Here is a 55,325-nt window from a genome sequence, read left to right as displayed (position 1 = left end):
GGCGGGCAGCAGGTCGTCGGGGGCGTGGGTCGAGCGCACCAGCCGGGCGGCGTGAGCCTCGTCGGCGTCGAAGACGCGGCCCGACATGGTCCATTCCAGTGCCTGCGAGATGCCGACGATGCGGGGCAGGAACCATGACGAGCAGGCCTCGGGCACGATGCCGCGGCGGGCGAAGACAAAGCCGAAGCGGGCCTTGTCGGAGGCGAGGCGGAAATCCATCGCCAGCTGCATCGTGGCGCCGACGCCGACGGCCGGACCGTTGACTGCGGCGATCACCGGCTTGAGGCAGCGGAAGATGCGGAGCGTCAGCAGCCCGCCGATGTCGCGGTTCGCCGGGTCGGACCAGACCGCTGGGTCGGTCGAGGCGGGATCGACCTTGGCGGAGGTGAAGGCATCCTCATCGTCGAGGTCGACCCCGGCGCAGAAGGCGCGGCCCGCGCCGGTGACGATGACGGCACGCACGGCGTCATCGCTGTCGGCCACGTCGAAGGCGGCGATCAGCTCGCGCGCCATGAGGGCGGAAAAGGTGTTCAGCCGCTCTGGCCGGTTCATCGTGATGGTCAGGATCCCGCCGTCGAGATCGGTGGCGATGGTCTGGTAGCTGTCACCCGGCATGGCGTTTTCCCCCTGCCGTGTGCGGCGGAACGAAGTGGGCAAGGTTGCGGCCCATCTCGGCCTTGGCGCGCTTGAGTTCGTCGCGCGCGATGACCTTCAGATGCACCTCGTCGGGGCCGTCGAGGAAGCGCATGGCGCGGCCCCAGGTCCAGAGGTAGCTGAGCGGTGTGTCGGGCGTGATGCCCGCAGCGCCGAAGACCTGCATGGCGCGGTCGACCACGGTGGTCTGCAAACGGGCGGCCATCACCTTGATCGCCGAGACGTCGATGCGGGCCGCCTTGGCGCCGCCCTTGTCCATCTTCCACGCGGTCTGAAGCATCAGCAGGCGCGCGGCGTCGATTTCGATCCGCGACTGCGCGATCCAGTCCTGGATGTTGGCGTTGTCGGCCAGGGCCTTGCCGAAGGTCCGCCGTTCGAGGGCGCGTTCGCACATCAGTTCAAGCGCCAGTTCGCACTGGCCGATGGTGCGCATGCAATGGTGGATGCGGCCGGGCCCGAGGCGGGCCTGCGCCAGCATGAAGCCGTCGCCTTCCTCGCCGAGCATGGCAGTGGCCGGGACGCGGACATCGCGCAGCACGATCTCGCAGTGACCCTCGGGCGCGTGGTGATGCATGATGGGGACGTCGCGGACGATTTCGAAACCGGGGCTGTCCATCGGCACGAGGATGAAGGAGTGCTTGCGGTGGGGGTCGGCATCGGGCGCGTCATCGGAGACACCGAAGACGATGGCGAGTTGGGCGTTCGGGTGCTTGGCCCCGGTCGAGAACCACTTGCGCCCGTTGATCACGTATTCATCGCCCTCGCGCCGGATGGTGGTGGCGAGGTTGGTCAGGTCGGACGAGGCGGCGTCGGGTTCGGTCAGGCCGACGATCGAGCGGACCTCGCCCCGCAGCATCGGTTCCAGCCAGCGCTTCTTCTGTTCGGGGGTGCCGAAGCGCTTGAGGATTTCCATGTTGCCGGTGTCGGGCGCGTTGCAGTTGAACACCTCGGGGCTCCAGGGCACGCGGCCCATCATCTCGGCCAGCGGCGCGTATTCGAGGTTGGTCAGGCGGGTGCCGGGTTCGTCCTCTTCCAGCTCGGGGGTGAAGAGGTTCCACAGACCGGCCTGGAACGCCTTGGCCTTGAGCGGCTCGATGACCTCCAGCGGGTAGATCCCCTCGGCGGCCAGCTCGTGAAAGCGGCGGTTGGCCGGCATGACCTCGTCGGCCATGAAGCTGCGCAGGCGGTCGAGCATCTGGAGGGTGAGCGGGGAGTAATCGAAATCCATCAGGAGGTCCTTGCGGGAGTGAGGGTCTTGTCGGAGGCCAGCACCTGTGCGGCCAGTCGGGCGAATTCGGGGGCCAGCGCGCCGATGGCCATGGCGTCGTGATGTGCGGCCTGACCGGAGAGGGCGCGGGCGGTGATGCCTTCGAGGATCACCGACATGCGGAAGAGGGCGAAGGCGCGGTGAAAGGGGCGCAGCTCGGCCGCGCATCCACCGGCGGCCCGGTAGTGGTCGAGCAGTTCGGCATCGGAGGGCAGCCCCAGCGCGGCAAGGTCGAGCCCGGCGAGCCCGCCCATCTGGTCGGGGCGGAAGGCGTGGAACATCAGCCAGTGTGCGAGGTCGGAGAGCGGATCGCCCAGCGTCGACAGCTCCCAGTCGAGCACGCCCGCGATGCGTGCGGGGGCGAGCCCGAGCATCAGGTTGCCGATGCGGTAGTCGCCGTGAACGATGGTCGTCGGGCTTTCGGGCGGGAGGTTGTCCGCGAACCATGCGGCCAGTTCATCGACCAGCGGATCGGGGCGGGTGCGGGTCGCCTCCCACTGGCGCGACCAGCGGCGGGCCTGCCGTTCGTAGTAGCCGCCGGGGCGGCCGTAGTCGGACAGGCCGACGGCGGCCCAGTCGACCCGGTGCAGCCGGGCGAGGACGGCGGCTGCGTCGCGGTAGATCGCGCGCCGGTCTTCCGGGGCGACCCCGGGCAGGGCGCTGTCCTCGGTCACGTCGCCGTGGAGGCGTTCCATGAGGTAGAAGGGGGTCCCGATCACGGCGGGGTCTTCCTCCATCATCACCATCGCGGGGATCGGTAGGCCGCTTGACGCGAGAGCGGACAGCACGCGGTATTCGCGGTCGATGGCATGAGCGCTGGCCGCGGTCTCGCCGCCGGGTTTCTTGCGCAGCACCATCTCGCGCCCGCCGCAGGTGACGAACCACGTGGGGTTCGACTGGCCGCTTGCCACCGGCGCAAGCGTCACCGGTCCGCCAAGGGCCTTGGTCAGCCTGTCCGGATCGAAGTCGGGTGCGATCGTCATCAGAAGACCTTGCTGGCGTTGATCATGGGGGTCTGGTCGGCCAGCCCGGCGAGGTTCACTCCGCGCCAGAAATCTTCGATGTGGCGCAGGGCCCAGTCGCGCGCGGTCTCGGCGTCGCGGGCCTTGATCGCCTCGACCACGCGGCCGTGCGCCTCGATCTGGCGGTCGAAGCACTGCGGCACGCGTGGCGCGACCTGATGAAAGCCGTTGTAGAGCAGCAGGGCGATGGGTTCGCGGGCGAGGCTGAGAACGCGGTTCTTGCCCATGTCGGCGATCATCGTGTGGTATTTGGTGTCGAGTTCGATGGTCTCGCCGATGTTCTTGCGGGCCTGGACCAGTTGCTGGTGCAGCGCGTCGAGTTCGGCGATCTCTTCGTCGGTGCCGCATTCGACGGCGAGGGTGGCGGCCAGCGGTTCGGTCTGGCGCGCGACCTGCCAGAGTTCGCGGAAGCTGACGTTCATGAGGGTCATGGCGCGCCCGGCGCGCGAGGCCAGTTTGTCGATCTGGGGCAGTGTCACCTCGAGCGTGCGGGGGGTCGGGCGGAACACCAGCCCGTCGCGTTCAAGCTGCCGCAGGCCCTCGCGCACGGTCGAGCGGGTGACCCCGAAGAGTTCGGCCAGTTCCACCTCGCCGGGCAGGCGCTCTCCTGTCTTGAGGGTGCCGTCGAGGATCTGGCTTTCGATCTCTTCGGCGACCTGTTGATAGGCGTAGCTGATCTTGAGAGGGCGTGCGCGCAGGGTCATCGTGCGGTCTCTTCCGTGGCTTTGCTGGTCATTGCGGGTATGCCGGATTGGCGGCGTGGTCGGTGTTGCTGTCGGTGTTCAGGCGGAACGAGGCGCAGGAATATCGTTCCGACGCAGGGAGTTGGGCCCGCATCGGTCAACGGTCCGCGCACCGCGACTGGGTCGCGGCGGGGGCCGGTCCTTGATCTTGCTGCTGTAGCTATTGCCCGGGGGCGATCAGAGGCGTGTCACCTCTTTCCCGGACGGAGCACTGGTTCGCCCACGCAATCGAATCCCTCCCTTGATCTCAAATGCGATGCGTTAGTGTCGGACATTCCGGCATTAACGCATCTGCGTCAAGGGTCAATTGGTGAGGACATTACCGTCCGGGGCAGGGTCGTTCAGCGAACGAACTGGTCCACGTAATCGGCGCCAAGGCCGACCTTTTCGTAGTGCGCGCGGCACATGTCGATCTTGGTGAAGACGTCTTCGTAACTCATCGTCTTGCCGTAGGGATCGACGTAGAGCATCACGCCGTTGACCTGGAACATGGTGATCATCTCGTCGACGTCGTCGGGCACGACGAGCGTATGTGTCTCGCCCGGGGCTTCGAAGACATAGCCGCCTTCCTCGGCGACCCAGTCGTGTTCGAGGTAGTGCCAGCGGCCCCGGAGCACGAGGCCGTGTACCGCCTGCGGGTGGCGGTGGCGCGAGAGGACGCCGGATTTGCGCACGCGCAGAAGGTTCATCCAGTAGCCCTGGCTGCGGTTGAGGCAGAGCGGGCGGAAGGCCACGTTCTCGGCCTGCGGGACCCAGACCCTCTCGTCATCGGGAATGGCCTTGGGGATCACGATCTCCTGCAGCGCGTCCTGCGGGAAGGGAAGCTGGTAGGGGGTGCGGGCGTCGGTATCGGTGTCTTCGAGTGGCATGTCGGCTCCTTCGGGGGGTTACATTGCAGCGTAGCCGCCATCGACAGGATAGACGCTGCCGGTGACGAACGAGGCCTGGTCGGAGAGTAGCCAGGCGGCCAGGGCTCCGACCTCGGAGGGCTGGCCCCAGCGGTTCAGGGGCGTGCGCCCGAGGATCGGGGCGTTGCGCGCAGGGTCGGAGCGCAGTGCTTCGGTCATCTCGGTGGCGATCCAGCCCGGTGCCATCGCGTTGACACGGATCCCGTCTGCCGCCCATTTGCCCGAGAGCGCCTTGGTCAGCTGCGCGACGCCACCCTTGGAGGCCGAGTAGGCGGGGACCAGCGGGCCGCCGAAGTAGCTGAGCATCGAGGCCGTGTTGACGATGGCGCCGCCCTGTCTGGCGAGGAGCGGGTGGGCGGCGAGGCAGCAGCGCATGGTGCCGGTCAGGTTGATGTCGATCACCTTTTCGAAGGTCTCGATGTCATACTCGCCGCCGCGCACGAGGATGCCGGCGCAATTGACCAGACCGTCGAGCTGTTCGATTCCGGCGAAGAAGGTGCGCACCTGCGCCGTGTCGGTCACGTCGAGGACGGCGGTGCGCGCCTCGGGTGTCTGCGCGGCGAAGGTCCCGACCTCCTCCGCCGAGACGCCGGTGGCGGTGACGGCCCAGCCCGCGTCGAGCAGGGTGGAGGCGACACCGGCGCCGATGCCCCGGGTGCCGCCGATAATGACTGCGTGTTTCATTCAGGTCTCCGAGAGGAATTTCAGCACCGCCTCGCGGCGGGGCATCGGGGCGACGGCGCCATACCCCTGCGTCGACAGGGCGGCGGCGGCATTGGCATAGGCGGCGGCGTCGAAGGGGGTGTCGCCTGCCACGATGCGGGCAAGGAAGGCGCCGTCGAAGGTGTCGCCCGCAGCGGTGGCGTCCACCGCCTTGACCTGACGGCCGACGATGCGGCGGCGTTCGTCGGGGGTGGCGACCAGCGTGCCTTCGGCCCCGAGGGTCAGGGCGACGACCCCGGCGCCGAGGCCGAGGTAGAAATCGGCAATCGCATCCGGATCGTCGAGGCCGGTCAGCTGGCGGGCGTCGTCGAGCCCGGGCAGGGCGATGTCGCAGCGGGTCATGGCCGAATGGATGACGGCGCGGGCGCGGGCGAGGGACCAGAGCTTGAGCCGCAGGTTGGTATCGTAGGAGACCTTGCCGCCAGCGGCTCGGACGATGTCGATGGCCTCGAAGGCCGCGTCGGCGGCACTGTCCGAAATGGCCTGGCTGATGCCCGAGACATGCAGGATCTTCGCCGACTTCAGTGCCGCGACCGGCAGGTCGGCGGGCCCCATGCGCGAACTGGCGGAGCCGGCCCTGAAGTAGCTGAACTGGTGCCCGTCGGGGCCGTGGGTCACAAAGTAGACGCCGGTGTGCGCATCGGGCCGCTGCCGGATGCCGGAGGTGTCGACGCCCTCCTCGGCCCAGAGCTGCATGAAGCTGTCGCCGAAGGTGTCCGCGCCGACATGGGTGATATAGCCGACCCGCGCGCCCTGTCGGGCGGCGGCGATGGCGCAGTTCGAGGTGTCGCCGCCATGTCCGGGCAGGTAGCTGCCGTCGGGCTGCTGGTTGAACTCCAGCATCGGTTCCCCGAGGCAGAGGATATCAGGTGTCATATCGCCTTCTCTTGGTTTGGCCGCGCCCCGGAGAGCGCGGCCGGTGGTCGGTTCATTCCGCGGTGTAGGACTGTCCCACGCCGGGGATTTTCCAGATCCGGAAGTTGGGGATCGCGGGGTCTTCGAAGTTCATGTCGCCATCGACCCAGACGTGGAGATGGTTGGAGACCACATAGAGCGCGCCCTCCGGACCCCAGGCCAGCGTGTCAGGCCAGTTCATCTCGGGGTGGTGGACGAAGCGCGAGAGCTGCCCGGTCTTGCCGTCGAGCTTCATCAGGCCGTCGAGCGAGAGGGCGGTCAGGTAGACGTTGCCCTCGCTGTCGGCGGTCATCCCGTCGGTGTTGGAGGGCAGCGACGTCACCACGTCGACCGCGTTTTCGAGCACCGTCTCGCTGACCTCGAAGTCGCGCAGCAGGTCGGTGTCGAGGCTGTAGAGCGTGTTGCCGGTCAGGTTGGTCCAGTAGAGCGTGTCCTTGTCGGCGCTGAGCGCGATCCCGTCGGCGCCGGTCAGCATCCCGCCTCCCTTGAGCACGGTGCGGTCGTCGATGTTGAAGAAGAAGTTCGGTTCGTTGTTGGTGAACTTGGACTGATCGAGGATGCGGCGCGCGGTGCCGGTGTTGCTGTCGTAGACGATCAGCCCGCCGTGCAGCGGATTGCAGAAGATGCCGCTGTCGGTGATGTAGCCGAAGCCGGTGTCGTTATCGACGGCCACGTCGTTGAGGAAGGAACAGGCCGGGTCGGCCTCTTCGGCGCTGAAGTCGTAGCGCTGGACTTCCTTGTTCGCCTTGATATCCCAGAGCACCAGTTTGGCGTCGCCCGGCTGGTTCGGGGCGCCCGCGACATGGCCCTGATCGAGGATCCACATCACGTCGTTGCGGTCGATCTCGAAGCCGAGAACCGCCTTGAGACCGGCGGCATTGCCGATCGCGTTCATCTCTTCCGAGGGATAGGCCTCGAGCTCCCATGTCTCGCCGTTCTTGACGAGTTTCGACAGGGTCGAGGGGATCTCCGGCCCGCCCCAGCGGGCGGTCGAGACGTAGATGTTGCCCGCGCTGTCGACCTTGGCCCCCTGCATCAGGGCCTTGCCGAAGATGGCGCTTTGCTCCCATGCGGTCCGGGTGGCCTCATCCTTGACGGCATAGGGCAGGCTGTTCCACTCTGCCACCACTTCGGGCTGATGGTCTTGCGCCCAAACCGGGGATGTCAGAGCCACGGTAAGGGCCAATGTTGTGACGTTTCGTTTCAGCATTCGTTCCTCCCTTGCTGAGCTTTGACGGCCTGTGGGCTGTTGCAGCAGCCTGCAGGCCACCAGTCACCGGGCTAGATGCGCCCGTATTTCTCCAGACCTTTCTTGAGCGATCCGGATTCGATGATGAGGCGGGCCTGTTCGGCCTCGCGCGCGTCGATTTCGCGCGCCATCTCGAGGACGGCCTCGGCATGTGCAATCGGCACCACGACGCAGCCGTCGATGTCGCCCACGATCAGGTCGCCGGGGTGGACGATGACGCCGCCCATGTCGACTTCGACATTGGCCGCCAGCGTCTTGGCGCGCCCGAGGGTGGTGCCGGGGCAGACGGTGCGGGAATAGACCGGGAAATCGTAGTCACGGCGGATCTCGACGATGTCGCGCACGCCGCCGTCGAGCACGGCGGCCTCGTGCTTGTTCGCCACGGCACCTGCGGTCATCAGCCCGCCCCAGACGGCTACATCCACGCTGCCATTGGTCGAGATCACGATGACCGAACCCGGCTCCGAGGCGTCGATGATGTCGAGCGCATGCTGGGGCGGCAGGAATTCGTCGGTCGGCCCTTCGAGTACGGTGACGGCGGGGCCGACGATCTTGGTCTCGTTGATCCGGGGGCGAATCTCGTGGTTCAGCAGGCCGGATTTGCCGGCGATCTTGTCGACCGCGTCCGCGACCGAGGCGGTGGCTGTCCCACGGAACCCTTCGATCAGCTCTTGCAGTGTCATGTCGTTCGTCCTTTCGTTTCGTTGTTGATCGGGGTGCGCCGCCTCACCAGCGGTTCACCCAGTTTCTTGGCGGCTCGCCCTGCAGGACCCGCGCGATCTCTTCCGCGGCGTTGCGCTGCAACACGGCGACGGACCGTTCGGAGTACCAGGCGGTGTGATCTGAGAGCACCGTGTTCGGGGCGGAGAGCAGGGGGTTGTCGGGGGCGACGGGTTCGGTCTCGAAGACGTCGATCCCGGCGCCGAAGATGAGGCCCCGGTGCAGGGCGTCGGCCAGCGCCGCCTCGTCGGCGAGACCGCCGCGCGAGACGTTCACGACGATGGCGGTCGGCTTCATCCGGGCCAGCCGTTCGGCGTTCAGGATGTGATGGGTCTGGGGTGTCAGCGGCGCATGGAGGCTGATGACATCGGCCTGCGGGAAGAGGTCGTCGAGCGCGACCTTGGTTACATCGGCGCTGCGGGCGGCCTCCTCGTCGAGGAAGGGGTCGTAGACGATGGTGCGCGCAAAGCCGATGGCGCGGAACTTGGCAGCGGTTGCGAGGCCGATGCGGCCGCAGCCGATCAGCCCGAGAGTCGCGTTCACGCGGCTGGGGACAGGGGCGCGCTGGCCGATGCCCCAGTCGCCCCTACGCACCTCGGCATCGCGCGAGACGATGCGACGCTGGACCGAGAGATAGAGCGCCAGCGCGTGTTCACTGACCTCGTTCTCGGCGCCGTAGTCGGGCACGTTGGCCACGTAGACCCCGCGGCGCGCCGCGAGGTCCCTGTTGATGTTGTCGACGCCCACGCCGTAGCGGACGATGACCTTGAGGTTCGGGCAGGCGTCCAGTTCGGCCTGCCCGACCTCGGTTTCCCTGACCAGCAGCGCCACCGGATCGAGCGCCTTCAGGGCCGGGACCGCGTTGCTTTGCTCGCCTATCGGAACGATCTCGGCGTCAAACCCGGCCAGCACCGAGCGCTCGGTCTGGTAATCGGCGTAACCCGGTTCGAGAATGGCGATGGTCTGCATCTTCACAACGCGATCCCGCATGGTTCAGAACTGGTCGCGATAGGCCTGGACGGCGGCGTCCAGCTTGTTGGGCCAGTCCTCGCCGATCTCACTCACGATGTATTCGCGCACGGCGGGCTGAGACTTCTCGCGGAACATTTCCTTCTGCTCGGGCGAGACCGGGACGACCTCCATGCCCTTTTCGCTGAGGATGGTGGCCGCGTTGGCATCCTGCGCGGCGGTCATGCCGCGGTGGATGGTGATGGCGATCTGGACGCACTGGTTGACGGCGGTCTTCTCGACATCGGTGAGGCCTTGATAGAAGTCCTCGTTCATCAGGTAGGCGTGCCAGCTGAACACGTGCCCGTCGAGCGAGACGTACTTCTGGTTCTGGTAGAGCGAAGCGTTGACGATGTTGGTCACGCCGTTCTCCTGCCCGTCGACGACGCCCTGCTGCAGGGCGCCGGGCAGTTCCGGCCAGGGCACCGGGGTGGCCGAGGCGCCGAGGCTTTCGACCAGCGTGATCCAGACCGGTGCGGTCATCACGCGCATCTTGAGCCCTTCCATGTCGGCGGGCTCGGCAACGGGGCGGATGTTGTTGGTGAAGTTGCGCACGCCGTTGTCGGCAACGCCGAACATGCGGATGCCGGTCTGGGCCAGCATGTCCTCGGCCATCTCCTTGCCGAAGTCGCTGTCCATCACCGACCACGCCATCGCCTGGTCATCGAAGAGGTAGGGAAGCGCGAGGACAGAGAAGGGTTTGTAGACCGAGGAGATGGGGCCATCGTGGATTGCCGCCATCTGCACGGTGCCAAGCTGGAGGCCCTCCATGATCTCGGCGTCGCCGCCAAGTTGCGAGGCGGGGTAAATCTGGACGTCGATCGACCCGGCGGTCTTGCCCTCGACGCAGCTCTCGAACGCCAGCGCCGCCGCGTGCTTGGGAGAGCTGAGGTCGGCGGACTGGAAATGGGCATACTTCAGATCCTTGGCGACCGCCGCCTGCGCGGAGATGGCCAGAGCCGCGGTTGCCGTCGCGGTCAGTAGCTTTGACATGGTTTTCATGAGGTTCCTCCCTTTCATGTCAGTTTGAAAACCCGAGCCAGGTCGGGACGAATGTGCTGATCCCGGGCACCAGGATGACCAGAAGCAGCACGATGAGTTCGGCGAAGAGAAGCGGCAGGACGGCGCGGGACAGTCCTTCGAGCCGGAGCTGGCCCACGGTGGCGATGACGAAGAGCACAGGGCCGACCGGAGGCGTGATCATCCCGATGGTAAGGTTCAGCACCAGCATCATGCCGAATTGCAGCGGGTCGACTCCGGCGCTGTAGGCGATGGGGCCGAGGACGGGGGTCAGGATGATCAGCGCGGGCAGCGTGTCGATGAAGAAGCCGCAGACCAGCGCAAAGCCCGCGAGGATGAAGAGAATGCCAAGGCGGCTGTCGGTGATGGCCGCGATCTGCGCCGCGAGGGACTGCGGGATCTGGAGGTAGGTCAGCAGCCAGGCAAAGATCGAGGCCATTGCGATGATCAGGAAGACCGAGGAGGTGACCACGGCTGCGCGCGAGAAGGCACCGAAGAGCGACTGGAGCGTGAAGGCGCGCCGCACGACGCCAAGCAGCAGGGCATAGGCCGAGGCCACCGCGCCCGCCTCGGTCGGGGTGAAGATGCCGAAGACGATGCCGCCAAGGATGATGGCGGGCATCACGATGGCGGGCAGTGCCGCGAGCGTGGTTTCGGCCAGTTCCGAGCGTGAGGCCCGCTGGTCGCGGCCGCGATAGTCGTTGCGGACCGACACGATGTGGTTCGCCACCGCGAGCGAGAGGCCCAGCAGCAGGCCCGGCACGATGCCGGCAAGGAACAGGCCCGCCACCGTCACGCCGCTGGTGGAGATCGCGAAGATGACCGCGAGGATCGAGGGCGGGATGATCGGGCCAATGGTCGCCGTGGCGGCCGAGAGCGCCCCGGCGTAGTTCTTCTCGTACCCGGCCTCGCGCATCATGCGCATGACGATGGCCGAGGGGCCTGCCGCGTCGGCGAGGGCCGAGCCGCTGATGCCCGCGAAGAGCATGGAGACCAGAACGTTCACGTGACCGAGGCCGCCGCGCAGGTGCCCGACGAGGGCATTGGCGAAACGCAGCAGCGCGCGGGTCAGCCCGCAGGCGTTCATCAACTCGGAGGCGAGGATGAAGAAGGGCACCGCCATCAGCGGAAAGCTGTCGATCCCGGCGAACATGCGCTGGGTCGCCACCAGCGGGTTCAGCCCGCCGTGCAGGAAGATCGCCGAGATGCCGGCAACGCCCATGGTGAAGGCCACCGGCAGGCCGAGCAACATGGTGGCGAAGAAGAGGATGATGAGGGTCTTGGCCATTGTTACGCGTCCGACCCTGCCTCGCCACCGCCGGCGAATTCGAAGTCTTCCGTCACGAAGCGGCGCGCGAAGAACAGGAGATGGACAAGGAACAGGGCACAGCCGATCGGGATGGCCATATAGGGAATGCCGCGCGGGATGCCGGTGGACATGGTCTCCTTGTTCCAGCCGAACTGGACAAATTTGATCCCGAGCCAGAGCATGGTGGCCATGAAGGCGAACATGATCAGCAGGGTCAGGATGCGCAGCCCGAGGGCGAGAGGCGGGGGCAGCATAGTCTGGAGGGCAGTGATCGCCACAAGGCGGCCCTCGCGCAGGGCGAGCCCTGCCCCGGCGAAGGCGCCGAGTATCATCAGGTGGCGTGCCGACTCTTCGACCCAGGCGAAGGAATGGCCAAAGCCGTAGCGGCCCACCACGTTCATGAAGACGATGAAGAAGACTATGGCCAGGACGAGGGCGACGAACCAGCGGTTCGCGGCCACGAAGGCGGATTCCAGTCGTTCCAAGCGTTCCTCCCCGATACGCTTAAGAGCATTTTCACGCAGCCTGACATACTGTATGCCAGTTTGTCAACGGCAGTACATTGTATGCCAGTTCCTCATGGTCTAAGATCTGGCGAAGGAGGCCGCGATGAAGAACTTTGAGCGTCCCAAGTCATTGACGGAACTGGTTTCCGAAACCCTGCGGGACTGGATCATCTCGGGCGACCTGGAACTGGGCAGCCAGCTTTCAGAGGCCCGAATCGCCTCGGAAATGCAGGTGAGCCGCACCCCGGTCCGGGAGGCGATCAACCGTCTCGAGATGGAGGGCCTGCTGATCGTGGAGCCGCAGCGCGGCAGCTTCGTCTTCTCGCTGGAGCCGACCGAACTTGCCAAGCTCTGCGATGCGCGGCTGTGCCTCGAGTCGGCAGCGATGATCGCGGCGATCCGGCACGATCCCGACCGGCTGGCGCAGCAGCTTGGGGAATGCGTGGACAAGATGACGGCTGCCCGCGCGGCGGATGATGTTCCGGCCTATCTCCAGCTCGATTCCCGGTTCCACCAGATCCTTCTGGACGAGTCCGACAACCGGTTTCTGAACGACGCCTACCAGACCATCGCGCAGAAGATGTCGGCGCTGCGCAACCGGCTGGGTCGGCATCCTGACCACATGGCCAAGTCCTACCGGGAACACATCGAGATGCGCGATGCCGTCGCGGCCCGCGATACCGACAAGGCGCTTGCGATCCTGCGCGATCATATCGGGCAGAACGAAGGCTCGTACTGGAAGATGGCGACCAGTCGCTGATTTCCGGGCTCTGCCCTCACCTCCACTGGTTATTCGATGACCCGCGCCTCGCCGGAGCGGGCGAGATGGCGCTTGCATCAATGGCCATTGGATGCATAGTCGAAATAGCGCAAAATTTCCGGCGGGAGGGTAAATTTTGCAGAGTATTGGGGAGGCTTTCCGGCTGGCATTTACCCTGGTGGTGACCGGGGAGGCCGATCTGTACGAGATCGTGGCCCTGTCGCTGCAGGTCAGCCTGAGTGCCACCTTGCTCGCCTGTCTTGTCGGTCTGCCGATCGGTGCGCTGGTCGCGGTCAGCCGGTTCCGGGGACGGGGCCTTGTGCTGGTGGTGATGAACGCGCTCATGGGGTTGCCGCCGGTCGTCGTTGGCCTGCTGGTCTATCTCTACTTGTCCCGTTCCGGGCCGCTCGGATTTCTCGGCCTGCTCTATACCCCGGGCGCCATGATCCTTGCGCAGACCATCCTGATCGTTCCCATCGTTGCGGCCCTGTCGCGGCAGGTGCTGGAAGATCTTCATGCCGAGTATGCCGAGCAGTTCCGCTCGCTGTGCCTGAGCCGCTGGCAGAGCGTCACGACATTGCTCTGGGACGGGCGCTACGCGCTGCTGACCGTCGGGCTCGCGGGGTTCGGCCGGGCGGTCGCCGAGGTGGGCGCGGTCATCATCGTTGGCGGCAACATCGACCACGCGACCCGGGTGATGACCACGGCCATCGCGCTGGAGACCTCGAAGGGCGACCTGCCGCTGGCGCTGGCGCTGGGGATCGTCCTGCTGGTGCTGGCGCTGGGGGTGAATGCGGGGGTTCAGTCCCTTCGCATGAGCGCCGCGCGGCATGCGATGGTGGGGGCAAGCCATGTCTGATCTTCAGATGACCGATGTCGTTCCGCTGGTTCCGCGTGCGCGGACCGGGGTGGGACATGTCGCGCCGCTGCTGCCGCTGGAGGTCAGTGGACTGCGCCTCGACGTGGGGGGTGCGGCCCTGCTGGACGGGGTCGATCTGACGCTGGCGCCGGGCGGCTGCACCGTCATCATGGGGCCAAACGGGGCGGGCAAGAGCATCCTGCTGAAGCTGCTGCACGGGCTGCTGGCCCCGAGTTCGGGCAGCGTGAGCTGGAACGCCCTGCCGGCGACGCAGGCGACAGCGCGGCAGGCGCTGGTGTTCCAGAAGCCGGTGCTGCTGCGCCGGTCGGTTGCCGCGAACATGGATTTCGTCCTCAAGGCGCGCGGGGCCGACCGGGGACGGCGCGATGCGCTGCTGGAGGATGTCGGGCTGGCCCACAAGGCGCGCCAGCCCGCGCGCTTGCTCTCGGGGGGCGAGGCGCAAAGGCTAGCGCTGGCGCGTGCGCTGGCGACCGATCCCGAGGTTCTGTTCCTCGACGAACCCACCGCGAGCCTCGATCCCGCCTCGGTTCTGGTGATCGAGCGGATCGTGGGCGAGGCCTGTGCCCGGGGCACACGGATCGTCTTTGTCACTCATGACATCGGGCAGGCGCGGCGCATCGCCGACGAGGTGGTGTTTCTCCACCGCGGGCGGGTGGCCGAGCACAGCCGCGCCACCGACTTCTTTCCCGAGCCCCGTTCGCAGGCGGCGCGGGACTATCTGGCGGGCAAGATCATCGTCTGATCGCGCTCGCGACCACGCAAGACAGCAAGGCACAAAGGAATTCTCATGACCATTGTCAGACTCATCGCGACCACCGCGCTCTCGCTCTGCCTCGCCGGGGCGGTTGCCGCGGAAGATACGTCGATCATCGTGCAGTCCACGACCTCGACGGCGAACTCGGGGCTCTACGATTACCTGCTGCCGATCTACAGCGGCGAGAGCGGGATCACGGTCAAGGTGGTTGCCGTGGGCACTGGGCAGGCGATCAAGAACGCCGAGAACTGCGACGGCGACCTGCTGCTGGTCCACGCCAAGGCATCGGAAGAGAAGTTCGTGGAAGCGGGGTTCGGCACCAAGCGGACCGACCTGATGTATAATGACTTTGTCATCGTGGGCCCCGAGAACGACCCGGCGGGCGTGGCGGGCAGCAGCGACGCAAAGGCCGCACTGACCAAGATCGCCGAGACCGGTGCGCTCTTCGCCTCGCGCGGGGATGACTCGGGTACGCACAAGAAGGAAGTCGCACTGTGGAAGGCGGCGGGCGTCGATCCCAGCTCCGCCTCGGGGGATTGGTATCGCGAAACCGGGTCGGGCATGGGCGCGACGCTGAACGCGGGGATCGGGATGGGGGCCTACGTGCTGACCGACCGGGCGACCTGGATCAGCTTTCAGAACAAGCAGGACTACAAGATCGAGGTCGAGGGCGACGAGACCCTGTTCAACCAGTATGGCGTGATCCCGGTGAACCCGGAGAAGTGCCCCTCGGTCAAGATCGACGCGGCGCAGAACTTTGCCGACTGGCTGCTCTCGTCCGAGGGACAGGAGGCCATCGCGGCCTACAAGGTGGACGGACAGCAGCTGTTCTTCCCCAACGCGCCGAAGGAGTGATAGGCTCCGGGGGGCGGCGCTGTGCCGCCCCCTGACTCAAGAGCCCATGACCGACCAGCAGATCCCGCCCCACGAGTACCTGACCGTCAAGGAACTGGCCGATCTGCTGCGCCTGAAGGAGCGCAAGGTCTATGATCTTGCCGCCTCGGGCGAGGTGCCCTGTTCGCGGGCGACGGGCAAGTTGCTGTTCCCGGCGGCGGGTATTCGAGCGTGGATCGAGGGCGCGCAGAGCGGCGCGGCACGACCATCGGTCCCGCGGCCGGGCGTGTTCCTTGGCAGTCACGATCCCCTGCTCGACTGGGCGATCCGCCAGTCACGGTGCGGGCTGGCCACCTTCTTTGACGGCTCGCTGGACGGGCTGGTGCGCTTTGTTTCAGGCGACGGCGTGGCGACGGGTCTGCACGTGCGCGACAGCGTCGGCAGCTGGAACCTCGCGGCCGTGCGCGAGGCCGCAGCCGGGCAGGACGCGGTCCTGATCCGCTTTGCCGCGCGGCGGCGGGGGCTGGTGCTGCGGCCGGACGGACCCGCACCGCAGGGGCTGGCCGAGCTTGCCGGATTGCGGCTGGCGCCACGGCAGGAGAGTTCCGGCACCGCCGGGCTGTTGCGCGACCTTGCCGCGGAGGCCGGGCTGGACCTTGGCCGGGTGAGCGAGACGCCGATGGAGCGGACCGAGGACGACGCAGTGCAGAGCGTCAGGCGGGGCGAGGCGGACGTGACCTTCGGGCTCGAATCTGTCGCTTTGGCCTACGGGCTGCCGTTCGTGCCGGTCATCGAGGAGCGGTTCGACCTGCTGATCGACCGCCGGGCCTACTTTGAACCGACGATGCAGGGGCTGATGGCCTTTTGCCGGTCCAATGCGTTCAGCCAGCGGGCGAAGAGCCTTGGCGGGTATGACGTGAGGGGGCTGGGCGAGGTGGTCTGGAACGCCTGACGCCTCAGGGCGGCGAGGTCTGGTCCTGATCCCACTGCGCGATCTTGCGGTCGATGGTCTTGCGCGACACGCCGAGCCGCCGTGCGGCCTCGGCCCGGTTGCCATCGCAAAGGTCGAGCATGTGCAGGATGTGCCGCTGGAGCACGAGGTCGAGGTTCTCGATGGCCTGCGCACCGGTGACCGAACCGGCGCCCGCGAATTCCTTGGGAAAGCTGCCGAGGATCACCGAACGCTCCACGAGGTTGCGCAACTCGCGCACGTTGCCGGGCCAGTCGTAGCGGCGCAGCTTGAGCAGGGTCTGTTCGTCGAGATCGAGGCCGGGCATCCCGAGCGCCTGCGAGAACTGGGTCATGAAGAGGGCGGCCAGTTCGAGGATGTCGTCGGAGCGGTCCGAGAGGCGGGGCATCTCGACGTTCAGGATGTTGATGCGATGGTAGAGATCGGCGCGGAAGCGGCCCTGCGCCACCAGTTCGGCGAGGTCGGCGTTGGTCGCGAAGAGAAACCGCAGGTTCAGCGGCAGTTCACGCTCGGCGCCCGCCGGTCTGATGCGCTGGTCTTCCAGCACGCGCAGCAGGGCCGCCTGCAGCGGTTCGGGCATCTGCGCCACCTCGTCGAGGAACAGGGTGCCGCCATCCGCCAGCAGCAGGAGGCCGGGCTTGAGCCGCTCGCCGTCGGCGATGCTGCCGAAGAGTTCCTGTGCCATGCGCTCGGTCGCGATGGCGGCGCAGTTCACCGGCACGAAGGGTTTTGCGGCCCGGTCGGACAGCTGGTGCAGCTGGCGCGCGGCAAGCTCCTTGCCGGTTCCGCTGGCCCCGGTGAACAGGACAGGGGTGGGCAGCGGCGCCAGCTTGGCCAGAAGGGCGCGGGTGGCCACCATGACCTCGGACTTGCCGAGCAGCTTGCCCTGAAACTGGCCGGTGCGCAGTTCGCGGCGCAGCAGGGCGTTGTCCCGGCGCAGGTACTTGCGGTCGAGCGTGCGCGCGACGGCACCGAGGATCTGGTTGGCGCGGAAGGGTTTGAGGACGAAATCGCTGACTCCGGCGCGCAGGGCGGCGATGGCGGTTTCTAGGTCGGCGTAGGCGGTGATCAGGATGGTGTCGCCGAAGAAGCCACGCCGCTGCTGTTCGGCGAGCCATTCCAGCCCGGTGGTGCGGGGCATCACGTTGTCGAGGATGACGAGGTCGAAGTGGGCGGCGTCGATGCGGGCGGTGGCCTCGGCCGTCGAGCCGGCCTCTTCGACGCGCTGTACCCGGGGGGCCAGCGTCTTGACGAGGAAATTGCGCATTCCGGGTTCGTCATCGACCACAAGGATCGAGGCGCCCGCGAGCGTCGGCCCGTAATCGTCCCGGGGCAGGTCCTTTCTGGTCACGCGCCGGGTATCAGTCGAGACGGACATTGGGGCTTGAGTAGACCTCGGCCGAGGACATGCCGACCTCGTGCAGGCCGAAGTAGGCCACGATACCGATGACGATGATGGCGGCAAAGCCGGTGAGCATGGCTTTCATCTCGATTCACTCTCCTTTGCGGCCCGCCGAACCCCGGCGGGCCGGGCGGGGGCCGTCACCTGGACGGGGCGCTGTGATTGCGGATTGTAACGGTCGGCGCGCCGTTCGCAAAGCGCGCCGATGGATCTGTCGTGTCGCGCGGTGCGCGGGTCACTCGGCCGGGGTCGTCGTGGCGCGGCCTGCCTCGGCCTCTTCCCGCTTGACCTTGTCGTACCAGATCGAGTGGTGCTGGTGAGCCCAGTTCTCGTCGACTTCGCCGGTGCCCATGGCGTCGTAGGCGCCCTCCATACCTAGCGTGCCGATATAGATATGGCCGATGATCATGGCCATCATCACGAAGGCGACGATCGCGTGCCACAGCTGGGCGTACTGCATCTCTTCCTGCGGGGCGAGATGGACCGGGAACTCGCTCCAGCCGAACCACCCGGGCACGCCCCAGCCGTTCAGGACCGAGAAGGTGTGCGAGAACAGCGGCATGTCGAAGGGAAAGAGAAGCGACAGACCGGAGACCGAGACCGAGGTGCCCAGAACGATCACGCCCCAGAAGATGATCTTCTGACCCGCGTTGAACTTCTTCGCGGGCGGGTGCTTGTTGCCGATGATCCCGCCGGCCTGTGCGAACCAGGTGAGGTCGGTGCGGTCGGGCAGGTTGTGCCAGACCCACATTACGAAGACCATGACGAGGCCCAGCATGAAGGCCCAGCTGACGTTGTTGTGGATGAACTTGGAGCCGATTAGCAGCACCGAGTTGAACTCGTGTCCGAAGACCGGGATCAGGAACTTGCGCCCGAACAGGGTGAAGAGCCCGGTGAAGGCCAGCAGGATAAAGGATCCGGCCAGCAACCAGTGGGCAAAGCGTTCGATCCACTGAAAGCGGAGCACCGTGCTGCCTGTGCGGCCACCCTCGATCTTGACCCGGCCACGCAGCAGGAAGAACACCGCGAGCAGGACGATGGTGCCGAGCAGCAGCCAGCCGCCGTAGGTGGCCAGCGGCCCCTGACGGAAGTGCAGCCACCACATGCCGCCGTCCTGGATCAGGACCTTGCCGTTGGGGTTGATTGTGGACGTGCGCACGTCGGCCTCGTTGTAGCGCATGGCGCGCCAGAGGTCGGCGTCGGAGGCGCCGCCGCGGGTGTAGAGGTCGGATACCTGCGGGGGTTCGCCGCCGATGTTCTCGCGTCGGAAGGTGTCGTCGACCTTGAGGTTCTCCTGACGCCGCAGGATGTCTTCGAGGGTCTGCGCGCCGCCGGTGGCGGAACGGTCGATCTGCGTGGGCGCGTCCGTCTCCTGCGCCGCCACGCCCAGGGGGGCGGCGGCCAGCAGGACCAGTGCGAAGAGGGCCGTAAGCCGGGCCAGCATGGTCTTCTCCCAGAATAGAGTCGCATGAACGCCGCGCGGAACAGCGGCAGGCGCCGCCCCGCGCGGGTCAGTCCGGTGCCGGCAGGCCGTGCGGGCCTGCCGGGAGAACCTCAGGGGTTCTTCTTCTCGTAGGCGGTGCCCCAGCCCCAAGCGCCCGAGCCGAAGCCACGGGCCACCACGCGCTCGCGGTAAATGGCCGACACCTGGTCGCCATCCCCCGCAAGCAGGGCCTTGGTCGAGCACATCTCGGCGCAGAGGGGCAGTTTGCCCTCGGCGATCCGGTTGCGCCCGTACTTCTGGAACTCGGCCGCCGAGTTGTTCTCTTCCGGGCCACCGGCGCAGAAGGTGCACTTGTCCATCTTGCCGCGGGACCCGAAGTTGCCCGCCTGCGGATACTGCGGCGCGCCGAAGGGGCACGCGTAGAAGCAGTAGCCGCAGCCGATGCACAGGTCCTTGGAGTGCAGGACGATGCCGTCCTCGGTCTGGTAGAAGCAGTCGACCGGGCAGACGGCCATGCAGGGCGCGTCGGAACAGTGCATGCAGGCCACCGAGATCGAGCGCTCGCCGGGCGCGCCGTCATTGATGGTGACGACCCTCCGGCGGTTGATGCCCCAGGGCACCTCGTGCTCGTTCTTGCACGCGGTGACGCAGGCGTTGCACTCGATGCAGCGTTCGGCATCGCAGAGGAATTTAGCTCGTGCCATGTATCGCTCTCCTTACGCCGGCATGATCTTGCAGAGGGTGGCCTTGGTCTCCTGCATCTGGGTGACGGAGTCGTAGCCGTAGGTCTGCGCGGTGTTGGTGGATTCGCCCAGGACGATCGGGTCGGCCCCCTCGGGATACTTCGACCGCTGATCGACCCCCTCGAAATGGCCGCCGAAGTGGAAGGGCATGAAGGCGACGCCTTCGCCCACCCGCGGGGTGACCATGGCCATGACCTTGACCTTGCCGCCCTCCGGACCCTCGACCCAGCATTGTGCGCCGTCCCGGATGCCGTAGTTGTTGGCGTCGCGGGGGTTGATCTCGACGAACATGTCCTGCTGGAGCTCGGCGAGCCACGGGTTCGACCGTGTCTCGTCGCCGCCACCCTCGTACTCGACCAGTCGGCCGGAGGTGAGGATGATCGGGAAGTCCTTGGAGAAATCGTTCTTCTGGATCGAGGCGTACATGGTCGGCACCCGCCAGAAGGACTTGTCCTCGTAGGTCGGGTAGTCGGCCACCAGATCGCGCCGGTTGGTGTAGAGCGGCTCGCGATGGATCGGGACCGGGTCGGGGAAGGTCCAGACCACGCAGCGGGCCTTGGCGTTGCCGTAGGGGGCGCAGCCGTGCAGGATCGCCACGCGCTGGATCCCGCCCGAAAGGTCGGTCTTCCAGTTCACGCCGCCGATCTGCTCGGTCCAGTCGGACGGGTAGGGTCCGGTGTGGGACTGTTCGCCCACCTCGGTGTCCGTTTCGGGGCGCGCGTCGATGTAGCCCGCGACCCACTCGATCATCCGCCGCTCGTAGGGCGTCAGATCGCTGTCCCAGCCCATGTCGATCAGCATCTGCATGGTGAACTCGGGATAGCCGTCCTCGATTTCGGACCCGACGGTGTAGGAGCCCTCGGCGAGAAGGTTCTCGCCATTGCGCTCGACCCCGTAGCGGGCCCGGAAGGGCAGGCCGCCGTCCTTGACGGCCAGCGACAGGTCATAGAGGTTCGCCGATCCCGGGTGGTTCATCTCGGGCGTTCCCCAGGCGGGCCAGGGCATGCCGTAGAAGTCACCGTCGCAGGGACCGCCGTTCGCCCGCAGCGTGGTGCGGTCGAAGGTGTGCTGGTTCTCCATGTGCTTCTTGAGCCGTTCCGGGGACTGGGCGGTATAGCCCACCGTCCACATGCCGCGGTTGAACTCGCGGGTGAGGTCCTCGATCAGCGGCTCCTCGCCATTCACCTCGATGTTGCGGAACAGGCGGTCCGCAAAGCCGAACTTGGTGGCGAACTTGTGCATGATCGTATGGTCAGGCAGCGACTCGAAGAGCGGCTCCACCACCTTGTCGCGCCACTGCAGCGAACGGTTCGACGCGGTCACCGAGCCGGAGGTCTCGAACTGGGTCGAGGCCGGCAGCAGGTAGGTGTTGTCGGTCCGGTCGTGCAGGATGGCCGAGACGGTCGGATAGGGGTCCACCACGACCAGCAGGTCGAGCTTTTCCATCGCCGTCTTCATTTCCTTCAGGCGGGTCTGTGAGTTCGGAGCATGGCCCCAGAACACCATCGCGCGGGTGTTGTCGGGCTGTTCGAGGTTCTCCTTTGCCTCGAGCACGCCGTCGATCCAGCGCGAGACGGGGATGCCGGTCAGGCCCATCATCTCCTTGTCCTTGCCATCCTTGCCTTTCAGCATGGCAAAGCGGCCCTTGAGCCAGTCGAGATCTTCCTGCCAGACGCGGGCCCAGTGGGCCCATGCCCCCGCGGTCAGGCCGTAATAGCCCGGCAGCGTATCGGCAAGCACCCCGAGGTCGGTCGCGCCCTGCACGTTGTCATGGCCGCGGAAGATGTTGGTGCCGCCACCGGCGGTGCCCATGTTCCCCAGCGCGAGCTGCAGGATGCAGTAGGCACGGGTGTTGTTGTTGCCGTTGGTGTGCTGGGTGCCGCCCATGCACCAGATCACGGTGCCGGGACGGTTGTTGGCCAGCGTCCGCGCCACGCGCTCGAGCTGGGCACCGGGAACCCCGGTCACACGCTCGACTTCCTCGGGCGTCCAGTTCTTCACCTCGGTGCGGATCTCGTCCATGCCCCAGACGCGGCTGCGGATGAACTCCTTGTCCTCCCAGCCGTTCTCGAAGATGTGCCAGAGCAGTCCCCAGACCAGCGCCACGTCCGAACCGGGACGGAACCGCACGTATTCGTCCGCGTGGGCGGCGGTGCGGGTAAAGCGCGGATCGCAGACGATCAGCGGGGCGTTGTTCTGTTCCTTGGCCTTCAGGACGTGCTGCAGCGAGACGGGGTGCGCCTCTGCCGGGTTGCCGCCGATGATGAAGATTGCCCTGGAATTGTGGATGTCGTTGTAGGAGTTGGTCATGGCGCCGTAGCCCCATGTGTTGGCAACGCCCGCAACGGTGGTCGAGTGACAGATCCGGGCCTGGTGATCCACGTTGTTCGTGCCCCAGTAGGCCGCGAACTTGCGGAACAGGTAGGCCTGCTCGTTGCTGTGCTTGGCCGAGCCCAGCCAGTAGACCGAGTCCGGCCCCGAGCTGTCACGGATCGACAGCAGCTGGTCGCCGATCTCGTTTATCGCCTCGTCCCAGGAGATGCGCTGCCATTCGCCGCCCACCTTCTTCATGGGATACTTGAGGCGACGTTCGCCGTGGGCGTGTTCGCGCACCGATGCGCCTTTGGCGCAGTGTGCCCCGAGATTGAAGGGGCTGTCCCAGCCGGGCTCCTGCCCGATCCAGACGCCACCCTGTACCTCGGCCAGGACGGTGCATCCGACGGAGCAGTGGGTGCAGACCGACTTGATCGTCTTCACCTCGCCCGTCGCCGCTGTCGCGGCTGTTGCCCGGGTCACGGTGTCGCCCGTTGCGGCCACGGCCGCGAGCCCCCCGATTGCCAGACCCGACCCGCGCAGGAACGCGCGGCGGTCGACCGAGGCGTTGGCCACCTCGGAAAGGATACTTGTCCGCTGGGGGCGTCGCGCAACCCCGTTGGTCTTTTTCCTCAACATGTTTCTATCTCCCCGTGCGTGCTCGGCCCCCGCATGGTGCCTTGCTTGCTTGGATTATGCTCAGTGCCTTGGACAGTCGGGCGTCACGCAACCAGTCGTCCTTGGCGGGAAGTGCCTCGTCCGGTCAGAACCGGGCGGCGGCGTAGTATGCGCGCGTGTGCGCGGTGTCCTGCATCTTGTTCGATGACAGGTCCGGTTCCGACGCTTCTGCCTCGGTGCCGGTCGTGGTCGCCACGGCGACCGCCGCGAGCGGCGCCGCCGTCGAGGCGAGTTTCAGGAAATCGCGGCGGCTGGTCGCCTCCTCGTCTTTCCGCTTCATCGAGAGACCTCCTCTCTCTGGGTTATGGCGGTTGCCCGCCCTGTTGCGGATCACTCCGCGCTCATCCGGAAGGCTTCGGATTCGATCTCCATGAAAGCCCGGCCGAGACGTCCGACCGGGGCATAGAAGACCGAGTTCCTTGCGCCTTCGAGATCCGAAAAGAAATGCGCCGCCCAGGGGGCGACATGCTTGTTGAAGAAGGTTTTCTGCTGGCCGAGGGTCGCGGGCGAGCCGAAGCGGCCGACGATCATCGCGCCCATCATCTCCATCAGCGACGCGATGTTGTCCTCGGGTTCGAACACGTTCTCGGCCCGGGCGAGGCCGCGCGCGGTCATGTCCTGGCGCAGCGCGGCGAGCGGTTTCTCGTTCAGGAAGCCGGTGAGGTAGTAGGACGCATAGGGCAGAAGCTCGCCCCGGCCGAGACCGATGAACAGGCGGTTGTACTCGCTCTCGACCGCGCGGGGCTTGGAGATGCGTGCCACCTTTGCAAGCGTGGTCACCGCTTCGCCGATGGGGCTGGCATCGCCGGTCAGCCCGGCGGTCTGGTCGATCAGGCCCTGATCGGCAGGCCGCGCGAGGATCAGGCCGAGGAAATTGTAGAGATCGGCGCGGAGGCGATCCTCCTCGGTGATCTTGGCGGCGGTCAGGTCGGGGGCTGCGGTCATGTCGGCGGTCCGTGTCAGCTGGTTTCGAAGGTAAAGCGCATGCGGCGCGCGCTTGGCGGCAGCGGGCTTTCCTCCGGTTCGGGGTCAGGTTCGGCGATGGCGGTCACCGTGGGTTCGGCGGGGTGCAGTGGCGGCAGGTCTGGCTGCACTTCCACGGTCGGGCCCCGGGTTTCGGGCGCGCGGAGCTGCGAAAGGGGGGCAGTGGCGATATCGGCTTCCGCCTCGCCGGTGGCCGGTTCGTCCCGGCCGATGTGTTCGAGGTGCGCGAGGAGACCCTTGCCGACCTGATAGGTGGTCCGGAAGTCGCTGGCCGGGGTGACGATGGTAAAGTCTTCGTCGTAGTCGTTCAGCCCGTCGAGGCAGGCGAGCACCGGGTTCGACCGCCAGAGGGCGCGCAGGGCGCGGTTCTTGAGGCGGCGCGGCAGCTGGGACTCGAGGAACTTGCGCGCCATTTCCCCGTTGGTGATCTCCTCGGGCAGGGGCAGACCGGCCTCGGCCAGCAGGTCTTCGTCGGAGCGTTCGGCCAGCTGTGCCTCGGTCTCGGCGCGTTGTGCCTGCTCCAGCGCGTCGACCTCGGCGCGGGACTCGGCCTCGACGGCGGCCTTGCGGCGGGACCAGAAGTCGCTCACAGCAGCCTCCCCCTCTTGAGGGTGGGCGAGGCGTAGATATCGGCCGGCTTGGCAATGCGCGGATCGCCGATGCCATCCTGATGGCCATCGACCTTCTCGCCCTTGCGGCGGCGCTTGACGAATTCCTCGTCCTCGTGGTGACGCTCGACGAAGTCGCCGACCCAGGCCAGCAGCCCGGGCGGCATCGGAACCTTTTCGACGATGTCCTCGCCGCTGTCGCAGTAGTCCTGCGCCTCGTAGGGCGAGGCGGTGATCAGGACGATCTCGTAGGGAAACTCTCCGAGGACCTTGCGCATCACGACGTAGACGCTGGGGGCGCGGGCGGTGATGCCGTGGAGGTAGGCCTCGGTCTCGGCCTGGTAGAGTTCGAGGGAGACGGTCGCGGCGTGGTACTCGACGGCATCGCCCTCGCGGCGCAACTCGCGCCAGTGGGCAGGCCCGGCGCCGGGCAGCACGGCAATGGCCCGCCACGACCACTTGGCCCAGCGGGTCACGCCGGGCGTGCGTCGCAAGACGACCCCGACCGGCATGTATTGGTCATTGCTCGGATAGTTCGACACGTTCGTTCAGCCTCTCCCCGGAACGATGATAGAAGCAGGCCCCTGCCCCGTGGGAAGGGACAATATGCGCAAAGGGTAAGCTTTTGCGTGGTCAGGTCAAATTGGGTAGTCCGTTTGGGGTAGGGATGGTGGTTGGGACAAACTGTCCAATCCGAGCTTTTTTCTCTGGAATGATGCCGCGATGCGGCATGCGAATCACCTGGTCGTGCGGCTATGCCCGGGCCGCCCCCGATGATTCGGGGCGCCCGGGAAATTGAGTTGTGAGAGGGGGCGAATCGGGGCTAGCTGTGTGTCTAACCGAGCGAAGAGACGGCGGTTCTGACCCCGCTCGCCAGGAAGGATGACATGACTAAGACCTTGATAACATGCGATTGCATGGGCACCCAGACGATCGACGCCAAGGCGCTGTCGGCGGCGACCGGATTCGAGGTGACGCCCCCCTGCCATGCGCTTTGCACCGCGCAGATCGAGCTGGCCGCGAAGGGGTTGACGTCGGGGAATGTTGTTCTCTGCTGCACGCAGGAGGCGCGCACCTTCGAGGCGCTTGCCGAGGAGCTCGTGGTGGAGCCCGCACCGCTGCTGGATCTGCGAGACCGGGCAGGCTGGAGCGCCGACGCGGCCCCGAAACTGGCCAAAATGTCTGCGCTGGCCGCGGAGGCCATGCTGCCTGCCTCGCCCGAGCGGACTCTCGACGTGGTGTCGGAGGGTCTGTGCCTGATCCTCGGCCCGGCGGATGTGGCGCTGGAGGCGGCGGACCAGCTGGCGCCCCACCTTGGCGTGACCGTGTTGCTGGACGAGACCGAAACAGTGCCCGACAGCCGCGCCTTCGACGTGGTTACCGGCAGGCTGCGGCAGGCGCAGGGGGCGCTGGGGCAGTTCCGCGTGACCATCGACGCGCTGCGGCAGGTAGAGCCCGGCGGGCGCGGCGCGCTCACACTGGGAGAGCCGCGGGATGGCGGCGTTTCGGAATGCGACCTGATCGTCGATCTGCGCCGCGCGCCGCCGCTTTTTCCGGCGCATGAAAAGCGCGAGGGGTACCTGCGCGCCGACCCGAACCGTCCGCAGGCGGTGGCGGCGGCGGTGATGGCGGCCTCGCACATGGTCGGGACCTTCGAGAAACCGCTCTACGTGCGGACCGAGGCGCTGCTCTGCGCCCATTCGCGGGCCGGGCAGACGGGCTGCACCAGCTGCCTCGATCTGTGCCCGACCGGGGCGATCCTGCCCGATGGGGACCACGTGAAGGTGGACCCGATGATCTGCGCGGGCTGCGGCGCCTGTTCGTCGGTCTGCCCCTCCGGAGCGATCAGCTACGACGCGCCGCCCGTGGACATGACCTTTCGCCGTGTCCAGGTGCTGGCCAAGACCTTCCTCTCGGCAGGTGGTGTCGCGCCGCGCCTGCTGGTGCACGACGCCCACGGGGCCGAGATGATCCGGCTGTCAGCCCGCCACGGCGATGGGCTGCCTGCCGACGTGATCCCGATGGAAATGGCGGCCATCGGTGCCTTTGGCCATGCCGAGACGGTTGCGGCGCTGGCGGCCGGTTTTGCCTCGGTCACGCTGTTGCCCGGGCCGGGCGCGGACCGGCCCGCACTGGAGACGCAGGTGGCGCTGTCGAGCGCCATCGCGGGTGCGGGCAAGGTCGCCCTGCTCGACACGACGGATCCGGAGGCGATGTCGGCGGCGCTTTATGCCGAGGAGGCCCCGGCCCCCGTTGCGAGCCCGGTGCGCCCGATGGGGACACGCCGGCAGATCACCCGGCAGGCCGCCCGTGCACTGCACCCGGAGGCGGAGACGCTGGCGCTGCCCGAAGGGGCGCCCTATGGCGCTGTGCTGGTAAATACCGACGCCTGCACGCTTTGTCTGTCCTGTGTCTCGCTCTGCCCCTCGGGCGCGCTGGGGGACAACCCGGACCTGCCGCAGCTGCGGTTCCAGGAGGACGCCTGCCTGCAATGCGGGCTCTGCGCCAATGTCTGCCCCGAGGATGCGATCACCTACGAGCCGCGCCTGCTGCTGACCGAGGCCGCGCTGGAACAGCGGGTGCTGCATGAGGAGGAACCGTTTGCCTGTGTCGAATGCGGCAAGCTGTTCGGCGTCAAATCGACCGTGGAGCGGATCACCGAGAAGCTGCAGTCGCATGCGATGTTCAGCGGCGAGCGGCTGCGGATGATCCAGATGTGCGACGACTGCCGGGTGAACGCGCAGTTCCACTCCGAGAACAATCCCTTTGCGCAGGGCGAGCCGCGCCGCCCGCGCACCACCGACGATTACCTGAGCAAGCGGCGCGATCACTGAGCGCCGGAGGAGGACCCGATGAGCGACGATTTCAACATGTCCATGCGCAAGTTCCTGAAGCAGGTGGGCGTCACCTCGCAGCAGGCCATCGAAGAGGCCATGCGCGGGGCGGACAGTGCCGGCAAGAGCTACAAGGTCAAGGCCGTGCTGACCATCGAGGAACTGGGCCTGACCCACGAGGTCGATGGCGAGATCAAGGGACAGGAGTAGGACTTGCCTGCCACGAGGGAGACGGTTCAGGCCGTCCTGAAGACCATTGCCGACCCGGTCGCGGGCGGTGACATCATGGCGAGCGGCGTGGTCCGTGCGCTGAACGTCGATGCGGCGGGCGCGGTGCGCTTCGTCATGGAGATCCCGCCGAGCCAGGGAGCGGCCTATACGGCGGTGAAGGATCGGGCCGAGGCGGCGTTGAAGCAGGCCGAGGGCGTGTCCTCGGTCGCGATCGTGCTGACCGGGCACACCGACAAGGCGCCGCCGCCCGACCTCAAGGCACGCAGGGCAGAGCCGCAGGGGCCGCAGCCGATCCCGGGGGTGAACCGGATCGTCGCCATCGCCAGTGGCAAGGGCGGCGTGGGGAAATCCACCGTCGCCTCGAACCTCGCCTGCGCGCTGGCGCAGCAGGGGCGCCGCGTCGGGCTGCTGGATGCCGATGTCTACGGGCCGAGCCAGCCTCGGATGCTGGGGGTCTCGGGGCGGCCAGCGAGCCCGGATGGCAAGACCATCCTGCCGTTGCGCAACCACGGGGTCACCCTGATGTCGATGGGGCTGATGACCAACGACGACCAGGCGGTGGTCTGGCGCGGGCCGATGCTGATGGGGGCGCTGCAACAGATGATGTTCCAGGTGCAGTGGGGCGCGCTCGACGTGCTGCTGGTGGACCTGCCGCCCGGCACCGGCGACGTGCAGATGACGCTGAGCCAGAAGGCGAAGGTGGACGGTGCGATTGTTGTCTCGACCCCGCAGGACGTGGCGCTGATCGATGCCCGCAAGGGGATCGACATGTTCAAACAGCTGCACGTGCCGCTGCTGGGGATGATCGAGAACATGTCGACCCACATCTGTTCCAATTGCGGGCACGAGGAACATGTCTTTGGTCACGGCGGCGTGGCGGCAGAGGCGGCAAAGCTGGGTGTTCCCCTGCTGGCCGAGGTGCCGCTCGATCTGCAGATCCGGCTGGCCTCGGACGGCGGCGCGCCGGTGGTGGTCAGCCAGCCCGACAGCGCGCAGGCCCGGGCCTTTCACGATATCGCCGGGGGACTGGTGGCGCGGGGGATGGCATGAGCGGGACGCAGGAGCTTGCCTTCCCGCCGCTGCTCTGGGGCGAGGAGGTGACGAGCGACGCCTTCGACCACGCCTGCCAGCGGGCGCTGCTGGGCTGCGACGCGGGGCTGGTGGCCTACCGCATTGGCGCGGACGTGCTGGAGGGGGCGCTGGTGTTTGCGCCGGAGGTCCCGCTGCGGCAGGCCATGGCGATGCTGCCGGTCTGCGGTGTCGGGTTCCAGAACGCCCTTGGTGTGATGGCGCCGCCGGAGGTGTCGGTGCACCTCGACTGGGACGGCGGGATCCGCGTGAACGGTGCCGCCTGCGGGCGCTTCCGTTGCATGGCGGCCAGTCCGGACCCGGAGGCGGTGCCGGACTGGCTGGTTGTCGGGTTCTCGCTGCCGCTGATCCCCGAGAGCGACCGGCCGGGCGACACGCCGGATCAGACCTCGCTCTATGCCGAGGGCTGCGCCGAGGTGTCGCCGCCCGCCCTGCTCGAGGCATGGGCGCGGCACAGCCTGAACTGGATCAACCGCTGGGAGGACGAGGGCGGTCGCGCCCTGCATTCCGAGTGGCGCGGGCTGGCGCAGGGGCTGGGTGAGGATGTGGTTCGTGATGGACGGGAAGGCACCTTCCTTGGCGTGGACGAGGACTTTGGTATGCTGCTGCGAGATGGCGAGACGACCCACGTGATCCCGCTGACCACTCTGCTGGAGCCCGCCCCATGAAACTTGCCCGTGCGATACATTTCGACGAAAGCGACACCCGCGTCTTTGCCTCTCCCGCGCGCACCGGCGAGTGGTGCATCTCTGGCGGGTTCGAGTTCTCGGACTGGACCGAGGGTGACCTCGAGGGCAAGGCGCGGCAGGCCTTTGCCAACGGCTGGCTCGGGCTCGAGACCTTTGGGCGGGTAACTTTCGTGGCGGTGACTGTCGCGGAGGCCTCGGAGGTCGAAGCGCTGACCGGGCGCCTGGCCGAGCATTTCGTGACCTACTACGGTGCCCCATCGGTCGAGGCGGCGCGACCGGTGGCAGAGGAGGAAATGGCGCAGATGGTGGAGCTGTGCGAGGATCACGCGCCCAACACGCTGCTGACCGTCGCGCGCGAACTGTCCGGCGCAGGCGTCCGCGAGGCCTATCGGGTGATCGAAGTCAGCGATGCGGGTCTGGACCAGCTCGCGGTGCATGGCTCGCTGGACGAGCCGCACCAGCACTGATCTGCGTGGTCCGGTGATCCGCATCGTGCAAGGTTCGGGAACAGGGGCGGGGGCGGCCCGATGACCAGTGTCCGCCTGCGCCTGCTGATCCTTGCGCTTGCGCCGATGGTCCTGCTGATGCCGCTTTTGCTGTTGCTGGGCATGACCCGATGGACCGGTGACTATGACAAGTTGCTGGTGGCCAACGTGCAGAGCGACCTGCGCATCGCCGAGCAGTACCTGTTGCAGCTGATGAGCCGGACCGGTGAGGAACTGGGCGGGGTTGCCGGATCGGTGGCCTTCGCCGGTTCCTTTGCGGACGGTCATCCCGACGAGGCGTTCCTGCAGGACAAGCGCGCGGCGCTGGGGTTGGATTTTCTCTACTACCTGCCTGACCCGGAGATCACCGAAGGGGATGCGCGCTGGCCGGTGATCGGCGCCGCGCGGGAGGGACGGCCCGGAACCGCGATCGACATCTTTCCGCCCGAGGTTCTGGCCGCGCTGCCCGGCGGGCTCGATACCCGGGCGCGGATTGACCTGATCGAGACCAAGGCTGCCGTGCCCACGAGCCGCGAGGTGGAGGATCGCGGCATGGTGGTCCATTCCGCCAGCCCGGTGACCCTGCCCGGTCACGAGGGGGTGCTGGTGGGGGGTATCCTGCTGAACGGGAACCTCGGATTCATCGACGCGATCAACTCGCTGGTCTATCTCAACCCGGTCACCGGCGGGGCGCGGCAGGGCACCGCGACGCTGTTTCTCGATGACGTCCGCATCTCGACCAACGTGCGGCTGTTCGAGGATGTTCGCGCGCTTGGCACGCGGGTCTCGGCCTCGGTCCGGCGCGCGGTGCTGGACGAGGGGCGGACTTGGCTCGACCGGGCCTTCGTGGTGAATGACTGGTACATCTCGGGGTATCTGCCGCTGCGCGACAGTTTCGGACAGCGGGTGGGGATGCTCTACGTCGGCTTTCTGGAGGCGCCCTTTGCCGAGGCCAAGCGCGCCGCCTACCTCTGGATGATGGCCGCCTTTGCCGGGGTCATGGCGCTGTCGGTGCCGGTGTTCCTGTGGATGGCCAAGGGGATCTTCGCGCCGCTGGAGCGGATGACGCAGACCATGCGGCGGGTCGGGCGCGGCAACCTTGCCGCGCGCATCGGCCCGGTGGGGGCGCGCGACGAGATCGGGCAGGTGGCGGCGCATCTCGACGGGCTGCTGGACCAGGTGCAGGACCGCGACCTCAAGCTGCGCGCATGGGCCGAGGAACTGGAAGATCGGGTGGACCGGAGGACGGCCGAGCTGCGCGAGGCCAATGCCAAGCTGGAAGAAACCTTCCGCCAGCTGGTGATGAGCGAGAAGCTTGCCTCGATCGGCGAGATCACGGCGGGGGTGGCGCACGAGATCAACAACCCGATGGCGGTGATCCAGGGCAACGTGGACGTGATCCGCATGGAACTGGGCGAGGAGGCCGCGCGGGTGGGGACGGAACTCGGGCTGATCGACCGGCAGGTGATGCGGATGGAGGCCATCGTCGGCAAGCTGCTGAAGTTCGCCCGGCCCTCGGAATTCTCGGACTATGCGGGGGCGATCCAGCTGGGGCCGGTGGTGGAGGACTCGCTCCTGCTGGTGGAGCATGCCCTGAACAAGGGGAAGATCGCTGTGGAGACCACGCTGCCCGAGGTGCCGCCGGTGGCCATGGACGCGGGCGAGATGCAGCAGGTGGTGATCAACCTGATCCTGAACGCGGCGCAGGCGATGGGGCAGGAGGGGCGGCTGTCGCTGGCGCTGAAGCGCGAGGTGCGGGACGGGGTCGATGGCGTGGCGCTGGAGGTGCAGGACAGCGGTCCGGGGATCGCGCCAGAGAACCTGTCGTCGCTGTTCGACCCGTTCTTTACCACCCGGCGGGGCGAGGGAACCGGGCTGGGCCTGTCGATCTCGCAGAGCATCGTGCAGGGCGGCGGCGGGCTGATCAGCGCGGCCAATGCCGAGGGGGGCGGCGCGGTGTTCACCGTGTGGCTCCCGGTCGCGGCAGACTGAGACACGGGCAGGATTTACAGGCGGCGGAGAGGAACCTATCACGATGGCCATGGACTGGGATCAGGAACTCGATGCGCGGGGGCTGCTCTGCCCGCTGCCGGTGCTGAAGGCGCGCAAGCGGCTGCAGGGCATGACCCGTGGCCAGGTGCTGCGGATGCTGGCGACCGATCCGGCGGCGGTGATCGACGTGCCGCATTTTTGCAACGAGGCCGGTCACGCACTGGCAGGCACCGCCGACGAGGGCGAGGCGCAGGTCTACCTGATCCGCAAGGGATAGCGCTCAGGTCAGCCCGAAAGAGGCGTAGGGGATGTAGCGCACCGGGGTGCCGGGGGCGATGTCCGCGGCCTCGTCCGGCAGTTCGACCAGCCCGTCGGCCCAGGAGAGTCCGCTGATACGGCCGGAGCCCTCGGAGGCAAAGACCTCGGCATGTCCCTCGTCGGTGAGACGGGCGCGCAGGTATTCGCGGCGGCCCGGTTTCTTGCGCTTGGCGAAGGCGGCGGGGACAGTGAAGCCCTGCGGCGTGGTCCACCCGGCGCCCGACATCAGCGACAGGGCAGGGCGTGCAAAGACCAGCGCGCAGACCAGCGCCGCGACCGGGTTGCCGGGCAGGCCGAAGACGGGCACGTGGTTCCACATGGCGAGCGCCAGCGGGCGGCCCGGTTTCAGAGCGATGCGCCAGCTTGAGAGCGTCCCGCGGGAGCGGAGCAGGGCCGAAACGTGGTCTTCGTCCCCCGCCGAGGCGCCGCCCGAGGTGAGGATGACATCGGCGCTTTCTGCACCGGTGTTCAGCCGTTCCTCGATCTCCGACGCATCGTCGCCGACATGGCCGAGATCGACCGGTTCGCAGTGCCAGCCCTGCGCCAGCGCCAGCAGCATCGGGCGGTTGGCATCCCAGATCTGATGAGGCGCGGCGGGATCGTCAGGGGTGGCGACGATCTCGTCCCCCGTCGAGAGCACGCCGACACGGAGCGGGCGGTGAACCGGAAGTTCGGCAATCCCGAGGGCGGAGGCGAGCGCGAGTTCCGGTGCGCGCAGGCGCTTTCCGCGTGGGATCGCGGATTCACCGGCAGCAACGTCCTCGCCCGCCTTGCGGGTGTTGGCGCGGGGCTTGATTGGCCCGTCGAAGGCGACGGTGGTGCCGTCGGTCGCCGTGTCTTCCTCAAGAACCACGGTATCGACGCCCTCGGGCAGGATCGCCCCGGTCAGGATGCGGATGGCGTGGCCGGGCGGAACGGCGTGAGGATAGGGCTGCCCGGCAGCCGCGCGACCGGCAAGTAGCGGCAGGCGCTGGACACCCTCGCCGGTGGCGGCATGGGCAAAGCCGTACCCGTCGACAGCGGAGTTCGGCATTGGCGGGTTGGAGCGCTGTGCGGTGACTTCGGCCGCGAGCACCCGCCCTGCCGCCTTTGCGGTAGGTATTCTCTCGGTCCCCGTCACCGGATAAAGCGCGGCGCGCAGCTTGGCGAGCGCCTCGTCCACGGGCACCCAGGCGACACCCTGAGGCATGGCGAAACAGTCGTCGCGGAGGCGCGGCGGAAGGAGGTCGGAGTTGGTCATGTGAGACGTGGTAGCGTCTGTACCCTCGGCGGGAAAGGCCGCATGGGCGGCCAGCGCGATTGCCTCCTCGTGACCGAGGCCGAGGATCCACCCCTCCACCGGATCACCCTCGCGGGTCATGGCGTCGAGCCAGGCGGGATTGAGAGCGGCGAGCGCCCCGGCGAGGACGCGGACCTGGGCGCGGTCCTTGATCTCATTCTCCTCGCTCAGGGCGGCCACGGTCGGCGCGATCAGCGAGGGGAACAGTTCGACAAGGGTGATCGGGGCCTCGTGGCGCTCGAAGGGGCGCACGGCGAGGTCGGTGCCGAACCGGCTGCGCAGGGTGTGCAGGCGGGCGATGCCGAGCAGGGCCTGCGAGCCGACCGAGCCGGTGGTGTAGAGCTTCCAGCAGGGTTGCGTCGTCTTCAGGTGGCTTTCGCAGCCGCGCCGTTCGGGCAGGCCGTGACCGTGCCGCGCGGTGCCCTTCGGCGGCAGGCGGGGATCGTCGAAGGAGACGGGGCAGCCCCAGAAGGGGCCGACACCGGGGAACAGATCATTCAGTGCGGCGGCGACCTCGAAGCGGTTGTTGGCATTGTCCGGCGCATCCTCGATCCGCTTTGCCAGCGCGGCCCAGAGGGTGAGCGGGTCGGACGCGCCGCAGACCGCCTCGGCAAACCCCTTGGGATAGGCGAAGGGAAAGTCGAACCCGGCGATGACCCGGCGCCCGGCTGCGCGCTCGGTCTCGAAGAGGGCGGCAAGGCTCTCGGTCGCGTCCGCGCGGGTGCGATGGTAGCTCGCTTCGACCGTGCCGTTACGCGCGACGCCGATCCAGATCGCGTCCTTCGATGGTTTCGGGGGCGAGGGCGACTGCGCCCCCGACCAGTCGACCACCACGATGGTGTCGAAGCTCACAACCCGACCTCGGCGAGGATGAAATCGGCGATGGCTGAAGTGTCGTCGAGGTGGAAGCGGGGCAAGGCCGTCGCCACGTCGCTGTCGGAGGCCACGGCTCGGATCGAGCCGTTTTCCGGGGAAAGAAGCGGTCGGCCGGTGGCGATGCGGTGCGCCTCGATCTTGGGGTGGGGAGCGCCCTTGTAGCCTTCGACCAGCACCAGATCGACGGGCGAGAGGCGGGGGAGAAGATCATCCAGCGACGGTTCGGGCGCGCCGCGCAACTCGTGCATCAGGGCCCAGCGGTTGGGCGTGGCAAGCAGCACCTCGGACGCCCCCGCCGTGCGGTGGCGGTGGCTGTCACGGCCCGGCTGGTCGATGTCGGTGTCGTGGTGGGCATGCTTGACTGTCGACACGGTGAGGCCGCGCCCGGTGATCTCGGCCACCAGCCGCTCCATCAGGCCGGTCTTGCCGGAATCCTTGGTGCCGGTGACGCCGTAGAGCCTCATGCCGCCAGCTCGCGTGCGCGGGCGAGATCCTCGGGTGTATTCACGTTGAAGAAGGGGTCGAAGGGGTCGGCCGGAAACAGCGCCTCGCCCGCGCCGTGGCGATCGGTCCAGAGGACCACCTTGCGCAGCCCGTCGGTCAGGGCCGCCCGCAGGTCGTCGCGCAGGGCGACGGGCCAGAGGCCGAAGGTGGGGTGGCGGTTGATCTTGCGCCCGCCGCCGGACTTCAGCGCTTCCTCGCCGTCGCGGGGCGTGCAGGCCAGCGCCAGCAGATGGGGCCGGTCTTCGGCGGCCAGCAGCAGGCGGGGGACGAGATCGCAGGGAAAGAAGGGCGTGTCGGCTGCCACGGTCACGATGCTGTCGGCGCCCTGCGCTGCGGCCCAGTCGAGGCCGGCGAGCACGCCCGCCAGCGGACCCGGGAAGCCGGGGATGGTATCGGGCAAAACCGGCAGGCCGTAGGAGGCAAAGCGCGCGGCGTCCCCATTGGCGTTGAGCGCCACGCCCGCGACCTGGGGTTCGATCCGGTCGATGATGCGCTGCAGCAGGGGCTCGCCGCCGATCTCCAGCAGGCCCTTGTCCCCGCCTCCCATCCGCGTGGCCAGCCCGCCCGCGAGGATCACGCCGAGGGGTTGTTTCATCTTGAGTCCTCGAACCAGGACTGTATCGCGGCGCGTACGGCGCCCGGTGTTGCAGCCGTGTCCAGCAGACGCGCCGGCAAGGTGAGCACCGCGTCCCCGTGCACAAGGACGGCCGTTCCCTTTCGATGGCCGAGATAATCGAAGTCCTGCCATGCCAGATGCGCGTGGCTGCGGCCATTTTCGAGGGTGACGCCTTGCGGCGTCAAGATGACGGTCTGGCCCTTGTGCGCGCGGACTTCCAGGCGGGTGCGGACCTGTCGACGGTTGAGCAGGTAGCCGAGGACGGCCATGGCGCCGCCCATGCCGAGGCCGAGCAGGTACATGAGGGATGCGTCGGTTTCGATGTCTCTGCCTATGGCGTTGAGTAAGATGACGGCTATGACGAACGACAGGACAGCCAGACCTGCTCCAGTCAGAAGGCTGTAGAGCTTGCGCCCCCATCGCCACCCGCCGGGAAAGAGATAGTTGCGAACCAGAAGCCGCACTGCGTTCGACGCGTCGCGCTCGGTCAGGTCCATCTGCATCCGGTATTCAGGAGACATCTGCTGATTTCCTGCGCGACTTGCGGTCTTCCTCCGGCACGCTGGCCGGGTCCGCGTCGCGCACAAGACGATCTTCGCCCGAGAGGCAAACAAAGCGCTGGCCGCGCATGCGGCCGATCAGGGTGAGGCCGACCTGTCGCGCGATCTCGACGCCCCAGGCGGTGAAGCCGGAGCGCGAGGCGAGGACGGGAATGCCCATCAGCGCGGTCTTGATCACCATCTCGGAGGTCAGGCGGCCGGTGGTATAGAGGATCTTGTCCTCCGCCGGGATGCCGTGCCGGAACATGTAGCCCGATATCTTGTCGACCGCGTTGTGCCGCCCGACGTCCTCCATGAAGACCAGCGGCCGATCCTCTTGGCAGAGCACGGTGCCGTGGATCGCCCCGGCCTCGAGGTAGAGCGAGGGGGTGGTGTTGATCTCTTTCGCGAGGGCGTAGAGCCACGAGGTGCGGACTTCGGTGCGGGGCAGCACGAGCCCGTCCAGCCCCTCCATCATATCGCCGAAGACGGTGCCGACCGCACAACCCGAGGTGCGGGTCTTCTTCTGGACCTTTTCCTCGTAGGAGGTTTCACGTTCGGTCCTGACCACGACTGTCTCGATCTCGTCGTCGTAATCGACCGCGGTCACCACGTCGTCGGGGTGCAGCATGCCCTGATTGCGCAGGAACCCGAGCGCGAGGTACTCGGGATAGTCCCCGATGGTCATGGCGGTGACGATCTCCTGCCGGTTCAGGTAGATGGTCAGCGGACGTTCCTCCACCACCGAGATCTCGGTGGCGGTGCCGGTCTGGTCGGTGCCGGAAATGCGGCGGGTCAGGCGCGGGTCGTTCGGGGTGGGAAGCAGCGGCAAATCGGGCATGGTCGGGGTCGTGCGCCTCCTCTGGCCTGCGCGACCGGCATCTTGTAACCTGCGCGGACCAGTTGCAAGGGGACGGGTATGCTTGGGTACGTGACGGGCACGGGACGCGGTGAGGTCGACAGCCTGCTGCGCGACGTGGCGGACCGGCTGCAGGCCGAGGGATGGCCGCTGGCCGGGGCGGTGCAATACAACGTCGAGACCGGCCCGGAGAGCAAGTGCCACATGGACCTGCAGGTGCTGAGCGGCACCGAGCGGGTGCGGATCAGCCAGGACCTTGGCGCGCTGTCGCGCGGTTGCCGGCTGGACCCGCAGGGGCTTGAGCGGGTCGTGGGGCTGGTCAGCGCGGGCCTGCAGAGGGGGGCGGCGCTGCTGCTGGTCAACAAGTTCGGCAAGCAGGAGCTGGAAGGGCGCGGCTTTCGCCCGGTGATCGGCGAGGCGCTGTCTTCTGGCGTGCCGGTGCTGGTCGCGATCAATCACGGCAACCTTGATGCCTTCCTGGGCTTTGCCGGGGATCTGGGCGAGGCGCTGACGCAGGATGCTGACGCCATCGCCGACTGGTGCCGTGCGCGCATGGCCGAGACCTCGGCGCAGCCGCTGGCGCGGGATGCCGGTTAGACCCGGCCGGGTCAGGCGAAGAAGGGCGGCTTGAAGATACCCATCATGCGGAAGGAGCGCGCGGCCTCGGCAAGGCGCGGCCCGAGGTCGTTCTCGACGACGTCCTCGCGGGCGCGGAACCGGGGCAGGCCGCAGGACAGCGCGACGCGCAGCCCGTCGTCGGTTTCTCCGAGCGGAGTGGAGAGCGCGACGATGTTCGGGCGCCAGTCGCCGTAGGAGGTGCAGAACCCCTCGGACCGGCACCGCGCGATGCTGGCCGCGGTCAGGTCGGCGTGGGCCTCGAATTCCTCGGGAAAGCGCAGCCGGAGTTCCGCCAGCTTGTCGTAGAGCTCCTGCCCGTCGAGCAGCGAGAGCAACGCGCGTCCGCTGGCCGAGCGGTGCAACGGGCCGGTGATCCCGGCCTCGGGGATATGCGGAAAGCTTACCGGGTCGCCGACGGTCTGGACCTGCACGAACTGGTCGCCGGACATCACCGCGAGGGTGACGTTGCCGGTGCTCATCTCGGCGATCTCGCGCATCGGGCCGACCAGCTGGTGCCGCCAGCGCGTGGCTGCCATCACCGGGTAGGACAGGCCGAGGATGCGCGGGGCGAGGCGGAAGTTGCCCTTGGGGTCACGTCGCAGGTAGCCCATGTGCATGAGTGTCTTGCAGAGCCGCGAGACGGTGGCCTTGTTCAAGCCCAGCCGCCGCGCGATCTCGGCATTGGCGAAACGATCTTCCTGGTCGCTGTAGAGCGCCAGTATCTCGAGCCCCTTCATCAGGGTCGAGGACAAGGCCTGATCCGTGGCGCCTTCGCCGGGCAGTTCGCACTCGCCCGCGTCCGCCCATTGGTTGAGGATCGTCCTGCCGTCGTTCAAAGGATGCCTCGCTCCCGGTAACTCTCGATGTCCTGGTCGTCCAGGTTCAGGAGTTGCTTGTAGATGTATTCGTTATCCGCTCCCAGACTTTTTGCCGCCCAGCGGATCTTGCCCGGGGCCATGCGGAAACGCGGCACCAGCCCCTGCATCCTGACCTCTCCGAAATCCTCGTCCTGCACCGAGACGATCGCCTTGCGGGCCTGGTACTGTTCATCGGCAAAGACCTGGTCCATGCCGTAGATCGGCGCGATGGTGCCGTTGGCCTCGCGGAAGGCGGCGAGGACCTCGTCGAGCGTGTGGGCTGCGATCCAGCCGCCGAAGATGCGGTCGAGTTCCTTCACGTTCTCCACCCGTGCCACGTTCGAACTGAACCGGGGGTCGTCCACCAGTTCGGGCTGGCCTATGGCGGCGGCGTTGTAGCGGAAGGTCCGGTTGGTCGATCCGGCGAGCGAGACATAGCGCTTGTCCGCCGTCATGTAGACATCGGAGGGGGCGGAATAGGTGTTCTTGTTGCCGACCCGTTCGCGCACGTTGCCAAGCTGGTCGTACTCGATGGGCAGCGATTCCAGCAGGCGCAGGACGGCCTCGGTCATCGCGAGGTCGATCTCCTCGCCCTCCTGTCGGTCGGAGCGCACCACCTTGAGCAGCGCGGCGCAGATCGAGAAGGCGCCAAACAGCCCGCCAATCGAATCGGCCAGCGGATAGCCGGTGTGGACCGGCGGGCGGTCGGGGTCGCCGGTGATGTGGGTGAGGCCGCCCATGGCTTCGAAGATACGGGCAAAGCCGGGCTGGCTGGCCATCGGGCCATCCTGTCCGAAACCGCTTACGCGGAGCACGACGAGCCGGGGGTTGGCCTTCCACAGGGTGTCGATGTCGAGCCCCCACTTGTCGAGCGTGCCGGGGCGGAAGTTCTCGATCAGCACGTCCATCTGGCTGACCAGTTCGAGGAAGAGCCGGGCGCCGTCTTCCTGACGAAGATCAAGCGTTCCGTGGTACTTGCCCCGGTTCGTGACCTTCCACCACAGCGCCTTTCCCTCCTTCAGGGGAGGGAAGCCGCGCAGCCCGTCGCCCACGCCGGGAAGCTCCAGCTTGACGACTTCGGCGCCGAAATCCGCAAGCAGGGAGCCCGCCATCGGGCCCGCGATGATGGTGGCGATATCGAGGACCTTGAGGCCTGAAAGGGGGCCGGACCCGGTGTCGGCGGTTGTCATGAAGCTCCTCCAGTGTGAAACATGTTTGACATTTGTTACGATATTTGAAACAAGACGGTCAAGACGTGCAATTAGTGATCCTTGGGGAGGGGAGCCATGCATTTCGAGCCAACAGGCAGGGCACGAGATATCCGCAACGAGGTTGCCGGGTTCTTCGAGCGCGAGGTGATGCCGCGCCACCGGGACTGGGTGCAGCAGGTCATGCGCGAGGGACGCGAGGCCGATTTCCTTCCGGCGCTGAGGGCACGTGCCCGCGAACGGGGATTGTGGAACCTTGCCCTTCCGGAACTGGCCGATTCCGAGCCTGGTACGCGCCTCAGCAACCTTGAATTCGCCCCGCTTGCCGAGATCATGGGCAAGCTGCCGTGGGGGTCGCAGGTGTTCAACTGCCAGGCCCCGGACGTTCCGAACATGGCGATGCTGCAGTCGCTGGCGACGCCGGACCAGAAGGAGCGCTGGCTCGATCCGCTGCTGGAGGGCACCACCCGGTCGGCCTTTGCGATGACCGAACCGGACGTGGCCTCGTCCGACGCGTCGAACATCGCCACGCGGATCGACTTCGAGGGCGACCAGATCCGCATCAACGGGCGCAAGTGGTTCGCCACCGGCGGGGCGCATCCCGATTGTTCCTTCCTGATCGTCATGGGCGTGAGCGACCCGGAGGCGGGGCGGACGGAGCGCCAGAGCATGGTCATCGTGCCGACCGACGCGCCGGGCGTGACGATTACCCGCGAACTGAGTTACCTCGGCTGGGAGGATCATGTCGCGCCGATCGCGCAGATCGAGCTGAGGGATGTCGTGGTGCCAGCGGCAAACCTGCTGGGCGAGCGGGGCCGGGGCTTCAAGGGCGCGCAGGTCCGGCTCGGGCCCGCGCGTATCCACCACGCCATGCGCTGTATCGGGCTGGCCGAGATGCTGGTGGAGCTGATGATTGTGCGGGCGCGCGAGCGCACCGCCTTTGGCCGCAGCGTGATCGACTACGACACCATCCAGCGCTGGATCGGCGAGGCGCGGGTCGAGATCGACATGAACCGGCTGGCGGTACAGCGCTGCGCATGGCTGCTGGATCAGGGCGGCGAGAGCGCAAGCTGGCGGCCGGTCTCGATGATCAAGGTCTCGGTTCCGAACATGCTGCAACGGGTGGCGGACCACGCGCTGCAGATTTTCGGGGCGATGGGCGGGCTCGACGACCTGCCGATCCACCACGCCTTTGCCTATGCGCGCTGGTTCCGGATCGGCGACGGCCCCGACGAGGTGCATCTGCGCCAGATCTTCCGGAGCGAGCCGCAGCCGGAATGGTCGCTGGCCGACAGCCCCTACCTTGCCGTGCCGCAGGGTGCACAGACCGAGCGGAGGGCGGCGGAATGACCGGGCGCTTCTCGCTGCGGGCCATCGGGCTGGCCATCGTCGCGGTGCTGGGCGCCGCGCTGGCGCTCCAGTCGGTCTGGGTCGCCTGGTCGGGCCCCTGGACCATGGACTATGGGCGCAACATGCTGATGGGCGCGGCGCTGGTGATCGTGCTGATCAACTGGCCGGTCTACAATCTGGCCAACGAGCCGGGCAGGGCGGTGAAGATCGCGGGCGCGATACTGGACACGGTCCTCGTGGGCATCGTCATCCTCGCCTGCTGGCGGTTCACGCAGGTGGAGCACCTGCAGGAAGAGACCTTCTACATCTTCTCCGGCTACGACGCCTGGCTGGCGCTGGCCGGATGTGCCGCTCTGCTGGAGGCGACGCGGCGGCTGTTCGGGCTGCCCATCGTGATCATCGCGGCGCTGATGATCCTCTACTGTCTTTACGGGAACTACCTGCCCGGGATGCTGAACCACGCAGGCGTCGACCTGAACCGGACGATGCAGAATGTCTGGTACGGGTTCCAGGGCGTCTTTGGCATGCCGACCGGCGTGGTGATCCGGGTGGTCATGGTGTTTGTCGTCTTCGGGGTGCTGCTGGAAGGGACCGGTGCCTCCGACGCGCTGATCCGCTGCTCCGTCGCGCTGACCGGCCGGTCGCGTGGCGGCCCGGCCCATGCGGCGGTGGTGGCGAGCGCGCTGTTCGGGTCGATGTCAGGCAGCGTCACGGCCAACGTGGTCGGCTCGGGCACCTTCACCATCCCGATGATCAAGCGGCGCGGGTTTTCCCCTGCGATGGCCGGCGGGATCGAGGCCGCGGCCTCGACCGGCGGGCAGATCGTGCCGCCGGTGATGGGGGCCGCCGCCTTCCTGATGGCGGACCTGACCGGCGAACTCTACACCACCATCGCCATCGCGGCGCTGATCCCGGCGATCTTCTATTACGGGTCGCTCTTCGCGGCGATCTCGGTTCAGGCGCGGGCGCTGGGGATCGAGCCGATCCCCGAGGCCGAGCGGGTCAAGCTGACGCGCCGCGATTACGTGCTGTCGCTGCAGTTCATGCTGCCGATCCTTGCCATCGTCGCCGTGCTGGTCGCAGGCCGCTCTCCGGCGCTGGCCGGGTTCGCGGCGGTGGCATCGACCATCGTGCTGGGCCTGTTCCGCAAGCAGAACCGGGAGAACCCGAGGGTGTTCTGGGACGCGCTGGTTCAGGGCGGCAAGGCCTGTGCCTCGATCCTCGTGGCCGTCGGCTGCATCGGGGTGATCCTCGGGGTGCTGAACTTGACCGGCCTCGGGCTGACCTTTGCCTCGGTGATTTCGTCCTTCAGCGACACATGGCTGTTCGGCTCGCTCGTGCTCACCGCCTTTGCCTGCCTCGTGCTGGGCATGGGGATGCCGACGCTGCCGGCCTACCTGATCATCGTGCTGGTGCTGGGCCCGGTGATGACCAAGCTTGGCGCGGACACGCTGGCGGTGCACATGTTCGTCTTTTACTTCGGCGTGCTGTCGGCGATCACGCCGCCGGTTGCCATCGGTGCCTTTGCCGCCGCGCCAATCGCGCAGGCGAGCCCGATGCGGACTGCCTTTGTCGCCCTGCGGCTGGCGCTGACCGGGTTCATCATCCCCTTCATCTTTGTCTACGAGCCCTCGCTGCTGCTGGTCATCGGTTTCGACCTGCTGGACTTCGTCCGGGTCTGCGTGGCGCTGGGTCTGGCGATCTGGATGCTGAACACCGGGCTCGTCGGCTACGCGGGCGAGCGGTTGGGATGGCCGATGCGGCTGGTCCGGCTGGCGCTGGCGGTTGGCCTCGTCGTGCAGGTTCCGGCGCTGCAATACGTGCTGATCGTCGCGGCGGTAGCCCTGCTCGTTCTGCCGGGGAGGTTGCGGGGCGAGCCCGAGGGCGTGGCGTTGAACGAACGGATTTCAGAAACCAAGGGAGGACTATGATGTTTGAGAAACTCAAGACCGGCGCGCTGGGGCTGGCGGCGGGAGCGGCCCTGCTGGCCGGAACCGTCGCAGCCGAGGCGCAGAACTTTCGCATGGCTTCGCTGGGGCAGGCCTCGCCGACCACCGTCTTTTCGATCGCGGTCTCGCAGATCATCAAGAAGGAATACGGCTACAGCACCCAGCTGACCACCGGCGCGGTGGGGACGCGGATGATCGTCGACGCGGCGAACCAGCAGCTCGACCTGTTCATGACCGCGGTGTCGATCAATGGTTACCTGCGCGACGGCACCAAGATGTACGAGAAGCTGCCGAACTCGAAAGAACTGTTCGGCAATATCCGCAGCATCGTGAACTACCCGCTGGGGGCCTATCACGGTATCACGTGGGCGGACTCGGGGATCGAGTCGATGGCCGATCTGAAGGGCAAGAAGGTTTACATCGGACCGCCGTCGAGCGCCGGGCGCACGGTGATCGAACAGGTGATCAAGGGCGTGACCGGTTACGAGGCGAACAAGGATTTCGAACCGGTGAACCTCGACTGGGGCTCGGCGGAACAGGCGTTTCAGGATCACCAGCTGGACGCCTATTTCGTGCCGACGCCGATCCCGAGCGCGGAGTTGCAGCAGCTTTCGGCGCTGGGTGAGTTCCGCGTGCTCGGCATCCCCGACGACAAGATGGACGAGCCGAGCATTCAGGCGGCGGGAGCGGTTCCGGGCCGGACCTTCGATTTCCTGCAGCCGGGCACCTACAAGGGTCAGGTGAACCAGGAGCCGGTCCGCATGGTGAGCTCGATCGTCGGACTCGGCACCAACAAGTGGGCGGACGAGGAGCAGATCTACAACATCACCAAGGCGATCTTCGAACATCATGACGACCTCGTTGCATCCGCCAAGTGGATGGAGGCGATCACCCCGGAAACCGCGCTGAACCAGATGAACGCGCCGCTGCATATCGGGGCCTACAAGTACTACAAGGAAATCGGCGTCGAGGTTCCCGAGGAACTGATCCCGCCGGAAGCCTCCGAGTAAGCCGATCCAACCGGCCCGCGGCGGAGGCATTGCCGCGGGTCTATCCAAGACCCCGAAGCCGGAAGACAGGACATGGAGCTTTTCTATACCAAGGCGGATCTCGCCTTTCGCGACGAGGTGCGCCGCTTTCTCGCCGAGAGCCTGCCGGAGGACATCTCCGCCACCTTCTTCGGCTACCGCCGGCATTCGTGGGAGCAGATGATCCGCTGGCACAAGATCCTTGGCCAGAAGGGCTGGGCCGCGCCGCACTGGCCGGTCGAGCATGGCGGCACCGGCTGGACGCCGATGCAGCAGTACATCTTCGACAGCGAAGCGATGCTGGCGGGGGCGCCCCGGCTGCGGCCCTTCGGGCTCAAGATGATCGGGCCGGTGCTGATCCGTTTCGGGTCTGACGAACAGAAGGCGCGGTTTCTGCCGGGTATTCTCAGTGGCGAGAACTATTGGTGTCAGGGCTTCTCGGAGCCCGGCGCCGGGTCGGACCTTGCCTCGCTCAAGACCCGAGCGGTGCGCGAGGGCGACGAATACGTGGTGAACGGTCAGAAGACATGGACCACCACGGCGCAGCATGCGGAGTGGATGTTCACGCTGGTGAGGACCGATCCTTCGGCGGAGCGGCCACAATCGGGCATCTCGATGCTGCTGATCCGGCTCGACAGCCCGGGCGTCACCGTGCGCCCGATCCGGACCATCGACGGCGACCACCATGTGAACGAGGTATTCCTCGAAGACGTGCGGGTGCCTGCCGACCTGCTGGTCGGTGAGGAGAATAGGGGCTGGACCTATGCCAAGTACCTGCTGGGCAACGAGCGGGTCAGCATTGCCAACGTCGGGCAGAGCAAGGCGGAACTGACACTGCTCAAGCGGCTTGCGGCCGAGCGGTATCGTGACGGCGTGGCGCTGATCGACGATCCGGTCTTTGGCGCCAAGCTGGCGGATCTGGAGGCCGACTTCCTCGCGCAGGAGGTCACCAACCTGCGCATGCTGTCGAGCGTTTCGCCGGGAGGCGACGTGGGCGCGCTGTCGTCGTTCCTCAAGCTGCGCGGGTCGGAGATCCAGCAGCGGATACAGGAGCTGGCGATGGAAGCGGCGGGGGCAGAGGCGGCGCCCTGGCAGGTGCTGCGGGCGGGCGAGGCCAAGGACAGCTATGGCACCCACGGCTGGCTGTTCTCGCGCGCCTTCACGATTTTCGGCGGATCGAGCGAGGTGATGAAGAACATCGTCGCCAAGCAGATCCTCGGGTTCTGAGGAGGGGATCATGGATTTCGCTGCGAATGACGAACAACGGATGATCGCCGACAGCCTTGCGCGGGTCTTCTCGGACGCGGGTTATCCGGGTGGTGCGGACGATACCTGGCCCGCGCTGCAGGAACTTGGGTTGCTGGACGCGACCTATCCCGAACCGCGCGGCTTTGGCGCCGGGATGGCGGATGTGGTGCATGGGCTGGTCGAAGCGGGCCGCGCTGCTGCGCCGGAGGGCATGATCGGTGCTGCCGTGCTGCCGGGGCTGGCGCTGGCTCGGGCCGGGATGGCGGCGCCGGAGGTGCCAGAGGGGGTGGTCTGTTTCGCCGATGGCGAGGGGCTGCGGCTGGCGGGTGGCGCGCTGAGCGGGGCGCTGCGCGTAGTGCCGGGGGCGGACGTGGCGGAGGTACTGCTGGTCTGCCTGCCCGACAACCGGCTGGCGGTGGTGCCGATGGCTGACGTTGCACGCGACAGCTATGCCCTCGTCGATGGGCGCGGGGCGGCGGACATTGAGTTAGTGTCGGTGCGCCCCGCAGAGATCGGTGTGCCGGTGCCCGGCCTTGCCGAGTGGATGCGCGATGCCGCTGCCACTGCTTTCGCCGCCGACGCGCTCGGGGCGATGCTGGCGCTGCGCGACATGACGCAGGGCTACCTGAAAGAGCGCAAACAGTTCGGGCGGCCGATCGGCAGCTTTCAGGCGCTGCAGCACGCGATGGTCGATATCTACCACGACACCGAGCATTTCCTCTCGCTGGTCCATCTGGCTGCGCAGACCTGCGACGGCGATGATGTCGCGCTGCAGATGCGGGCGGTGTCGTCGCTGAAGCGGTTCCTTGGCGGGCGGATGCGCCGCGCTGCCGCCTCGGCGATCCAGCTGCACGGCGGGATCGGCATGACCGAGGAGTACGCGCTTGGCCGGTTCGTCAAGCGCGTGCTGGTGGCCGACATGCTGAACGGCAGTGCCGACGCGCATGGCGCCCGGCTGGCCAGAATGATCGCGGTGGAAACCCGCGCGGGTCTGGATCAGACCCAGACACAGGAGAAAGTCGCATGAATACCCAAGCTGCCCCAGTGACCGAGCTGCGCGTCGAACGCGACGGCCCGGTCCTGATCCTGTCACTGGACGGGCCGAACAGCCGCAACTCGATCAGCCCGCCGGTCTACAAGCAGATCCAGAGCGAGATCATCACCGCAGGTCAGGACCCGGAGGTGCGGGCCATCGTGCTGACCGGTCTGCACGGGTTCTTCTCCTCGGGCGGCAACATCAACAACCTCAAGGAAAGCGCCAAGAGCACGCTGGCCGTGGTCAGCGGCAATACCGACGCGCTGAACGCCATGATCCTCGCCATCCGCAATTGCCCGACGCCGGTGATCGCGGCGGTCGAGGGCGGGGCTGCGGGGGCGGGCATGTCGCTCGCGCTGGCCTGCGACATGATCGTGGCCGCCGAGGGGGCCAAGTTCGTGGTGGCCTACGTCAAGGTCGGGCTCGCACCGGATGGCGGCGTGACCCATTTCCTGAGCGAGGGGCTGCCACGCCAGATCGTCTCCGAGATGTGCCTGACCGGCAACCCGGTGGAGGCCGAGCGGCTGCATGCGCTGGGGCTGGTCAACCTCGTGGTGCCCGCAGGCGAGGCCATCGCGGCGGCCAAGGGAATGGCGGCGAAACTGGCGGCGGGCGCGGTTGGTGCCATGGCGGTCATCAAGTCCGAGATCGCGGCGGCGCCGCACAACGACCTCGCCACCCAGCTGGTGGTCGAGGCGCATGGTATCAACACCGCGCGGTTCGGGGCGGAGGCGGCCGAGGGGCTCGCTGCTTTTCTTGAAAAGCGCAAACCCGATGTCGCGGGCAAGTCGTAAGGAGACCCTTGGGTGATCAGGAACGCTGACAAGCTGGAGCGCCTTCTGGCCGAGGTGCACACCTGGGTGCGCGAGGTGGCGCATCCGAACGAGACCCGCGTGGCCGAGCTGGACGAGGTACCGCAGGACATCGTCATCGACATGGCGGCCCGCGGGTTCTTCGGCTGGTCGATCCCCGAGGAATACGGCGGGCTGGGCCTGACCACCGAGGAGCTGGTGATGGGCGCGATGGAGCTGTCGCAATGCGCCGTCGCCTATCGCGCCCGGGTCGGGACCAATACCGGCATCGGGTCCGAGGCGCTGGTTGCCGACGCGACGGAGGCGCAGAAACGGAAGTACCTGCCGCTGATGGCGCGGGGCGAGGCCACCGGGTGCCTGGCGCTGACCGAGCCGAACGCAGGGTCCGAGGCCAGCAACATCGAGACGACGGCGCGGCGGGTGGGCGACCACTACGTGCTGAACGGGATGAAGCGCTATATCACCAACGCGCCGATTGCCGACCTGTTCACCGTCTTTGCCCGGACCGATCCGGACAGCACCGGCGCCAGGGGCATCACCGCATTCATCGTCGAGCGCGGGTTCGAGGGGCTGTCGACCTCGGAGCCCTACAAGATGATGGGGCAGGCCGGATCGCCCGTGGGCGAGGTCTATTTCAACGACTGCATCGTCCCGGCCGAGAACGTGATCGGCGGGGTCGAGGGCGTCGGGTTCAAGACCGCGATGAAGGTGCTGAACAAGCAGCGCATTCACCTTGCCGCGCTCTGCACCGGTCCCGCGATCCGAATGCTCGATATGGCGATGGACCATGCCACCACGCGTGAGCAGTTCGGTCAGAAGGTCGTCGACTTTCAGCTGGTGGCGGCGCTGCTGGCCGATTGCCGGGCCGAGATAGAGGCGGCGAAGCAGCTGGTGCTGGCCACCGCGCGGTCGCGGGACGAGGGGCGCGACATCGCGCTCGAGGCGTCGATCTGCAAGTACTTCGCCTCGGAGATGTGCGGGCGCGTCGCGGACCGTTGCGTGCAGGTGCATGGCGGGGCCGGGTTCGTGGCGAACCACAGTTCGATCGAGCGCTACTACCGCGATGTGCGGCTGTTCCGGCTCTACGAGGGGACCAGTCAGATCCACCAGCTGAATATCGTCAAGCAGATGCAGCGGCGGCGGGCGAGCGAAGGGGTCGGGGCATGAAATCCTACCGGCTTGAGGCGGATGGCAAGATGAGCCGGGGCCGCCTTGTCCAGATGGAGCGCGACGCGCTGAGCGGGGGCGATACGTTGGTGCGGGTGCTCTACTCGGGCATCAACTACAAGGACGCGCTGGCGGGGCAGGGCAAGGCGCCCATCGCCAAGGCGTTGCCCCTGAACTGCGGTATCGAGGCGGTCGGGCACGTGGTCGAGAGCGCGGACCCGGCCTTCGAGCCCGGTCAGGCGGTCATCGCGCATGGCATGGGGCTGGGCGTGGCGCGGGATGGCGGGCTGGCCGACTACCTGCGCGCAGACGCTGAATGGCTGGTGCCGCTGCCCAAGGGGCTGAGCCTGCTGGAGGCCGCGGCGGTCGGGGTCGCGGGCTACTCGGCGGCGCTGGCGGTGGACCGGCTGGAAAGCCTCGGGGTGGAGCCTGACAGCGGCCCTATCGCGGTGACCGGGGCAACCGGCGGAGTCGGGAGCCAGGCTGTGGCGATGCTGGCGCGGCTCGGATACGAGGTGGTGGCGGTGACCTCCAAGACCGACGCAGGCGCGTTGCTGAGCGCGCTTGGCGCGTCTGACGTGATCGCGCCGCCCGAGGTCAGCGACCGGATGCTCGACAAGGCGATCTGGGCCGGGGCCATCGATACGGTGGGCGGTGACGTGCTCGCCTGGCTGCTGCGCAGCGCCAAGGCCGAGGCGGCGGTGGCCGCCATCGGCAATGCCGGGGGCAACCGGCTGCCGACCTCGGTGATCCCCTTCATCCTGCGGGGCATCACCCTGACCGGCATCAACGGCAATTCGCCGCCCGCGCTGCGGCGGCGCATCTGGGAACGGCTGGGCACCGATCTGCGCCCGCCCCGGATATCGTCCATCGCGCGCGTGATCGAACCGGAGGAGATCGACGCGACCATGGCCGAGATGATCGCAGGCCGGACCCGTGGCCGCGCCGTCGTCGCCTTCTGCGGCGGCTGAGCCGGGCACATGCACGGCCTCGCCCTGACCATCGCGCCGATCTTCGTCATCGTGGTGCTGGGCAATATTCTCCGTCGTCTCGGGCTGCCGGGCGACGGGTTCTGGCCGCTGGCGTCGCGGCTGGGATACTGGGTGCTGATCCCCTCACTGTTGTTCTACAAACTGTCGACGGCAGATGTTCAGATCGACCGGATGGCGCCCTTTGCGCTGGGGCTGGGCGGCGCGTTCTTCCTTGTCGGTTTCGTGGTTCTGGCCGTGTCGTGGGGCGCGGGGATGCCTGCCCCTCAGCGCGGATCGGTGCTGCAGGGCGCGGTGCGCCACAACTCGTTCATGGCGCTGGCCGTGGCTGAGACGCTTTACGGGGCCGAGGGGCTGTCGATGGCCGCGCTGGCGGCGGCGGTGCTGGCGCTCGTGACCAACGTTGCCATCGTGCCGGCGCTGCGGCTGCTCGACACCCGGAGCGGAGGGGCGATGATGGGCCGGCAGGTGCTGCGCGACATTGCCTGCAACCCGCTGATCCTGTCGATCTGCGCGGGCCTTGCCGTGAACGGGCTGGTGCCCGGACGGATACCCGTGCTGCACGACGCCACCGCGATGCTCGGGGCCGTGGCGCTGCCGCTGATGCTGCTCTGCGTCGGGGCCGGGCTGCGGCTGAGGGGGCTGCGCGCGCAGCTCTGGCCGCTGGCGCTTGCCACCCTCGGGCGGTTCGTGCTTTTCCCGCTGTTCGTGGTGCTGATCCCGACCGGGCTGGACAGCCAGACGCTGCTGATCCTGCTGATGTTCGCGGCGGTCCCGACCGCGCCCTCCTCGACCGCGCTGGCGGCGGAGACGGGTGGCGACGTGGCCCTGATGAACGCGATCGTCACGTTCCAGACGGGGCTGGCCTTTGTCACGCTGCCGCTGACCCTGTCGCTCGCGGCGTCGATGCTGGGCTGAGGAAAGCCCATAGTTTTCACATATGTGATAAACGCCGGGCGCAGCGGTTTCAGGTTGATCCGCCGCGCGCGTTGCGCCAGCCTCCGGGCTGACTGACTGGTCAGACAGGGGCCGAGCCGGGGAGGGTTCGTGCCAAGGAGGAGAACAGATGAAAGCCATTTTCGCGGCCCTGGCCGCTTGTTTCGTATCGTCGGCGGCGCTGGCGGAGGACTTCCCGTCAAGGCAGGTGACCATCGTGGTGCCCTACTCGGCAGGCGGGGTGACGGATACTTACGTCCGCAAGCTGCAGCCCGAGCTGCAGAAGCGCTGGGGTCAGACGATCATCGTCGAGAACAAGCCCGGGTCCGGGTCGCTGCTGGGCGCGATGGATGTCGCCAGCGCCGACCCTGACGGCTACACGATCCTGGTCACCGCCTATGGCGTGATCTCGAACGAGGTGCTGATGCCCGAGGCTCCGTTCGAGCTGTCGGACCTCTCGCCCGTCTACATGCTGGGGCGCGGCTCGAACATGCTGATCATGCGGCCCGACTACCCGATGGACGGCATCGAGGAGATCACCGCCTGGGCCAAGGAGCATCCCGGCGAGCTGAAGCTGGCGTCGTCCGGCGTGGGGGCCAGCCCGCATATCGCGGCGGAGCTCTGGGCCAGCAAGGTCGGCGTGGACTACCTGCATATTCCCTATCAGGGCAGCGCGCCCTCTCGGTTGGACGTCATGGCGGGCCGGGTGGACGGCATGATGGACGGCGTGTCTTCGGTCTCTTACGTCCGCTCGGGCGATATCAAGGCCATCGCCATCGCGGCGGAAGAGCGGCACCCGTCGCTGCCGGACGTGCCGACCTTCCGTGAGGCGGGGATCGACTTTGTCTTTGGCACCATCTTTGGCGTCTATGTCGCCAAGGATACGCCTCAAGCGGTGCAGGACGAGATCTACGCGGCCTTCGACGAGGCGGCGAACGTGCCGGAGGTGCACGAGATGTTTGTGACCCAGGGGCTCGATGCGACGCACCGGACCCAGGCGGAGTTCAAGGAGATCGTCGCGCAGGAGCTGGTTCAGCTTGAGGGGCTGGTCGAGGAAGGCCGCCTGACGCCGCAGTAGGCGTCCAGCCAGAGAACACGCGAGCGGCCCTTGTGGCCGCTCTTTCCCATTCCGGACGGAACGACATGAAATCCCTTCTGAACCGCGAAACGGCCACCGGGCTGCTGGTTACCGGCTTTGGCCTTTCCACCACGCTTTACGCGCAATCCCATTACAAGCTCGGCACCTTCCGCACGCCGGGGCCGGGGCTGTTCCCGACCCTTGTCGCCAGTGCGCTGACGGTGATCGGTGCCTGTCTGCTGATCCAGTCGCTGGTGCAGCGGCAGGCGGCGGAGGCGACGGAGTTCGAGTATCGGCCCTTTCTCATGGTGCTGCTGTCGATTGCCGCCTTCGCGGTGATCTTTCCCTATGCGGGCTACGGGCCGGGGGTCTTTGCGCTGGCGGTGATCGCGGGGTTTGCGGACACGCAGCTGAAGTTCGTGCACAAGCTGGCGCTAGCCGCTGTCGTCACGGTGATCGCGGTGGGTCTGTTCCGGGGCATCCTCGGGGTCAGGCTCCCGATCCTCGGGATGGGAGGGTTCTGAGATGGACTCGATCCTGAGCAACGCCCTGATGGGGCTCGAGGTCGCGCTGATGCCGACCAACCTGTGGTTCTGCTTTCTCGGGGTCTTCCTTGGCACCATCCTCGGGGTGATCCCGGGGATCGGCGTGCTGGTGGCGATCTCGCTGCTGTTCCCGATCACCTTTCACATCGAGCCGGTGGCTGCGCTGGTGATGCTGGGGGGCATCTATTACGGCACCACCTATGGCGGGTCGACTTCGTCGATCCTGCTGAACGTTCCGGGCACGCCTTCGTCGGCCGTGGCCTGTCTTGACGGCTACCCGATGGCGCAGAAGGGGCGGGCGGGCACCGCGCTGTTCATGACCACGGTGGCGAGCTTCTTTGGCGGCACGGTGGGGATCATCGCGCTGATGGGCTTCTCTCCGATGATCGCCGCGTCGGCACTCAAGTTCGGGTCGGCGGAGTACTTCGGGCTGATGGTGCTGGGCCTCGTCGCGGCCTCGACCATCGCCTCGGGGTCGATGTTCAAGGGCATCGCCATGGTGCTGATCGGCATCCTCATGGGCCTTGTGGGCTCCGACGTCTACACCGGCACGCTGCGTTTCACCTTCGGCCAGATGGCGCTGTTCGAGGGGATCTCGATCATCGCGCTGGCGATGGGCATCTTCGGGGTGTCGGAGGTGATCACCTCGATCCGCTCGGTCAAGCGGGCGGGCAATGCCGATCACGACATTACCTTCAGGGCGATGCTGCCGACGCGGGCCGAGATGCGGGCCTCGTGGATGCCGATGATCCGGGGCTCCGCCATCGGGTCGTTCTTTGGCGCGCTTCCGGGTACCGGGGGACTGATCGCCTCTTACATGTCCTACGCCACGGAAAAGCGGATCGGCCGGGCCGAGGAGTTTGGCAAGGGCGCGATCCAGGGGGTCACGGGGCCGGAGTCGGCCAATAACGCGGCGGATCAGACCGCGTTCATCCCGACCCTGACGCTTGGCATCCCGGGCTCGCCGACGATGGCGATCATCCTTGGCGTGCTGATCATTCACGGGATCGAGCCGGGGCCGATGGTGCTGGTGAACCAGCCCGATCTGTTCTGGGGGCTGGTCATGAGCTTCTGGGTGGGGAACCTGATGCTGCTGGTTCTGAACATACCGATGGTCGGGCTGTGGGTGCGGCTGCTGAAGATCCCCTTTCACCTGATGTACCCAGCCATCCTGATGTTCATCGTGATGGGCGTGCTGACCACCTACAACAACGTGATCCAGGTCTGGGTCCTGCTGCTGCTGGGCGCCTTTGGCTACGTGTTGCGCTATCTCGGGTTCCAGGCGGCGCCGCTGATCCTCGGCTTCGTGCTCGGGCCGATGATGGAAGAACATTTCCGCCGGACGCTGATGCTGTCCGGGGGCGATTTCGGGGCCTTCTTCGACAGCGCCATCTCGCAGGTCTGCCTGGGTTCGGCGGTGGCGCTGGTGCTCTATGGGCTCTACGTTTCGTTCTCCGGTCGGGCGCGGCGCGGCAAGGCTGGCGAGGCGGTGAACGAGGGCTGAGGCCCATTGGCGAGGAAAGGGAACGACATGGACGAGACCGCGCTGCAACGGCTGCTGGACAAGGATGCGATCCGCGACTGCATTCATCGCTATTGCCGTGGCATCGACCGCGCGGACGAGGCGGCACTGCTCTCGTCCTACTGGCCCGATGCCTACGACAACCACGGGGCCTATGCGGGGCCGGTCGAGGGCTTCTTTGAACGGGTGCGCGCCAGCTGGGCGCGGGGGCCACGCAATATTCACAACGTGGGCAATATCCTGATCGACGTTCAGCGTGACGACCGCGCCGAGGTCGAGACCTACTTCCTCGCGCTCCAGCGTGGCGCGGGGCCGGACGGGGTGGAGCGGCAGGTGATGCTGGCCGGGCGCTACTGCGACCTGTTCGAGAAGCGCGGCAGCGAATGGCGGGTGGCGCGGCGCACGGTGGTTTACGACTGGGTCGACCATCAGAGCCCGCCCGAGAAGGGCGAGGCGGAGCGTTTCGGGGTTCGTACGCCGATCGGCGGGCGGTTTCCCGATGACCCGGTCTACCGGATCGGCAAGCCCTGACGCGGAAAGCGGTTTGGCGCAGGGGGGAGGACCCTGCGCCGATCTTCTCCCCGGGGAGGCGGGGAGACAGCAGGTTTCCCTGCAATCAGTGCATCGTTGTGGATGCCGGTGCGGTCGGCTTGATGGCGCCGTCGTAGTTGACCAGCGCCGAGGTGTCCTGCGCCGCCCCGGTCGCCACCACCTGCCCGATCAGCACGGTATGGGTACCGGCGCGATGAGCCGAGACCTGGGTGCAGACCAACGACTGGTGCGCGGTGACCAATACCGGCGCGCCATGCGGGTCCTGCCGCCATTCACTGTCGTCGAACCGATCGGCTCCGCGCAGCCCGCCGACCCCGGCGAAGACATGGGCGAGATCCTTCTGCGAGCCGCCGAGGATGTTCACGCTGTAGCTTTCGGCGCTGGTCAGGGCCTGATGCGACGAGGAGCTGCTGTTGAGGCAGACCAGCACCATCGGCGGTTCGGCCGAAACCGAGGTGAAGGCCGACACGGTCATGCCACGGCGATTGTCGCCCTCGCCGCAGGCCACGATGCAGATGCCGCTGGCAAACTTGCGCATCGCGTTGCGGAAATCGTCGGGCGAGACCGAGGCGCGCGGCTCGACATAGTCGATGTGCGCGCGGATGCCGCCGTCGTCTCCCAGCCAGCCGTGCGAGGCCGCGTAGGCGATCATCTTGGCAAAGCCGCTTTCCCATTCCGGCTCCCCTGCCAGTGGCGAGAGCGCGCGCACCGCGTCCGGGCGGACCCAGGCGTGGGTCGCTTCGGAGGAGACGGGCACCGCGACCGGCGCCAGTGCCGCCCGTGCCGCGGGGCGCAGGCGTTCGTCCATCGCGATGGAGAACCGCCCGAGATCCTCGGGCGCCTCCAGCCGGGGCAAGGCGTTCTGCATCAGCACGATCCGCATGGGGTTACCCGTTCACGACCTTGGCGAGCGGGGCGTCTTCGCCGAGCGCCTTGTTGACCGCCGGGATGATGGTATCGCCCCAGAGCTCGATCTGCTTGAGCATGGTCTTCTGGTCGAAGTCGCCCAGCTGGGTCTGCAGCGCGATGTGCTTGGGCTTGAGGATCTCGATCTCGGCCAGCAGGCGGTCGATCACCTGATTGACGGAGCCGACCGGCAGGTTCGCGGCCATTTCGTCAAAGCTCATTTCCTTGTTCAGCGGCACTTCCTGCATCAGGTAGCCGTCTTCGGTGTGCTGGCGGCGGTCCTTCAGGCTCTCGGAGAGGCGGCGGGCGAAGCGGGCGTTGTCGAGGTAGGCCTCGATCTCGGCCTTGTTGTCGCTGGCATAACCGCAGCGCAGGAAACCGATCTTGGTGTCATCGACATCGGTTCCGGCCTCGGCGGCGGATTCCTCGAGCTTTTCACGCAGGCCACGGATCGCGTCGAGTCCGCCGTGCAGCACGGTGACGAAGATGTTGTGACCTTCCTTCATGGCCCGCTCGCGCACTTTCGGGTTGCCGGTGGTGACCCAGATCGGCGGCATCGGGTCCTGCACGCAGCGGACCGAGATCGAACTGGCGGGAATGTCGAGGTACTTGCCGTGGTACTCGAAGGTCTTTTCCTTCAGAGCCATCGGAATCAGGTCCATGTACTCCTGGAACATCGGGCCGGCATCGGCCAGCGAGGTTCCGAAACGTTCGAACTCGAACTGCTGGTAGCCCGAGCCGATGCCCAGCTCGAGCCGCCCGTTCGAGACGGAATCGACAAAGCCCACCTCGGCGAGGA

General features: G+C 67.1%; 57 protein-coding genes (1 of these 57 running past the window's edge). 26 read left to right on the top strand and 31 right to left on the bottom strand.

What is annotated here, in order from left to right; translation table 11 throughout:
* From DDT93_RS16130 to DDT93_RS16070, 13 genes are all read right to left on the bottom strand, one after another.
* A protein-coding gene (locus DDT93_RS16130) for a crotonase/enoyl-CoA hydratase family protein (RefSeq protein ID WP_109466901.1) crosses the window boundary here: on the bottom strand, window positions 1-615 show its 5' portion. It extends 270 nt beyond the left edge of the window; only the first 615 of its 885 coding nucleotides appear in the window; the start codon lies at window positions 613-615; its stop codon lies off the left edge, out of view.
* Window positions 605-1,882 carry an acyl-CoA dehydrogenase family protein gene (locus DDT93_RS16125; RefSeq protein WP_109466900.1) on the bottom strand — a complete coding sequence of 426 codons (1,278 nt, stop codon included), beginning with the start codon at window positions 1,880-1,882 and terminating at the stop codon, window positions 605-607. Before DDT93_RS16125 ends, DDT93_RS16130 begins: the two co-directional genes overlap by 11 nt.
* Entirely contained in the window at window positions 1,882-2,904 is a 1,023-nt protein-coding gene (locus tag DDT93_RS16120; protein WP_109466899.1) for a phosphotransferase family protein, read from the bottom strand. Before DDT93_RS16120 ends, DDT93_RS16125 begins: the two co-directional genes overlap by 1 nt.
* Window positions 2,904-3,647: a FadR/GntR family transcriptional regulator gene (locus tag DDT93_RS16115; protein WP_109466898.1), complete on the bottom strand. Its 744-nt coding sequence runs from the start codon at window positions 3,645-3,647 to the stop codon at window positions 2,904-2,906. Before DDT93_RS16115 ends, DDT93_RS16120 begins: the two co-directional genes overlap by 1 nt.
* Window positions 3,648-4,027: 380 nt before the next feature.
* Window positions 4,028-4,555 (bottom strand): 2,4'-dihydroxyacetophenone dioxygenase family protein, encoded by a 528-nt coding sequence (locus DDT93_RS16110; RefSeq protein ID WP_109466897.1) that lies wholly within the window; start codon window positions 4,553-4,555, stop codon window positions 4,028-4,030.
* Between the two features lie 18 nt (window positions 4,556-4,573).
* Entirely contained in the window at window positions 4,574-5,278 is a 705-nt protein-coding gene (locus DDT93_RS16105; RefSeq protein ID WP_109466896.1) for an SDR family NAD(P)-dependent oxidoreductase, read from the bottom strand.
* Window positions 5,279-6,193, bottom strand: a complete 915-nt coding sequence (locus DDT93_RS16100; protein WP_109466895.1) for a sugar kinase — start codon at window positions 6,191-6,193, stop codon at window positions 5,279-5,281.
* Between the two features lie 52 nt (window positions 6,194-6,245).
* Window positions 6,246-7,442, bottom strand: a complete 1,197-nt coding sequence (locus DDT93_RS16095; RefSeq protein WP_109466894.1) for an SMP-30/gluconolactonase/LRE family protein — start codon at window positions 7,440-7,442, stop codon at window positions 6,246-6,248.
* 71 nt (window positions 7,443-7,513) lie between these two features.
* Window positions 7,514-8,164, bottom strand: coding sequence for an RraA family protein (locus tag DDT93_RS16090; protein WP_109466893.1), 651 nt, complete (start codon window positions 8,162-8,164; stop codon window positions 7,514-7,516).
* Window positions 8,165-8,207: 43 nt separating this feature from the next.
* On the bottom strand, window positions 8,208-9,170 hold the full coding sequence (locus DDT93_RS16085) for a C-terminal binding protein (RefSeq protein ID WP_109467206.1): 963 nt from the start codon (window positions 9,168-9,170) through the stop codon (window positions 8,208-8,210).
* Between the two features lie 24 nt (window positions 9,171-9,194).
* The gene (locus DDT93_RS16080) at window positions 9,195-10,211 is read right to left on the bottom strand and encodes a DctP family TRAP transporter solute-binding subunit (RefSeq protein ID WP_232825477.1); all 1,017 of its coding nucleotides are present in this window, start codon (window positions 10,209-10,211) and stop codon (window positions 9,195-9,197) included.
* A gap of 19 nt (window positions 10,212-10,230) precedes the next feature.
* On the bottom strand, window positions 10,231-11,517 hold the full coding sequence (locus tag DDT93_RS16075) for a TRAP transporter large permease (RefSeq protein WP_109466891.1): 1,287 nt from the start codon (window positions 11,515-11,517) through the stop codon (window positions 10,231-10,233).
* A gap of 2 nt (window positions 11,518-11,519) precedes the next feature.
* On the bottom strand, window positions 11,520-12,023 hold the full coding sequence (locus DDT93_RS16070) for a TRAP transporter small permease (RefSeq protein WP_109466890.1): 504 nt from the start codon (window positions 12,021-12,023) through the stop codon (window positions 11,520-11,522).
* Window positions 12,024-12,147: 124 nt separating this feature from the next.
* On the opposite strand from DDT93_RS16070, the gene DDT93_RS16065 reads away from it, so the two are divergent.
* From DDT93_RS16065 to DDT93_RS16045, 5 genes are all read left to right on the top strand, one after another.
* Window positions 12,148-12,804, top strand: a complete 657-nt coding sequence (locus DDT93_RS16065; protein WP_109466889.1) for a GntR family transcriptional regulator — start codon at window positions 12,148-12,150, stop codon at window positions 12,802-12,804.
* Window positions 12,805-12,940: 136 nt separating this feature from the next.
* Entirely contained in the window at window positions 12,941-13,663 is a 723-nt protein-coding gene (locus DDT93_RS16060; protein ID WP_109466888.1) for an ABC transporter permease, read from the top strand.
* Window positions 13,656-14,426: an ATP-binding cassette domain-containing protein gene (locus DDT93_RS16055; RefSeq protein ID WP_198654873.1), complete on the top strand. Its 771-nt coding sequence runs from the start codon at window positions 13,656-13,658 to the stop codon at window positions 14,424-14,426. The genes DDT93_RS16060 and DDT93_RS16055 overlap by 8 nt, the downstream gene beginning before the upstream one ends.
* Window positions 14,427-14,471: 45 nt before the next feature.
* Window positions 14,472-15,293, top strand: coding sequence for a substrate-binding domain-containing protein (locus tag DDT93_RS16050; protein ID WP_109466887.1), 822 nt, complete (start codon window positions 14,472-14,474; stop codon window positions 15,291-15,293).
* A gap of 46 nt (window positions 15,294-15,339) precedes the next feature.
* Window positions 15,340-16,224 (top strand): helix-turn-helix transcriptional regulator, encoded by an 885-nt coding sequence (locus DDT93_RS16045; RefSeq protein WP_109466886.1) that lies wholly within the window; start codon window positions 15,340-15,342, stop codon window positions 16,222-16,224.
* 4 nt (window positions 16,225-16,228) lie between these two features.
* On the opposite strand, the gene DDT93_RS16040 is transcribed toward DDT93_RS16045, so the two are convergent.
* The 9 genes from DDT93_RS16040 to DDT93_RS16005 all read right to left on the bottom strand — a co-directional run bounded on the left by DDT93_RS16040 (window position 16,229) and on the right by DDT93_RS16005 (window position 24,926).
* The gene (locus DDT93_RS16040; protein WP_109466885.1) at window positions 16,229-17,620 is read right to left on the bottom strand and encodes a sigma-54-dependent transcriptional regulator; all 1,392 of its coding nucleotides are present in this window, start codon (window positions 17,618-17,620) and stop codon (window positions 16,229-16,231) included.
* Window positions 17,604-17,729 carry a hypothetical protein gene (locus DDT93_RS27085; RefSeq protein WP_269800953.1) on the bottom strand — a complete coding sequence of 42 codons (126 nt, stop codon included), beginning with the start codon at window positions 17,727-17,729 and terminating at the stop codon, window positions 17,604-17,606. The genes DDT93_RS16040 and DDT93_RS27085 overlap by 17 nt, the downstream gene beginning before the upstream one ends.
* 150 nt (window positions 17,730-17,879) lie before the next feature.
* Window positions 17,880-19,088: a formate dehydrogenase subunit gamma gene (locus tag DDT93_RS16035; protein ID WP_109466884.1), complete on the bottom strand. Its 1,209-nt coding sequence runs from the start codon at window positions 19,086-19,088 to the stop codon at window positions 17,880-17,882.
* A gap of 110 nt (window positions 19,089-19,198) precedes the next feature.
* Entirely contained in the window at window positions 19,199-19,792 is a 594-nt protein-coding gene (fdh3B, locus tag DDT93_RS16030) for a formate dehydrogenase FDH3 subunit beta (RefSeq protein WP_109466883.1), read from the bottom strand.
* A 12-nt stretch (window positions 19,793-19,804) separates the two neighbouring features.
* On the bottom strand, window positions 19,805-22,783 hold the full coding sequence (locus DDT93_RS16025; protein WP_109466882.1) for a formate dehydrogenase subunit alpha: 2,979 nt from the start codon (window positions 22,781-22,783) through the stop codon (window positions 19,805-19,807).
* Between the two features lie 124 nt (window positions 22,784-22,907).
* On the bottom strand, window positions 22,908-23,102 hold the full coding sequence (locus DDT93_RS16020; protein ID WP_109466881.1) for a twin-arginine translocation signal domain-containing protein: 195 nt from the start codon (window positions 23,100-23,102) through the stop codon (window positions 22,908-22,910).
* Between the two features lie 50 nt (window positions 23,103-23,152).
* Window positions 23,153-23,767 carry a TorD/DmsD family molecular chaperone gene (locus DDT93_RS16015; protein ID WP_109466880.1) on the bottom strand — a complete coding sequence of 205 codons (615 nt, stop codon included), beginning with the start codon at window positions 23,765-23,767 and terminating at the stop codon, window positions 23,153-23,155.
* 14 nt (window positions 23,768-23,781) lie between these two features.
* Window positions 23,782-24,396 (bottom strand): DUF3306 domain-containing protein, encoded by a 615-nt coding sequence (locus tag DDT93_RS16010; protein ID WP_109466879.1) that lies wholly within the window; start codon window positions 24,394-24,396, stop codon window positions 23,782-23,784.
* Window positions 24,393-24,926, bottom strand: a complete 534-nt coding sequence (locus DDT93_RS16005) for a DUF3305 domain-containing protein (protein WP_109466878.1) — start codon at window positions 24,924-24,926, stop codon at window positions 24,393-24,395. Before DDT93_RS16005 ends, DDT93_RS16010 begins: the two co-directional genes overlap by 4 nt.
* A 375-nt stretch (window positions 24,927-25,301) precedes the next feature.
* On the opposite strand from DDT93_RS16005, the gene DDT93_RS16000 reads away from it, so the two are divergent.
* From DDT93_RS16000 to DDT93_RS15970, 7 genes are read left to right on the top strand one after another with little or no spacing between them, the layout of a single operon-like run.
* Window positions 25,302-27,248 (top strand): 4Fe-4S binding protein, encoded by a 1,947-nt coding sequence (locus tag DDT93_RS16000; protein WP_109466877.1) that lies wholly within the window; start codon window positions 25,302-25,304, stop codon window positions 27,246-27,248.
* Window positions 27,249-27,266: 18 nt separating this feature from the next.
* Complete coding sequence (locus tag DDT93_RS15995) at window positions 27,267-27,458, top strand: DUF6494 family protein (protein ID WP_109466876.1); 192 nt, start codon at window positions 27,267-27,269, stop codon at window positions 27,456-27,458.
* 3 nt (window positions 27,459-27,461) lie between these two features.
* The gene (locus DDT93_RS15990; protein WP_109466875.1) at window positions 27,462-28,529 is read left to right on the top strand and encodes an Mrp/NBP35 family ATP-binding protein; all 1,068 of its coding nucleotides are present in this window, start codon (window positions 27,462-27,464) and stop codon (window positions 28,527-28,529) included.
* Window positions 28,526-29,236, top strand: coding sequence for a biotin/lipoate--protein ligase family protein (locus DDT93_RS15985; RefSeq protein ID WP_109466874.1), 711 nt, complete (start codon window positions 28,526-28,528; stop codon window positions 29,234-29,236). The genes DDT93_RS15990 and DDT93_RS15985 overlap by 4 nt, the downstream gene beginning before the upstream one ends.
* Complete coding sequence (locus tag DDT93_RS15980; protein ID WP_109466873.1) at window positions 29,233-29,724, top strand: DUF6505 family protein; 492 nt, start codon at window positions 29,233-29,235, stop codon at window positions 29,722-29,724. Before DDT93_RS15985 ends, DDT93_RS15980 begins: the two co-directional genes overlap by 4 nt.
* A 60-nt stretch (window positions 29,725-29,784) precedes the next feature.
* Complete coding sequence (locus tag DDT93_RS15975; RefSeq protein WP_109466872.1) at window positions 29,785-31,734, top strand: sensor histidine kinase; 1,950 nt, start codon at window positions 29,785-29,787, stop codon at window positions 31,732-31,734.
* A gap of 49 nt (window positions 31,735-31,783) precedes the next feature.
* Window positions 31,784-32,011: a sulfurtransferase TusA family protein gene (locus DDT93_RS15970; RefSeq protein WP_109467204.1), complete on the top strand. Its 228-nt coding sequence runs from the start codon at window positions 31,784-31,786 to the stop codon at window positions 32,009-32,011.
* A gap of 3 nt (window positions 32,012-32,014) precedes the next feature.
* On the opposite strand, the gene DDT93_RS15965 is transcribed toward DDT93_RS15970, so the two are convergent.
* The 5 genes from DDT93_RS15965 to DDT93_RS15945 are packed head-to-tail and all read right to left on the bottom strand — an operon-like array spanning window position 32,015 to window position 36,707.
* Entirely contained in the window at window positions 32,015-34,183 is a 2,169-nt protein-coding gene (locus DDT93_RS15965; protein WP_109466871.1) for a molybdopterin-binding protein, read from the bottom strand.
* Window positions 34,180-34,671 carry a molybdopterin-guanine dinucleotide biosynthesis protein B gene (gene mobB, locus DDT93_RS15960; protein WP_109466870.1) on the bottom strand — a complete coding sequence of 164 codons (492 nt, stop codon included), beginning with the start codon at window positions 34,669-34,671 and terminating at the stop codon, window positions 34,180-34,182. The genes DDT93_RS15965 and mobB overlap by 4 nt, the downstream gene beginning before the upstream one ends.
* A complete protein-coding gene (mobA, locus tag DDT93_RS15955; protein WP_109466869.1) occupies window positions 34,668-35,306 on the bottom strand; it encodes a molybdenum cofactor guanylyltransferase MobA in 639 nt (212 codons plus the stop codon). The genes mobB and mobA overlap by 4 nt, the downstream gene beginning before the upstream one ends.
* Entirely contained in the window at window positions 35,303-35,848 is a 546-nt protein-coding gene (locus DDT93_RS15950) for a hypothetical protein (protein ID WP_157960196.1), read from the bottom strand. The genes mobA and DDT93_RS15950 overlap by 4 nt, the downstream gene beginning before the upstream one ends.
* Entirely contained in the window at window positions 35,838-36,707 is an 870-nt protein-coding gene (locus DDT93_RS15945) for a formate dehydrogenase accessory sulfurtransferase FdhD (protein WP_109466867.1), read from the bottom strand. The genes DDT93_RS15950 and DDT93_RS15945 overlap by 11 nt, the downstream gene beginning before the upstream one ends.
* A 78-nt stretch (window positions 36,708-36,785) precedes the next feature.
* Between DDT93_RS15945 and DDT93_RS15940 the strand changes: the two genes are divergently transcribed.
* Window positions 36,786-37,322, top strand: coding sequence for a DUF2478 domain-containing protein (locus DDT93_RS15940; protein WP_109466866.1), 537 nt, complete (start codon window positions 36,786-36,788; stop codon window positions 37,320-37,322).
* An 11-nt stretch (window positions 37,323-37,333) separates the two neighbouring features.
* Here the strand turns inward: DDT93_RS15940 and DDT93_RS15935 are convergent, their stop codons facing one another.
* Both DDT93_RS15935 and DDT93_RS15930 read right to left on the bottom strand, forming a co-directional pair.
* A complete protein-coding gene (locus DDT93_RS15935) occupies window positions 37,334-38,179 on the bottom strand; it encodes an IclR family transcriptional regulator (protein ID WP_109466865.1) in 846 nt (281 codons plus the stop codon).
* On the bottom strand, window positions 38,176-39,390 hold the full coding sequence (locus DDT93_RS15930; protein WP_109466864.1) for a CaiB/BaiF CoA transferase family protein: 1,215 nt from the start codon (window positions 39,388-39,390) through the stop codon (window positions 38,176-38,178). The genes DDT93_RS15935 and DDT93_RS15930 overlap by 4 nt, the downstream gene beginning before the upstream one ends.
* Window positions 39,391-39,486: 96 nt before the next feature.
* Here DDT93_RS15930 and DDT93_RS15925 point away from each other — a divergent pair, with 96 nt between their 5' ends.
* The 13 genes from DDT93_RS15925 to DDT93_RS15865 all read left to right on the top strand — a co-directional run bounded on the left by DDT93_RS15925 (window position 39,487) and on the right by DDT93_RS15865 (window position 53,599).
* Window positions 39,487-40,758 carry an acyl-CoA dehydrogenase family protein gene (locus DDT93_RS15925; RefSeq protein ID WP_109466863.1) on the top strand — a complete coding sequence of 424 codons (1,272 nt, stop codon included), beginning with the start codon at window positions 39,487-39,489 and terminating at the stop codon, window positions 40,756-40,758.
* Complete coding sequence (locus DDT93_RS15920) at window positions 40,755-42,689, top strand: TRAP transporter permease (protein ID WP_157960195.1); 1,935 nt, start codon at window positions 40,755-40,757, stop codon at window positions 42,687-42,689. Before DDT93_RS15925 ends, DDT93_RS15920 begins: the two co-directional genes overlap by 4 nt.
* Entirely contained in the window at window positions 42,689-43,717 is a 1,029-nt protein-coding gene (locus DDT93_RS15915; RefSeq protein ID WP_157960194.1) for a TAXI family TRAP transporter solute-binding subunit, read from the top strand. Before DDT93_RS15920 ends, DDT93_RS15915 begins: the two co-directional genes overlap by 1 nt.
* Window positions 43,718-43,789: 72 nt before the next feature.
* On the top strand, window positions 43,790-44,962 hold the full coding sequence (locus DDT93_RS15910) for an acyl-CoA dehydrogenase family protein (protein WP_109466860.1): 1,173 nt from the start codon (window positions 43,790-43,792) through the stop codon (window positions 44,960-44,962).
* A gap of 10 nt (window positions 44,963-44,972) precedes the next feature.
* Window positions 44,973-46,010 (top strand): acyl-CoA dehydrogenase, encoded by a 1,038-nt coding sequence (locus tag DDT93_RS15905; RefSeq protein ID WP_109466859.1) that lies wholly within the window; start codon window positions 44,973-44,975, stop codon window positions 46,008-46,010.
* Complete coding sequence (locus tag DDT93_RS15900) at window positions 46,007-46,813, top strand: oxepin-CoA hydrolase, alternative type (protein ID WP_109466858.1); 807 nt, start codon at window positions 46,007-46,009, stop codon at window positions 46,811-46,813. The genes DDT93_RS15905 and DDT93_RS15900 overlap by 4 nt, the downstream gene beginning before the upstream one ends.
* A gap of 12 nt (window positions 46,814-46,825) precedes the next feature.
* On the top strand, window positions 46,826-47,998 hold the full coding sequence (locus DDT93_RS15895) for an acyl-CoA dehydrogenase family protein (protein ID WP_109466857.1): 1,173 nt from the start codon (window positions 46,826-46,828) through the stop codon (window positions 47,996-47,998).
* Window positions 47,995-48,969 (top strand): acrylyl-CoA reductase family protein, encoded by a 975-nt coding sequence (locus DDT93_RS15890; RefSeq protein ID WP_109466856.1) that lies wholly within the window; start codon window positions 47,995-47,997, stop codon window positions 48,967-48,969. Before DDT93_RS15895 ends, DDT93_RS15890 begins: the two co-directional genes overlap by 4 nt.
* A gap of 9 nt (window positions 48,970-48,978) precedes the next feature.
* Window positions 48,979-49,905: an AEC family transporter gene (locus DDT93_RS15885; protein WP_109466855.1), complete on the top strand. Its 927-nt coding sequence runs from the start codon at window positions 48,979-48,981 to the stop codon at window positions 49,903-49,905.
* Between the two features lie 148 nt (window positions 49,906-50,053).
* Window positions 50,054-51,001, top strand: a complete 948-nt coding sequence (locus tag DDT93_RS15880) for a Bug family tripartite tricarboxylate transporter substrate binding protein (RefSeq protein WP_109466854.1) — start codon at window positions 50,054-50,056, stop codon at window positions 50,999-51,001.
* A 65-nt stretch (window positions 51,002-51,066) separates the two neighbouring features.
* On the top strand, window positions 51,067-51,525 hold the full coding sequence (locus DDT93_RS15875; protein ID WP_109466853.1) for a tripartite tricarboxylate transporter TctB family protein: 459 nt from the start codon (window positions 51,067-51,069) through the stop codon (window positions 51,523-51,525).
* A 1-nt stretch (window position 51,526) separates the two neighbouring features.
* Window positions 51,527-53,050 carry a tripartite tricarboxylate transporter permease gene (locus DDT93_RS15870; RefSeq protein ID WP_109466852.1) on the top strand — a complete coding sequence of 508 codons (1,524 nt, stop codon included), beginning with the start codon at window positions 51,527-51,529 and terminating at the stop codon, window positions 53,048-53,050.
* Between the two features lie 27 nt (window positions 53,051-53,077).
* The gene (locus DDT93_RS15865; protein ID WP_109466851.1) at window positions 53,078-53,599 is read left to right on the top strand and encodes a nuclear transport factor 2 family protein; all 522 of its coding nucleotides are present in this window, start codon (window positions 53,078-53,080) and stop codon (window positions 53,597-53,599) included.
* A gap of 85 nt (window positions 53,600-53,684) precedes the next feature.
* Here DDT93_RS15865 and DDT93_RS15860 read toward each other — a convergent pair whose 3' ends face one another.
* Both DDT93_RS15860 and DDT93_RS15855 read right to left on the bottom strand, forming a co-directional pair.
* On the bottom strand, window positions 53,685-54,503 hold the full coding sequence (locus tag DDT93_RS15860; protein WP_109466850.1) for a flavin reductase family protein: 819 nt from the start codon (window positions 54,501-54,503) through the stop codon (window positions 53,685-53,687).
* 4 nt (window positions 54,504-54,507) lie between these two features.
* On the bottom strand, window positions 54,508-55,325 hold an 818-nt coding region (locus tag DDT93_RS15855; RefSeq protein ID WP_109466849.1), incomplete at its 5' end, for an LLM class flavin-dependent oxidoreductase.

Source organism: Albibacillus kandeliae (genome assembly GCF_003116585.1).
GTDB classification, from domain to species: Bacteria; Pseudomonadota; Alphaproteobacteria; order Rhodobacterales; family Rhodobacteraceae; genus Albibacillus; species Albibacillus kandeliae.
The sequence above is the reverse complement of the archived record's forward strand: the minus strand, read 5'-3'. Positions and strand labels throughout refer to the sequence as shown.

Bases quoted from the DNA above. Each gene is read 5' to 3' on its own strand.
- DDT93_RS16120 (WP_109466899.1), bottom strand. From the start codon at position 2,904: ATGACGATCGCACCCGACTTCGATCCGGACAGGCTGACCAAGGCCCTT.
- DDT93_RS16095 (WP_109466894.1), bottom strand. From the start codon at position 7,442: ATGCTGAAACGAAACGTCACAACATTGGCCCTTACCGTGGCTCTGACA.
- DDT93_RS15885 (WP_109466855.1), top strand. From the start codon at position 48,979: ATGCACGGCCTCGCCCTGACCATCGCGCCGATCTTCGTCATCGTGGTG.
- DDT93_RS16090 (WP_109466893.1), bottom strand. From the start codon at position 8,164: ATGACACTGCAAGAGCTGATCGAAGGGTTCCGTGGGACAGCCACCGCC.
- DDT93_RS16000 (WP_109466877.1), top strand. From the start codon at position 25,302: ATGACTAAGACCTTGATAACATGCGATTGCATGGGCACCCAGACGATC.
- DDT93_RS15860 (WP_109466850.1), bottom strand. From the start codon at position 54,503: ATGCGGATCGTGCTGATGCAGAACGCCTTGCCCCGGCTGGAGGCGCCC.
- DDT93_RS16080 (WP_232825477.1), bottom strand. From the start codon at position 10,211: ATGAAAACCATGTCAAAGCTACTGACCGCGACGGCAACCGCGGCTCTG.
- DDT93_RS15945 (WP_109466867.1), bottom strand. From the start codon at position 36,707: ATGCCCGATTTGCCGCTGCTTCCCACCCCGAACGACCCGCGCCTGACC.
- DDT93_RS16050 (WP_109466887.1), top strand. From the start codon at position 14,472: ATGACCATTGTCAGACTCATCGCGACCACCGCGCTCTCGCTCTGCCTC.
- DDT93_RS15920 (WP_157960195.1), top strand. From the start codon at position 40,755: ATGACCGGGCGCTTCTCGCTGCGGGCCATCGGGCTGGCCATCGTCGCG.
- DDT93_RS15970 (WP_109467204.1), top strand. From the start codon at position 31,784: ATGGACTGGGATCAGGAACTCGATGCGCGGGGGCTGCTCTGCCCGCTG.
- DDT93_RS27085 (WP_269800953.1), bottom strand. From the start codon at position 17,729: ATGAAAGCCATGCTCACCGGCTTTGCCGCCATCATCGTCATCGGTATC.
- DDT93_RS16065 (WP_109466889.1), top strand. From the start codon at position 12,148: ATGAAGAACTTTGAGCGTCCCAAGTCATTGACGGAACTGGTTTCCGAA.
- DDT93_RS16005 (WP_109466878.1), bottom strand. From the start codon at position 24,926: ATGCCGGTCGGGGTCGTCTTGCGACGCACGCCCGGCGTGACCCGCTGG.
- DDT93_RS16025 (WP_109466882.1), bottom strand. From the start codon at position 22,783: ATGTTGAGGAAAAAGACCAACGGGGTTGCGCGACGCCCCCAGCGGACA.
- DDT93_RS15975 (WP_109466872.1), top strand. From the start codon at position 29,785: ATGACCAGTGTCCGCCTGCGCCTGCTGATCCTTGCGCTTGCGCCGATG.
- DDT93_RS16085 (WP_109467206.1), bottom strand. From the start codon at position 9,170: ATGCAGACCATCGCCATTCTCGAACCGGGTTACGCCGATTACCAGACC.
- DDT93_RS15925 (WP_109466863.1), top strand. From the start codon at position 39,487: ATGCATTTCGAGCCAACAGGCAGGGCACGAGATATCCGCAACGAGGTT.
- mobB (WP_109466870.1), bottom strand. From the start codon at position 34,671: ATGAGGCTCTACGGCGTCACCGGCACCAAGGATTCCGGCAAGACCGGC.
- DDT93_RS16015 (WP_109466880.1), bottom strand. From the start codon at position 23,767: ATGACCGCAGCCCCCGACCTGACCGCCGCCAAGATCACCGAGGAGGAT.
- DDT93_RS15890 (WP_109466856.1), top strand. From the start codon at position 47,995: ATGAAATCCTACCGGCTTGAGGCGGATGGCAAGATGAGCCGGGGCCGC.
- DDT93_RS16100 (WP_109466895.1), bottom strand. From the start codon at position 6,193: ATGACACCTGATATCCTCTGCCTCGGGGAACCGATGCTGGAGTTCAAC.
- DDT93_RS16075 (WP_109466891.1), bottom strand. From the start codon at position 11,517: ATGGCCAAGACCCTCATCATCCTCTTCTTCGCCACCATGTTGCTCGGC.
- fdh3B (WP_109466883.1), bottom strand. From the start codon at position 19,792: ATGGCACGAGCTAAATTCCTCTGCGATGCCGAACGCTGCATCGAGTGC.
- DDT93_RS15985 (WP_109466874.1), top strand. From the start codon at position 28,526: ATGAGCGGGACGCAGGAGCTTGCCTTCCCGCCGCTGCTCTGGGGCGAG.
- DDT93_RS15900 (WP_109466858.1), top strand. From the start codon at position 46,007: ATGAATACCCAAGCTGCCCCAGTGACCGAGCTGCGCGTCGAACGCGAC.
- DDT93_RS16110 (WP_109466897.1), bottom strand. From the start codon at position 4,555: ATGCCACTCGAAGACACCGATACCGACGCCCGCACCCCCTACCAGCTT.
- DDT93_RS15870 (WP_109466852.1), top strand. From the start codon at position 51,527: ATGGACTCGATCCTGAGCAACGCCCTGATGGGGCTCGAGGTCGCGCTG.
- DDT93_RS15880 (WP_109466854.1), top strand. From the start codon at position 50,054: ATGAAAGCCATTTTCGCGGCCCTGGCCGCTTGTTTCGTATCGTCGGCG.
- DDT93_RS16105 (WP_109466896.1), bottom strand. From the start codon at position 5,278: ATGAAACACGCAGTCATTATCGGCGGCACCCGGGGCATCGGCGCCGGT.
- DDT93_RS15910 (WP_109466860.1), top strand. From the start codon at position 43,790: ATGGAGCTTTTCTATACCAAGGCGGATCTCGCCTTTCGCGACGAGGTG.
- DDT93_RS15930 (WP_109466864.1), bottom strand. From the start codon at position 39,390: ATGACAACCGCCGACACCGGGTCCGGCCCCCTTTCAGGCCTCAAGGTC.
- DDT93_RS16020 (WP_109466881.1), bottom strand. From the start codon at position 23,102: ATGAAGCGGAAAGACGAGGAGGCGACCAGCCGCCGCGATTTCCTGAAA.
- mobA (WP_109466869.1), bottom strand. From the start codon at position 35,306: ATGAAACAACCCCTCGGCGTGATCCTCGCGGGCGGGCTGGCCACGCGG.
- DDT93_RS15940 (WP_109466866.1), top strand. From the start codon at position 36,786: ATGCTTGGGTACGTGACGGGCACGGGACGCGGTGAGGTCGACAGCCTG.
- DDT93_RS15875 (WP_109466853.1), top strand. From the start codon at position 51,067: ATGAAATCCCTTCTGAACCGCGAAACGGCCACCGGGCTGCTGGTTACC.
- DDT93_RS15995 (WP_109466876.1), top strand. From the start codon at position 27,267: ATGAGCGACGATTTCAACATGTCCATGCGCAAGTTCCTGAAGCAGGTG.
- DDT93_RS15905 (WP_109466859.1), top strand. From the start codon at position 44,973: ATGGATTTCGCTGCGAATGACGAACAACGGATGATCGCCGACAGCCTT.
- DDT93_RS16115 (WP_109466898.1), bottom strand. From the start codon at position 3,647: ATGACCCTGCGCGCACGCCCTCTCAAGATCAGCTACGCCTATCAACAG.
- DDT93_RS16055 (WP_198654873.1), top strand. From the start codon at position 13,656: ATGTCTGATCTTCAGATGACCGATGTCGTTCCGCTGGTTCCGCGTGCG.
- DDT93_RS15915 (WP_157960194.1), top strand. From the start codon at position 42,689: ATGTTTGAGAAACTCAAGACCGGCGCGCTGGGGCTGGCGGCGGGAGCG.
- DDT93_RS16035 (WP_109466884.1), bottom strand. From the start codon at position 19,088: ATGCTGGCCCGGCTTACGGCCCTCTTCGCACTGGTCCTGCTGGCCGCC.
- DDT93_RS15865 (WP_109466851.1), top strand. From the start codon at position 53,078: ATGGACGAGACCGCGCTGCAACGGCTGCTGGACAAGGATGCGATCCGC.
- DDT93_RS16040 (WP_109466885.1), bottom strand. From the start codon at position 17,620: ATGTCCGTCTCGACTGATACCCGGCGCGTGACCAGAAAGGACCTGCCC.
- DDT93_RS15980 (WP_109466873.1), top strand. From the start codon at position 29,233: ATGAAACTTGCCCGTGCGATACATTTCGACGAAAGCGACACCCGCGTC.
- DDT93_RS16045 (WP_109466886.1), top strand. From the start codon at position 15,340: ATGACCGACCAGCAGATCCCGCCCCACGAGTACCTGACCGTCAAGGAA.
- DDT93_RS16125 (WP_109466900.1), bottom strand. From the start codon at position 1,882: ATGGATTTCGATTACTCCCCGCTCACCCTCCAGATGCTCGACCGCCTG.
- DDT93_RS15950 (WP_157960196.1), bottom strand. From the start codon at position 35,848: ATGTCTCCTGAATACCGGATGCAGATGGACCTGACCGAGCGCGACGCG.